Consider the following 57,671-nt stretch of genomic DNA (forward strand, 5'->3'; position numbering starts at 1 on the left):
TCTTGACGACCATAGAGCATTGGAACCACCTGATCCCATCCCGAACTCAGCAGTGAAACGATGCATCGCCGATGGTAGTGTGGGGTTTCCCCATGTGAGAGTAGGTCATCGTCAAGATTGAATTCCGAAACCCCTGTCTGCTAACGCAGACAGGGGTTTTGTCGTTTAGGGCGGCCCACCGCAGCAAATCTGCCTTACGGCTACCGCCTGTCGGTTTCCTACGTTAAAAGAAGATGCTTCTCACAAATTCCTAAGATTTGTCGAAGTTTGGCCGAAAGCCTGACGAGCCATGCGTGCACCGAAATAGAGCGACCGCAGAGTCCGCCTATCCCGATACATGGAATGTTCCACTCGGCACGCTCACCCCCCTTTGGCAAAAGAAGTCGATGAAATGAATCTCAAGTTCAGTCATAAAATTCTGTTGGCCGCGTCAGGCGTCGTGGTTTTAGCCTTCGCGTTATTTACCCTCTACAACGACTACCTGCAGCGCAGCACCATCAGGCAAAACCTTACGTCGTCCATCCAGCAATCCGGCGAGCTCACCGCCAGCAGTGTGCAGAACTGGCTCAGTGGTCGCATCCTGGTCCTCGAGAACCTGGCGCAGAACGTTGCCCACCAGGGCAGCGCCGCCGACCTCCCAGGTTTGGTCGATCAGCCAGCATTCACCACCAATTTCCAGTTCACCTATGTAGGTCAAACCAATGGGGTATTCACACAGCGCCCTGACGCGAAGATGCCTGACGACTACGACCCCCGTCAGCGCCCTTGGTACAAGCAAGCAGTAGTGGCGGACAAAACCATGCTTACTCCGCCTTATATGGCGGCTGTGGGCGGTCAGATCGTGACAATTGCCATGCCGGTGAAAAAGAATGGCGAGTTGTTGGGTGTTGTCGGTGGTGACCTGAGCCTGCAGACACTGGTGAAGATCATCAACTCGGTAGACTTCGGTGGTATCGGCCATGCGTTCCTGGTCAGCGGTGATGGCCAGGTCATCGTCAGTCCGGACCAGGACCAAGTGATGAAGAATCTCAAGGACATCTATCCCGGCACCAACGTGCGCATTGAGAAGCTCAATCAGGACGTTGTCCTCAACGGTCAGGATCGCATCCTTTCCTTCACGCCTATCAGCGGCTTGCCTGGCGCTGACTGGTACATCGGCCTTTCGATCGACAAAGAAAAAGCCTATGCCCCGCTGGGCAAATTCCGTACTTCGGCCTTGATTGCGATGTTGATTGCCGTTGTGGCTATTGCGGTGCTCCTGAGCCTGTTGATTCAAGTACTGTTGCGCCCGTTGACCACCATGGGCGTGGCCATGCAGGACATTGCCCAAGGCGAAGGTGATTTGACCCGACGTCTCGACGTGACCAGCAAAGACGAGTTCGGCGAGGTCGGCAGCGCATTCAACCAGTTCGTCGAGCGAATTCACGCGTCGATTTCCGAGGTGTCTTCGGCAACGCGCCAGGTGCACGATTTGTCCCAGCGTGTGATGGCTTCATCCAATGCGTCGATCATCGGTTCTGACGAACAGAGCGCGCGTACCAACAGCGTGGCCGCAGCCATCAACGAGCTAGGGGCCGCCACCCAGGAAATCGCGCGCAACGCTGCTGACGCGTCCCAGCATGCCAGTGGTGCCAGCGAACAAGCTGACGATGGTCGTAAAGTGGTGGAGCAAACCATTCAGGCGATGTCGGAGCTTTCGCAAAAGATCAGCCTGTCCTGCACTCAGATCGAAACCCTTAATGCCAGTACCGATAACATCGGACACATCCTGGATGTGATCAAAGGCATTTCCCAGCAAACCAACTTGCTCGCCCTAAACGCGGCGATCGAAGCGGCCCGTGCTGGCGAAGCAGGGCGTGGTTTTGCCGTCGTGGCGGATGAAGTGCGCAATTTGGCGCACCGTACCCAGGAGTCGGCAGAAGAAATCCACAAGATGATCACTTCGCTGCAAGTGGGTTCGCGCGAAGCCGTGACCACCATGAACGCCAGCCAGGCTTCCAGCGAAGAAAGCGTCGAAGTCGCCAACCAGGCAGGTGAGCGTCTGGTCAGCGTGACGCAACGTATCGTTGAGATCGATGGCATGAACCAATCCGTCGCGGCCGCCACTGAAGAGCAGACCGCCGTGGTTGAAACCCTCAACGTCGATATCAACCAGATCAACTTGCTGAACCAGCAGGGTGTGGCCAACCTCAACGAGACGCTCAAGGACTGCGATGCGCTGTCCCAGCAGGCCAGCCGACTGAAGCAATTGGTCGATAGCTTCAAGATCTGATCCTGACCGCATCGGAGCGAGGCCTCTCGCTCCGATCGCTTGGTCTCACGTCCAGGGTGCTATTCAGAGGAAACTGATAGCGCTCAGATAGTCGCAGCCTTTGCGTAACAGCGCCTGGCTCTTGGGTGGATAGCACATGCCCATTTTTTCCACGCCCCACCGGGCATTGTCGTAACGGATCATCGATGTGTCACCGATGTCCTCGCCCAGTCCGTCCAGGTAAAAGCCCAGCACTCCGAACAACGCGTTATTGCGGCTCACTTTGCGCAGCGCCCGTTGCCAGTGTTCAATGCTTACTCGGTCAAAAGCGTGCCCAGCCTCGCTGAAGGCGTCGAGATACTGGTCCCAACTCAAGGGCAGTGGGTTGTGCAGGTTGAACACGTTTCGCCCAGGGTCAAAGCGCACGCTGTGGTAGGCGATGAAACGCGCCAGGAAGTCCACCGGCATCAGATCGAAATTGACGTCCAGTCGCGGGACCATCCCTAATTGCAGAGACCCCTTGAGCATCAACATCAAGCGGTTTTTCTGTGGCTGGCAAACGCCGTTCTGGCTGTTGAAGCTGATATTTCCCGGCCGATGAATATTGACCCAGGCCCCTTGCTCGACTGCCCGTCCTAATAGCCGCTCGGCTACCCACTTGGAGAGGTTGTAGCCATTTTTCACATAGAGCGGCAGTGCGCGTCGGGCAGGCGCTTCAAGCACGGACCCGTCGACGTCCACGCTGCTGCAGGCTGACAGCGTCGAGATGAAATTGAGGACCTTCTTGCAATGGGTCTCGCAAAGGCGCAGGCATTCCAGCACCGGCTCGACGTTGTCCTTGGCCAGTGAGGCGTAATCCATCACATGATTGACCTGCGCGGCGTTATGCACCACCACGCCGTAATGACGGGCGAGGTGCTCGTACACGTCGTCGGCCAAGCCCAGGCGAGGTTTACGAATATCGGCGGCGTATACCTGTACTCGGCTCAGGTCCAGATGTTCCAAGCGGTATTCACGCAATGCCTGGGCGAACCTTGTCGCTGCCGAATGGCCGGGCAACTCGCGCACCAGGCACGCCACGTCCTGCGCCCCGCCAGTCAGCAGTGCCTGGACAATATGAACCCCGACAAAGCTGTTCGCGCCGGTGACGATGGCTTTGCGCGAGTCTCCCGCAAGGGTCTCGGGCAGCATCTCGACCTCCAGTGCTCGCGTCGCATCTTGTTCCATCTGGTTGGATGGTGTATCCGGCAGTGCACTGCCATCCATGAGTGCGGCCAATGTGCGGATGGTCGGCGTCTCAAAAAAGGGGCTCAGGCAGAAGCTGCGGCCAAACTGCTCGCGCAGGCGTAGCAACAGGGTCGACAACAGGATGGAGTGGCCACCGAGGTTGAAAAAACTCTCATCAATCGAGAGTTCGCCTGCGGGTAATCCCAGCAGCTCACCCCACACGTCAGCCAGTTGTGCCTGCAAAGGGTCTTGTATGCGACAGCGATCCATCCCGATGGGTATGGGTATTGGCATGGCCAGCAAGGCCTTGCGATCGATCTTGCCGTTATTCGAACGGGGCATGCATGCCAGTTCGCTCCAAGCGCTGGGCTGCATATGCACCGGCAACCACTGTCGAGCATGTTCCTTCAGGCTTGCCAGCGTAGCGCCAGATTCCGGCTGGGCGGCAAAGCCGATGACTCTGTGTGCCGTATCGATCACCACTGCCACTTGGCGAAACAAGCGACTATCGCGCAAGCACTGTTCAATATCCTGAGGCTGAACTCGAAACCCGCGGATCTTGACTTGCTCATCCCTGCGGCCGCCCAGTTCGATGCCCTCTTGCGTCCATTTTGCCAAGTCGCCGCTGCGATAAGCCTGTAGCACTTGGCCATTTGGCAGTGTCAGCGCCACGAACGGATTGTCGGCCCGCGAGAGTGTATTCGAATAACCCAGGCTTACTCCGGGACCGACAATGTACAAGTCGCCCATTACCTGTTCATCCACGGGCTGCAGGTTCTCGTCGAGAATCAGCACCTGGCTGTTAGCGATGGGGAGGCCGATATTGCGATGGCTGTCACCTCGTTGGAATACCCGATGGGTCGCCAACACAGTGGCCTCGGTCGGCCCAAAGAGGTTATGCAACTGGCATTGACCGGCCAGTTGTTCGATCACGCAGGGCTCGCAGAAATCACCTCCGGTCAGTAAATGAGTCATGCCCAACGGCTGATCCAGCGGCAGGATGCTGAGCAGTGCCGGTGGCACAAACCCATGAGTGACGCGTTGCTTGCGAATCAGTTCTACCAGTTGCTGAGGGTCGTGACGCTGGTCTGGGCTGGGCACAATCAACTCGGCGCCGGCGATCAATGCAGGGAAAATATCGATCAGTGAAGAATCGAAGCCCAGTGGCGAAAATTGCAGGACGCGACTGTGTTGATCCAACGCCACGCAACTGACGAGCCAGGCCGTGAAATGCGCCAGGTTGTATTGGCTCAGCAGTACCCCCTTGGGCTGGCCCGTCGTACCCGAGGTGAACAGTGCCACGCACGGCTCGTCGGCACGGGGGTGACGGTGCATCAGCGGTTGCGTCATGTCGGCGCTGTGCGCGGCCACCTGGCTCACATCAAGTGAAACGAAACGCTCTCGCAATGGGTGCTGGCCATTCTCCAGCAGCACACAGGCCTTGAGGCTGGTCAGCATGCAGTGCTGGCGTTGCTCCGGGTGGTCAGGCACCAGCGGCAAATACACGGCGCCACAGCCAAGCACCGCGAGAATACTGGCGTACAACTCGGCAGATTTCTCCAGGCATACGCCGACCACTTGTGGAGCCTCGGCATCCTCCAGCAAGGGAAGCAGGCGTTGTTGAATAGCCATGGCTTGTTGCTGGAGCTGCCGATAAGTCAGCGCATGACCGGCGATGTTCAGCACTGTTCGATGCGCGAAGGTATTGAGGCTGGCCTGCAGCCGTTCGATCATGGGCGTTCGGGCCGCGTGCAGTAAGGCAGGGGCCGCCGTGTGGTTGAACCGGTGCATGAAAGCCAAGGCATCCAGCTCTTGCAGGCCCTGTTCAGGCCAGGCGTTAGCAGCGGCCGTTGCCGAGAAATAAGCGGGGTCTCTTGAAAAACCGCAGACCAACAAAGCAGCCCACTCCACCACTGCATTCGTTGCCTGCTGACGCAACCGCTGCCCATTACCGCTGGGCTCCCGGGCAACGTCGTGCACCGTCAGCAGGCGCCGCTCCCGGTCGTAGCAGCGTAACTGTAATGAGGGCAGCCCGTGTTCGCAGAGCGGGCCGATACCCACGCGCAAGCTTAACCATGGCGCACTGGCGGGCGAGGGCGGCAGCGGCTGACTCCCGTCTTCAATAACCAGATCCACAGACCCCGTTCCTGCCACATGCCCATATTGCTCCAGCTCCTGCCTGAGCGCCGCCAGAGCGTTACCGGTACCACGCCACTCGATCTGCAAGCGCCTCATGCCAACCTCCTCGATACGGGCAGGTAGTCGCGCAGGGCTCGTGCCACGCTGGGGGTTTGCAGTACGCCGCTGTGGTGCAGGAGGCCCATGATATTGGCCAGCAGCGGATGTTGGGGGGTGATGGGAAAGTCCAGCGCCTGGATTTCGTCGCGCAGTGCTCGGCGCGTATCGGCACTGATAGCCAAGTGTTCGATCAGTTGCAGATCGAAGTCTTTCTGTAGGTCGTTGGTCAGGTAGTGCGTCAGGAACACGGGCAGGGCTTGAGCAATGTGGTCGCGATCTTCAGAGCTTGCCGATTGCCAGTAGAGGCGCACCAACTGTGTCCAGAACCGCGCATGCCGCCCTTCATCAAACAGATGATCGGCCATCAGGCCGCGGACAGAGGATTTGACGCTGCCATCTTTGGAAAACGCTGCGACGTCATGGGTGACGGTGTTCTCAGCGATGGCGACGCCGATCAACTCTACGGCATCGTGCAAGTATGCCGGTACCTGTGCCTGGGCTGCCGGCAGCGCGCGGCCCAATTCAATTTGCCCGGGTAGATCGAGCGGTTGGATTCCGGTCATCTGCACGGCTTGCTGCAGGAAATCCAGCGCGACCAGCGCGTGGTAATCCTCGTCGACAACGACCGTCATCGCATCGTAGCGGCAGGCGAGCGGGAAGGGCAGGGAGAAGCGATTTTTAGCGATGCTGCGCGCGGTTTTGTCGACGATCTCGGTTTCGAAAATCACCACGTCATTGATGAATTTATAGAAGCTTTGCACCAGCACGAAGTCGCGCCATTGCGGGCAGTGCTTGAGAAAGGTTGCACTCAGCACCAGAGGCTGACGGCACAGGGGGAAGATGAGTTTGTCGTCGTCTTCCAACATCCGCCGGGGGCGTGTGCGGATGGTTGCGCGACGCTCCCAGTCGTCGGCAAAGGATTGGTAATGAGCGGCGTTCACGGACGTACCTCTTGCATCGAGGCCAGTACGTCGTCCCAGAAGGTAATACGACTCTGCACGGCGCCCAGGGCGGCGTTATCGGCCTGTTGCTGGCGACTGGGGTCTGCGTCGACCAGGCGCTGTAGCAACTGTTGCGCCGCGGGCTCGTGATCATCGCTGTCTATTTCGATATGGCGGCTGAGGTAGTGACATAGCGTAGGGGCCTGCCGACCTATGAAAGCATGGCTATGCAAAAGCCTTTCGAACATTGACGGAATCACACACTCTCGGCCATGCAGGAACGCCGCCGCCACACAGTGGGTCGGAGCGCTCAGGGCAATTTGTAAGGTGCTGTCGACGAAGCGGACTACGCCCTGGGGCGCATCGATCATCTGCAAGGCTGCGCTTACCTCCACTCCCTGGCTTTGCAGGTCGATAAAGCGAGTGATTGCGACCGTGCTGGCGCCCACTTCCGTCATTGCGTCCAAGTACAGCTCGAAGTGGCTGCAATAGCCCCGCGTCGGGTGCTCGTCCGACTCTTCCGCCAGCACGATTTCGTTAATCAGGCGGGCAGCGTGCGGGTCAGTGGAGGGGAGCCAGGGCAACTGCATGCAAGTGAGGTCCTGTTGCAGGCGTTTGGTCAGGCTCATGAAATCCCAGACAGCAAATACATGGTGTTTCATGAAGTGTTGTAACTTGCCGAGGCTGGTTATTTCTATAAATAACGGATGATCAAAAAGTTGTCGTTTTTTTTGCGCGAGTGAATGTGGGTACATGGTTGACGCCTATGAGTTGTTGCGAGTGCTCTAAAAGCAGTGTTGAAATATTATAGTTGTGAGTGCGAGAGTAACTTGAGCGCGCCCACGCGCACGGCGAGGCCCTTGCACTAGGCAGACGCAGTGGATGGAAAGGTGTGTCTTGCTGGGAAAAGATAATAAGCTGGTTGAATGTTTGAACCGGTATACAAATGTATTAGATGTTTTTCCCGATATTTATGTGTGTGGTGATTCCCCAGCTATACGTGGGATTTTGCTGCGCGCTGAGTCGGCTCTAATTATGATTTGGTTCTTTGTTTTTTCTGATGGAGCAACAATCCCTGATAAGAAAGTTGCTACATCACCTAAGGATCAAGGGCAAAAGCGAAAAAACCTACTGAGTGGGGTTTTTTTCGGCGCTCTCAAGGCCGCTGAGGTAGGTCGCGATCACCTCCATGCCTCGCATCAAGTGGTTACGCAGCGTCAGGATGCTCTCCTCGACCTTCCTCTGCGCTACCAGGCTCAGCAGTTCGCGGTGATCCTCCTGGGAAGTCTCCCCCAGCCCCATCGCCTCAAGGTTGAAGCGCAGGAAGCGCTCCTCCTCATTCAATCCGTGCTCGACCAAAGTGAGCAGCCGCTGGTTGGGCGCCTTGCCGTACAACACCATGTGAAACAGGCGATTGAGCCGACCAATCTCGGTGTAGTCTTTCTCGCTTTCCAGTGCGTTGATACAGGCCTCAGCTTGAGCAAGGTCCGCGTCGGTGAGCAACGGAATCGACAGGCGCAGGGCCTCGGACTCCAGCAACATGCGCAGGGCATAGGTCTCGGCCGAATTGTCCTCGATCAAGGGAGCAACGACGGCACCCTTGTGAGTCACCACATGCAACAAGGATTGCGCCTCCAGCTGGCGCAACGCTTCGCGTACCGGCATGCGACTGACGCCGAACAGGCTGGCCAGTTCTTGCTGGCGCATGGCGGTGCCACAGGGCAATCGCCCATCAAGGATGGCATTACGCAACGTTTCTTCGATAACGGAGCGCGCAAGATGGGCGGGAATAGGCCCGCTGATTTTGATGCTGCTTAATGGGTTCGGCTTCTGCGTCACGGTTGCGCTATCCTCCTTTCTTGAATAATAGTCTGGCTAATTGGATCCAAAGAACACTAAAGATGGGCCAGGTGCTTGTCAAATAGCCAAAGTTTCCGTTTGTAAGTGCTTACACAGCATACTTTGTGTCTCTCACAAGGGCGGTTATAAAAACGCCGCCTCCTGCGATGATTGCACTGTGCCATTGTTTTTTGTAGGGCCAGGCTTCACCATCCCTGGAAATTCCGTCTCTTTCACGGACTGAACATTTTGGCGGTAAGTTTTAATCCCTATCGACTGCTTTGCTGGCTTTTATCAGCAACTTTACTGGCCGGCCTGATGCTCGGCGGGCTGCGTGCCGATTGGGATTTCTCGCAAATCAGCCGCAAGGCTACCGCCGTCTACGGGCCTTTGGGTCAAGGCCAGCAGCGTATCGACGCCTGGCAGCGGTTATTGGTGAGCGAAAAACAGGTCAGCGAGCAGGAGCAGCTCAAGGTCGTCAATTTGTTCTTCAACAAGCAAATGACCTACGTGGAAGACATCGATCTCTGGCACGTTGTGGATTACTGGGAGACGCCCGTCGAGGCACTCTGGAAAGGTGCTGGTGACTGTGAAGACTACGCCATCGCAAAATATTTCAGTTTGCGTCACCTGGGCGTGTCCAGCGACAAGTTGCGCATTACCTACGTCAAGGCCCTGCGGCAGAATCGGGCGCACATGGTCCTGACTTATTATTCGAGCCCCGACGCCGTCCCACTGGTGCTCGACAGCCTGATGGATGAGATCCTGCCGGCTACCCGTCGCACCGACCTGGTCCCGGTGTACTCATTCAACGCCGAGGGGTTGTACTTGCCTGGTGCCAAAGGCAACAAAAAAGTCGGTGATACCAAACGCTTGTCGCGCTGGCAGGATGTGTTGAGAAAAATGCGTGCGGAAGGCTTCCCAGCCGAGCCTGCCAACTAGGAGTAACTGATCGGATGTCTCTGTTCAAACAGCTATTGATCGCAATCTGTCTGTTCCTGGTGGTCGCCTTCAGCGGCAGCTTCATGGTCAGCCTGGAAAGCTCGCGCACCCAATACGTCAACCAATTGCGCTCCCACGCCCAGGATGCCGCGACGGCATTGGCGCTGTCGCTCACCCCGAATATCGATGACCCAGCCATGGTGGAGCTGTTGGTCAGCTCGATCTTCGACAGCGGTTACTATGCCAGCATCCGCGTCGTGGACCTGGCCACCGACAAAACCATCGTCGAGCGCAGCGGTATTCCCGACAACAACGGCGTGCCCAACTGGTTCGTCAAGCTGATCGGACTGGAGCCGGCGGGCGGTGATGCCCTGGTCAGCCGTGGCTGGGAACAGGCCGCACGGGTAGAAGTGGTCAGCCATCCGATGTTCGCCCTGGCCAAGCTCTGGCAAAGCGCCCTGGGTAGCCTGGGCTGGTTGCTCTTGTGCGGTGCGGTCAGCGTGGTGCTCGGTGGGCTGCTGCTGCGCCGGCAATTGAAGCCGTTGGACTATATGGTCAAACAGTCCCACGCCATTGCCCGCCGCGAGTTCCTCAGCCTGCCTGACTTGCCCCGCACGCCTGAACTGCGGCGGGTGGTGCAGGCCATGAACCAGATGGTGGAAAAGCTCAAGGCGCTGTTCCAGGAACAGGCCGAGCGTAGCGAAAAACTGCGCACCGAATCCTATCAGGACAACCTCACCGGCCTCGCCAACCGCCGTTATTTCGAGATGCAGCTCAACGCCCGCGTCAGTAACCCGGAAGAGACCAACTCCGGCTACCTTCTGCTGCTGCGGGTCAAGGACCTGGCCGGCCTCAACCAGCGCCTGGGTGGCCAGCGCACCGACCAGTTACTGCAAGCGGTTGGCGAACAACTACTGCGCCAGTGCGCGCCGTACCCGGAAACCCATAACCTCGTCACCCGTATTCGTGGCGGTGAGTTCGCCGTGCTGGCGCCGGGGTTGATGCGTGGAGAAGCGATGCAGCTGGCGCAAAACCTGGAAAGCACTTTGCTCAGCCTGCAAGCGACCGGCGCCAGTGACGTTACGCCGGTCGCCTATATCGGCCTGGCGCCGTTCAGCCATGGCGACGCGCCCCAAGCCCTGCTGACCCTGGCCGATCAGGCCCTGGCCCAGGCCCAAGCGCAGGGCGACACCAGTTGGGTGTGCCTGGACCGCAGCGCCGCCGCCAGCGTGGGAGACGATCACCATGCCTGGCACACCTTGTTGGACCAGGCCCTGACCCAGCAGCGCTTCCAGCTGTACTTCCAGCCGGTTGTCGCCAGCCAGGACCCGCAATTGGTCTTGCATTACAAAGTACTGTCGCGCTTGCAGGACGAAGACGGCCACACCATACCGGCCGGGCGCTTCCTGCCGTGGCTTGAGCGCTTTGGTTGGTCAGCCCGCCTGGACCGCCTGATGCTGGAGCAGGTGCTCAAGCAGATGGCCAGCCACACCGAGAACCTGGCGCTGAATCTTTCGGCCGCGACCTTGCAAGATACCCAGGCCCTGAACCGCGTTTATGACCTGCTACGCCAGCACAGCAACCTGGGCCCGCGCCTCACCCTGGAGATTGGTGAGGAGCAACTGCCTGAGCAGCCCGTGCTGGAACAGATGACCCAGCGCCTGCGCGAACTGGGCTTCTCCCTCAGCCTGCAACGTTTCGGTGGGCGGTTCAGCATGATCGGCAACCTGGCGCGCCTGGGCCTGGCGTACCTGAAGATCGACGGCAGCTACATTCGCGCCATCGACCAGGAAAGCGACAAGCGCCTGTTTATCGAGGCCATCCAGCGAGCGGCCCATAGCATCGACCTGCCGTTGATTGCCGAACGTGTAGAGACCGAGGGCGAACTGAAGGTGATTCGTGAGATGGGGATTTTCGGCGTGCAGGGCCAACTGTTTGGCGAGCCCGCGCCCTGGAAATAATTCACCTGTAGGAGCGAGCTTGCTCGCGAAGATCGCCAACAATAACGCGCAAAACCTGATGCCCCGTGGCGATTTCAGTTTTTCGCGAGCAAGCTCGCTCCTACAGGGGTAGGAGCGGTTGGATTAAATCAATCCTTTCTCGTCATCATCGATCAACTGGCTCAACCCACCCAACGCTTCCCTCGCCTGGTTACGGTCCATCAACTTGGCCTGGGCTGCCGGCGGCAGGTCGGTCACGCTGATCACCCCCTTGCGGGTCAGCACCTGGATCAAGTCATCCAGCACCCGGATCATCTCAAAGTCGCTCTGCTTGAGCTGGGCCAGGCTGGTTTCCACCACTTCGTTGGCGTACCAGGCCTGTATCTCATGGTGATCGGCCGGCAGGGTTTCAGTGGATTCGGTAAAGGCAGCGGCCTCTACGCGAACCAGCGCGCCCTGTGCATCACGTTGCACGTAAAACATAACAACCCCTCGAAAATGCGCCACAGGCGTTCAACAGCATAGGTCAACGCTGCGTGTATGGGCGTGAGTATGCGATGCGCCGTCCGCCAGGGCCAGCGACCCGTAGGCCAAAAAATCGGCCGCCTGGAAGGGCGGCCGATCAATCGCGTCTTAGGTGTGATCGATCTTGATGGTCGGGTCGGCACCACTGATCAGCGAGTTGATGCTGGTGTGGGACCAATCGTTGCCTTCCAGTTTGATCGTCACATCAGCATTGGCCAGGCCACCGGCGGCGTTGAGCTTGCCTTCACTGCTCACTTGCAGGGTCGACACACCTTCTACCGTGGTGATCTTGAGGTAATTGTCGATGGTGCTGTCGGTTTCACCTTTCAACAAATCGCGCAGGTCAATGCGGTCGCCTTCGGACGCCTTGAAGTCCTTGATCACATCGTTGCCGATGTCGCCCGCCTTCCACACGAAGGTGTCGGCCCCCGAGCCACCGATCAGGATGTCGTTGCCCTGGCCGCCAATCAACGTGTCGTTACCCGTGCCACCCAGCAGGATGTCATTGCCTTTGCCGCCGTCCAGAAGGTCGTTGCCGCCCTGGCCGAACAGGATGTCATCGCCAGCCCCGCCCAACAGTGTATCGCCGGCATCTTTGGCGCCGGAGACGTCGAAGTCCACATAGTGCTCGGTGACGTACTGGTGAACGTTAGAGGCAGTCACTGCCGAGACAGCCACGCCGGTCTTCTGTGCGACAAAGGCCTGCAGCGCGTTGTAACCCTCGCCATTGATCCCGCTGAAGCTCACCAGGTCGCCGAAGAGGATGTCGTTGCCGTCGCCACCGCTGACGGTGTCCGCGCCCGGCAACGTCGCCTCTGTGTGGCCGAGGATAGCGTTGGCCAGGTCCTTCGGATCGATGTTGGCCTGTGGCTTGCCATCGCTGTCGTACGGTGCCAACTGATTCAGGCTGACCCCACTGTTGAGGCCGATGGCTTCTACGCCACCTGTGGACAGACCTTTAAGCAGTGCGAACGCGCTGTTGGAGTTGAGGGTGGTGGAGTAGTCGGTATCGTAGCCGAGGCCGCCTTGCACCGATATTTCATAGGTGCCATCCCCTTGGGCGTGGATGATTCCCTTGTTGTACCCCCAGCCGTAAGACCAGAGGGTTACCTTGCCGGCAGAGTTGATATCAAGGTAGTTATTCGAATCGATGTTGATCCGGGTGGCGGTACCTATGGTGTAGTTGTTCATGGTGACGACATCATCGAGCCTGACGTTGCCGTACAAGTATGGGTTGGTCTGCTCGGACGCTTGGTAAAACGTCGGCTGACCATCGGTGATGAAGTACGTTGTATTGATAGCGCCAGTGTTGCCAGTCGCCTGGGCACTCTTGAAGAAGTTGGCCGCGGCCTTGAACACGTCTTCGTAGTTGGTCCCGCCGGTAGACACCATGGAATCCAGGACTTTCTGCAGCGAGTCCAATGCACCTGGGTCTTTCAGGTTGACTGTCACCGTGCGATTGACCTGGTCGCTGAAATCCGCCAGGAAGATATTCACAGTGCCAGAAGTGCTGGCGCCGATACTGTTTTTCAGCGAGTTGAACGTGGTGGTCAGCGAGGTTTTTGCCGCTGCTATCGAGTCCGCACCCATACTGCCCGATGTATCGATCATGAACGCGATGTTGTAGTTCTTGCCCTGCACCACGTTCAAGCCGGCGACGTCGGCCACGACAATGTCGTTGCCATCGCTGCCATTGATGGTGTCGCTGCCCGAGGTGCCGGTGACCGAATTGTAGGTCGCTGGGTGCACCGTGACGGGCAATTGCGCGGTGGTGGTCGCTGAACCGCCGATGCTCTCGGTGGACGTCGAAGTGACCGTCAGGTTGAACTGACCGCTGTAGTAGGTCGGCGGCTTGATGGTCAGGGTGTTCAGGTCCCAGCCCGTGACATTCACTTCGCCCACGGTTTTACCCGCAGTAAAGGTGTGCCCCGACGCGTCAGTGAGCACCGAGCCTGCCGGAATGCCGCTGATCTTCACGCTCAGGGTTTCGGAGCCGTCGGTGTCGGTCAGCGCGGTGGTGACCTTGGACAATTTGACCGTGCCGTTTTCCTGGCCTTCGTTGAGCTTGTAGCCCACGTAGTAACCGTCACCGTTGCTGCCATGCAGGTCGGATACGGTGACGCCGGCGTTGGTCAGGTCGGTAAGGCCGGTGTACAGCGGCACGGTGCTGGTGCTCAGGTTCTGCACCGCCCCGCCGTTGACCGACAGGTTGACGTCAAAGCTGCCAGGCCCCGCTTGGTTGGCCTGGTAGATCTCAAGGCTGTAGTAACCAGTGGTCGTTGGCGTGAACGAGCCGCTGAACTTGCCGCTGTTGGTACCCCACAAACCGCTCGCAACGTCTTTACCGCCAACGTTGACCACCACGCTGTCATCCGCGATACCGCTGAAGGTGTAGCTCTTGCCCGCTTCCATGTAGATCAGACCGGAGATCTTGGAACCAGAGCCAGCGGCCACGTTGTCGACGGACTCGACGTTGGTCACCACAGAGGTGCTGTTGGGTGTGCCCGCGTTATCGATGGCTTTTTTCAGCACGTCCGGTGCAGCACCGTTGCCGTTGTTGCCGAGGCCGGCGATGCTGTTCCAGCCCTGTTTGACCAGGCCGGTCGAGGCAACGTTGTTGTCGGCCACGCTCAGGGTCGGTGCGTCGGCCACTGGGGTGATATCGACTTTCACCGTAGCGCTGGTGCCCAGGTCCTTGCCATCGGTTGGCTGGAACTTGAACTGCGCGTAATCCGCCTGCTTGTTACCCACGCCAGTGCCGCCGTAACCGTCGGCGCCGGACTCGTTGGCGTTCGGCATAAAGCGCAGTTGGCCGCCATCGATCTGGGCCTTGGTAAAGGTCTGGCCGCTGGTCACGTTGGTCCAGGTGCTGCCGTCCGCCGCAAGGTATTGCAGCTTGCCGGCTACTGGCAGGTCGGTGATTTTCACCCCGAGGCTGGCTTGTGGCGAGTCCACATCGCTCACGCCGAAGTTGGCCCAGGTCAGGGCCAGCGCCGTGTCTTCCGTACCGGTCACAGCACCGCCAGTGGCCACTGGTGCATCGTTGACCGCTACCACGTTGACGGTGGTGGTGGCCACGTTGGAGTAGTTGCCGCCATCGGTCACCGTCACGGTGATGGTGCGCGGTGTGGTGCTCGGGTCGTGGCTGTTGTTGGTGAACGTGATGTTCTGGATACGTTGCATGTAGTCAGCCAGCGTTGCGCTGCCGGACAACGTCAGGGTAATAGTGCCCGTCTGGTTGTTAGTGCTGACGCTGATGCCATTCACGCTATTGCCCAGGTTCAGGGCATCACCGGCCTGTGCGTTGGTCAGCGTGACCGTCGCGCCCGTCAGCAGTGTGCTGTCTGGGTCAGTGATCTTGATATCCGTATCGGCGATCGACACGCCCGGCCCGGCGGTACCCTCGGTAAATGTCGTCTTGTAATCGGCACCCGTGGCGCCGCTGGAGTTGTTGGCATCCAGGTCGATCACCGGCGGCGCATCGTTGTCGAGGATGTTGGTGGTGACGGTGCCTTTGTCGATCACCAGGTTCTCGAAGTTGCCTCCGGTGACCTTGTCGATGGTGATAACGATCTGTTCCGTAGGCTCGGTGATCTTGTCGTCGAGCGTGCGGATATCAAACGGCACGCTGCTGGAGCCTGCCGGGATCTTCACGGTGTACACGCCGGTGAAGTCCGAACCGTCAGTGGCGGTGCCGCTGTATTTGAGCGTCACGGTTACGTCGGTTTGCGGCGGGTTGGTCAAGGTCAGGGTGTAGTGGGCTGTGCCACCTTCAGTGACCGAGCCATCGCCCGTTATGCTGATTTTGGTATCCGTCACTACATCCGTGACCTTGGTGACCGCGGGGCTGGCGTCAACAATCAGATGCTCGTACTTGTCGCCACCGCTGACCACGCCGGTGATCTTGGCGCTGACATCATTGGCGCCGACATAGGCATCGTTCGGTGCGGTAGCTGTCGTGAAGCTGGTGGACTTGCCACTGCCGATGGTGATGGTCGAGCCGTTATCCAGCCTTACCACCAAGTCGGAGCCCACGTTGTTCACGGCCGCGCCGTTCTTGTCGACCAGGGACGCGGTGTAGACGATCTGCCCGCCTTCGCTGACCGAACCGGTGGCCTTGAGTACCACGGTCACGTCGTCGATGGTGTCGTTGATGGTGGTCGTGGCGCCCGCAGGTGTGATGGTCACCCCCTCGAAATTGCCGCCGGTGGTGCCGGTGATCTTGACGGTCTGGGTGCTCTTGTCGATGAACACGTCATCGGTAGGCGCCGGGACGGTCACCGTGCCCATGGTCTCACCTTGCTTGATGGTGATGCTCGAACCGTTGTCGAGCTGGACCAGCATGTCGCTGCCGGCCTTGTTGCTCAAGGTGGCGGTGTAGGTGATCTGGCCGCCTTCGTTGACCGCGGTCGGGGCAGTCAAGGTGACGGTGGTCAGGTCGGTGGAGCCTGGTGTGTCGGTGACGGTGGTGTTCACCGCCGTCGTGCCCGGCACGAGGTTCTCGAAATGCTCGCCACCGGTCACGCCTTTGATGGCGGTGGTGACGGTTTGGTCGCCTTTGTAGACGTCGTTTGGCGCTACGGTGGTGATGGAACCGCTCGACTGATTCACACCGATGGTGATGGTTTTGCCATTGTCCAAGGTGACGGTCAGCGGATTGGTGATGTTGGTCACCGCTGCGCCGTTTTTATCCACAAGGCTGGCGGTGTAGACGATGTTGCCGCCTTCGCCAACGGTGGTGGTGGCGGTCAGAACTACATCCACCTTGTCGATGGTGTCGTTGATCGTGGTGGTTGCGCCGTTGCCTGCCACTTCCAGTTTTTCGAAGTTGCCGCCGGAAGCGTCGGTGATCTTGACGGTCTGAGTGCTCTTGTCGATGAACACGTCATCGGTAGGCGCAGGCACAGTTACGGTGCCCACGGTCTCGCCAGCCTTGATTGTGATCGACGAGCCGTTGTCCAACTTCAGCGTGACGTCGGTCCCCGCCTTGTTGGACAGCGTGGCGGTGTACGTAATCTGGCCACCTTCGTTAACAGCGTTAGGCGCTGTCAGCGTCACAGTAGTGGTGTTGTCGGTACCCGGTGTGTCCGTGACGGTGGTATTCACCGCCGTCGTGCCAGGCACTAAATTTTCAAAGTGCTCGCCACCGGTTACGCCTTTGATGGCGGTAGTGACAGTTTGGTCGCCTTTGTACACGTCATCAGGAGCAACAACCGAAACGCTACCGCTCGATTGGTTTACGCCGATGGTGATGGTTTTGCCGTTATCCAGGGTCACGGTCAGCGGATTGGTGATGTTGGTCACCGATGCGCCATTTTTATCCACAAGGCTGGCCGTGTAGACGATGTTGCCGCCTTCACCCACGGTAGTGGTGGCGGTCAGAACTACATCCACCTTGTCGATGGTGTCGTTGATCGTGGTAGTTGCGCCGTTGCCTGCGACTTCGAGTTTTTCGAAGTTGCCGCCGGAAGCGTCAGTAATCTTGACGGTCTGAGTGCTCTTATCGATGAACACGTCATCGGTCGGCGCGGGCACGGTTACGGTGCCAACAGTGTCGCCAGCCTTGATCGTGATCGACGAACCGTTATCGAGCTTGAGGGTGACGTCGGTACCGGCCTTGTTGCTCAAGGTCGCGGTATAGGTGATCTGACCACCTTCGTTTGCTTCGGATGGAGCGGTCAGCGTCACCGTGGTGGTGTTATCGGTACCCGGTGTGTCCGTAACGGTGGTGTTCACCGCTGTAGTACCCGGCACCAGGTTTTCAAAGTGCTCGCCACCAGTGACGCCTTTGATAGCAGTGGTGACGGTTTGATCGCCCTTATACACGTCATCAGGAGCAATAACCGAAACGCTACCGCTCGATTGGTTTACGCCGATGGTGATGGTTTTGCCGTTATCGAGGGTGACGGTCAACGGGTTGGTGATGTTGGTCACCGGCGCGCCGTTCTTATCCACAAGACTGGCGGTGTAGACGATATTGCCGCCTTCGCCGACGGTAGTTGTAGCAGTTAGAACTACATCCACCTTGTCGATGGTGTCGTTGATCGTGGTGGTTGCGCCGTTACCTGCGACTTCGAGTTTTTCGAAGTTGCCGCCGGAAGCGTCAGTAATCTTGACGGTCTGGCTGCTCTTGTCGATGAACACGTCATCGCTAGGAGCGGGCACGGTCACAGTGCCAACAGTGTCGCCAGCCTTGATGGTGATCGAAGAACCGTTGTCGAGTTTCAGCGTTACGTCAGTGCCCGCCTTGTTGGACAGCGTGGCGGTGTACGTAATCTGTCCACCTTCGTTAACAGCGTTAGGCGCTGTCAGCGTCACAGTAGTGGTGTTGTCGGTACCCGGTGTGTCCGTAACGGTGGTGTTCACCGCTGTAGTACCCGGCACCAGGTTTTCAAAGTGCTCGCCACCAGTGACGCCTTTGATAGCAGTGGTGACGGTTTGATCGCCCTTATACACGTCATCAGGAGCAATAACCGAAACGCTACCGCTCGATTGGTTTACGCCGATGGTGATGGTTTTGCCGTTATCCAAAGTGACGGTCAGCGGGTTAGTGATGTTAGTCACCGGTGCGCCGTTTTTATCCACAAGGCTGGCGGTGTAGACGATATTGCCGCCTTCGCCGACGGTAGTTGTAGCAGTTAGAACTACATCCACCTTGTCGATGGTGTCGTTGATCGTGGTGGTTGCGCCGTTACCTGCGACTTCGAGTTTTTCGAAGTTGCCGCCGGAAGCGTCGGTGATCTTGACGGTCTGAGTGCTCTTGTCGATGAACACGTCATCGGTAGGCGCAGGGACGGTCACAGTACCAACGGTTTCGCCAGCCTTGATGGTGATCGACGAGCCGTTGTCGAGTTTCAGCGTGACGTCGGTCCCCGCCTTGTTGGACAGCGTGGCGGTGTACGTAATCTGTCCACCTTCGTTAACAGCGTTAGGCGCTGTCAGCGTCACAGTAGTGGTGTTGTCGGTACCCGGAGTGTCCGTAACGGTGGTGTTCACCGCGGTAGTGCCAGGGACCAGATTCTCGAAATGCTCGCCGCCGGTCACGCCTTTGATAGCAGTGGTGACGGTCTGGTCGCCCTTGTACACGTCATCAGGAGCAACAACCGAAACGCTACCGCTTGATTGGTTTACGCCGATGGTGATGGTCTTGCCGTTGTCCAAGGTAACGGTCAACGGGTTGGTGATGTTGGTCACCGCTGCGCCGTTTTTATCCACAAGGCTGGCGGTGTAGACGATATTGCCGCCTTCGCCGACGGTGGTAGTAGCGGTCAGGACCACATCTACCTTGTCGATGGTGTCATTGATGGTGGTGGTTGCGCCGTCGCCTGCCACTTCGAGTTTTTCGAAATTGCCGCCGGTGGTCTCGGCGATCTTAACGGTCTGGGTGCTTTTATCGATAAACACGTCATCGGTAGGCGCAGGGACAGTGACGGTGCCAACAGTGTCGCCAGCCTTAATGGTGATGCTTGAACCATTGTCGAGTTTCAGCGTGACGTCGGTGCCGGCCTTATTGCTCAAGGTCGCGGTGTAGGTGATCTGACCACCTTCGTTAACGGCACTTGGCGCTGTCAGCGTCACAGTAGTGGTGTTGTCGGTACCCGGTGTGTCCGTAACGGTGGTGTTCACCGCGGTAGTGCCCGGCACCAGGTTCTCGAAATGCTCGCCGCCGGTTACGCCTTTGATAGCGGTGGTGACGGTTTGATCGCCTTTATAGACATCATCAGGAGCAAGAACCGAAACGCTACCGCTAGTCTGGTTTACGCCGATGGTGATGGTCTGGCCATTATCCAAGGTGACGGTCAACGGATTGGTGATGTTAATCACCAGCGCGCCGTTTTTATCCACAAGGCTGGCGGTGTAGACGATATTGCCGCCCTCTCCAACGGTGGTAGTGGCGGTCAGAACCACATCGACTTTGTCGATGGTGTCGTTGATGGTGGTGGTTGCGCCGCTGCCTGCAACTTCGAGTTTTTCGAAGTTGCCGCCAGTGGTTTCGGTGATCTGTACGGTCTGGGTGCTCTTGTCGATGAACACGTCATCGCTAGGCGCAGGCACGGTCACAGTGCCAACGGTGTCGCCAGCCTTGATAGTGATCGAAGAGCCGTTATCCAACTTCAGCGTGACGTCAGTACCGGCCTTATTGCTCAAGGTCGCCGTATAGGTGATCTGGCCACCCTCATTCGCTTCGGTCGGTGCTGTCAGCGTTACGGTAGTGGTGTTATCGGTGCCCGGTGTATCAGTAACGGTGGTGTTCACCGCGGTAGTGCCAGGGACCAGATTCTCGAAATGCTCGCCGCCGGTCACACCCTTGATAGCGGTGGTGACGGTTTGATCGCCTTTATAGACATCATCAGGAGCAAGAACCGAAACGCTACCGCTCGATTGGTTTACGCCGATGGTGATGGTCTTGCCGTTGTCCAGAGTCACGGTGAGCGGATTGGTGATGTTGGTCACCGGTGCGCCGTTTTTATCCACAAGGCTGGCGGTGTAGACGATGTTGCCGCCTTCACCAACGGAGGTGGTGGCCGTCAGGACCACATCGACTTTGTCGATGGTGTCGTTGATCGTGGTGGTTGCGCCGTTGCCTGCAACTTCCAGTTTTTCGAAGTTGCCGCCGGAAGCGTCGGTGATCTTGACGGTCTGCGTGCTCTTATCGATGAACACGTCATCGCTAGGAGCGGGCACGGTCACGGTGCCAACCGTGTCGCCAGCCTTGATAGTGATCGACGAGCCGTTATCCAGCTTCAAGGTGACATCAGTACCGGCCTTGTTGCTCAAGGTCGCGGTGTAGGTGATCTGGCCGCCTTCGTTAACGGCACTTGGCGCAGTCAGCGTAACCGTGGTGGTGTTATCGGTACCCGGTGTGTCCGTAACGGTGGTGTTCACCGCGGTAGTGCCAGGGACCAGATTTTCGAAATGCTCGCCGCCGGTCACACCCTTGATAGCGGTGGTGACAGTTTGGTCGCCCTTGTACACATCATCAGGAGCAAGAACCGAAACGCTACCGCTCGATTGGTTTACGCCGATGGTGATGGTCTTGCCGTTGTCCAGAGTCACGGTGAGCGGATTGGTGATGTTGGTCACCGGTGCGCCGTTTTTATCCACAAGGCTGGCGGTGTAGACGATATTGCCGCCTTCGCCAACGGTGGTGGTCGCGGTCAGGACTACATCAACCTTGTCGATGGTGTCGTTGATTGTGGTGGTTGCGCCATTCCCTGCGACTTCCAGTTTTTCGAAGTTGCCACCAGTGGTCTCGGTGATCTGAACGGTCTGCGTGCTCTTGTCGATGAACACGTCATCGGTAGGCGCAGGCACGGTTACGGTGCCAACGGTGTCGCCAGCCTTGATGGTGATGCTTGAACCGTTGTCGAGCTTCAGTGTTACGTCAGTGCCCGCTTTGTTGGACAGCGTGGCGGTGTACGTAATCTGCCCACCTTCGTTTGCCTCAGCCGGAGCCGTCAACGTAACGGTGGTGGTGTTATCGGTGCCAGGGTTATCGGTGACAGTAGTGTTCACTGCCGTCGTGCCAGGGACCAGGTTTTCGAAGTGCTCGCCGCCGGTCACGCTTTTGATGGCGGTAGTGACAGTTTGATCGCCTTTGTACACATCATCCGGCGCGATGGTGGTGATAGAGCCACTCGACTGATTCACACCAATGGTGATGGTCTTGCCGTTATCGAGGGTGACGGTCAGCGGATTGATGATGTTAGTCACCGGTGCGCCGTTTTTATCCACAAGGCTGGCGGTGTAGACGATGTTGCCGCCTTCACCAACGGTGGTGGTGGCCGTCAGGACCACATCGACCTTGTCGATGGTGTCGTTGATCGTGGTCGTTGCGCCGCTGCCTGCAACTTCCAGTTTTTCGAAGTTGCCGCCGGAAGCGTCGGTGATCTTGACGGTCTGAGTGCTCTTATCGATGAACACGTCATCGCTAGGAGCGGGCACGGTCACAGTGCCAACCGTGTCGCCAGCCTTGATGGTGATCGAAGAGCCGTTATCCAACTTCAGCGTGACGTCGGTACCGGCCTTATTGCTCAAGGTCGCGGTATAGGTGATCTGGCCACCCTCATTCGCTTCGGTCGGAGCTGTCAGCGTTACGGTAGTGGTGTTATCGGTGCCCGGTGTATCAGTAACGGTGGTGTTAACCGGGGTAGTACCTGGAACCAGATTTTCGAAGTGCTCGCCGCCGGTAACACCCTTGATAGCGGTGGTGACGGTTTGATCGCCTTTATAGACATCATCAGGAGCAAGAACCGAAACGCTACCGCTAGTCTGGTTTACGCCGATGGTGATGGTCTGGCCATTATCCAAGGTGACGGTCAACGGGTTGGTGATGTTAGTCACCGGCGCACCGTTTTTATCCACAAGGCTGGCGGTGTAGACGATGTTGCCGCCTTCGCCAACGGTGGTGGTGGCCGTCAGGACCACATCAACTTTGTCGATGGTGTCGTTGATCGTGGTCGTTGCGCCGTTGCCTGCCACTTCGAGTTTTTCGAAGTTGCCGCCGGTGGTTTCGGTGATCTTGACCGTCTGCGTGCTCTTGTCGATGAACATGTCATCGGTAGGCGCAGGGACAGTGACGGTGCCAACAGTGTCGCCAGCCTTGATCGTGATCGACGAGCCGTTATCCAGCTTCAGGGTGACGTCAGTGCCAGCCTTATTGCTCAAGGTCGCGGTGTAGGTAATCTGACCACCTTCGTTAACCGCACTTGGCGCAGTCAGGGTGACAGTCGTTGTGTTGTCGGTACCGGGGGTATCGGTGACAGTGGTGTTCACTGCCGTAGTGCCAGGGACCAGGTTTTCGAAGTGCTCGCCGCCAGTCACGCTTTTGATAGCCGTGGTGACGGTTTGGTCGCCCTTATACACATCATCAGGAGCAATAACCGAAACGCTACCGCTCGATTGGTTTACGCCGATGGTGATGGTCTGGCCATTATCCAAGGTGACGGTCAACGGATTGGTGATGTTAGTCACCGGCGCACCGTTTTTATCCACAAGGCTAGCGGTGTAGACGATGTTGCCGCCTTCACCAACGGTGGTGGTGGCCGTCAGGACCACATCAACTTTGTCGATGGTGTCGTTGATCGTGGTGGTCGCGCCGTTACCTGCAACTTCCAGTTTTTCGAAGTTGCCGCCGGAAGCGTCGGTGATCTTGACGGTCTGAGTGCTCTTATCGATGAACACGTCATCGGTCGGCGCGGGCACGGTTACGGTGCCAACCGTGTCGCCAGCCTTGATGGTGATCGAAGAGCCGTTATCCAGCTTCAAGATGACGTCAGTACCGGCCTTGTTGCTCAAGGTCGCGGTGTACGTAATCTGACCACCTTCGTTTGCCTCAGCCGGAGCCGTCAACGTAACGGTGGTGGTGTTATCGGTGCCAGGGTTATCGGTGACAGTAGTGTTCACTGCCGTCGTGCCAGGGACCAGGTTTTCGAAGTGCTCGCCGCCGGTCACGCTTTTGATGGCGGTAGTGACAGTTTGGTCGCCTTTGTACACATCATCCGGCGCGATGGTGGTGATAGAGCCACTCGACTGATTCACACCAATGGTAATGGTCTTGCCGTTATCGAGGGTGACGGTCAGCGGATTGGTGATGTTAGTCACCGGTGCGCCGTTTTTATCCACAAGGCTGGCGGTGTAGACGATGTTGCCGCCTTCACCAACGGTGGCGGTAGCGGTCAGAACCACATCAACTTTGTCGATCGTGTCGTTGATCGTGGTCGTTGCGCCGCTGCCTGCAACTTCCAGTTTTTCGAAGTTGCCGCCGGTGGTTTCGGTGATCTTGACCGTCTGCGTGCTCTTGTCGATGAACACGTCATCGGTAGGCGCAGGGACAGTCACGGTGCCAACCGTGTCGCCAGCCTTGATGGTGATCGAAGAGCCGTTATCCAACTTCAGCGTGACGTCGGTACCGGCCTTATTGCTCAAGGTCGCGGTATAGGTGATCTGGCCACCCTCATTCGCTTCGGTCGGAGCTGTCAGCGTTACGGTAGTGGTGTTATCGGTGCCCGGTGTATCAGTAACGGTGGTGTTAACCGGGGTAGTACCTGGAACCAGATTTTCAAAGTGCTCGCCGCCGGTCACGCCTTTGATGGCGGTAGTGACGGTCTGGTCGCCTTTGTACACGTCATCCGGCGCGATGGTGGTGATAGAACCGCTCGACTGGTTTACGCCAATAGTGATGGTCTTGCCGTTATCCAGGGTCACGGTCAGCGGATTGGTGATGTTGGTCACCGGTGCGCCGTTTTTATCCACAAGGCTGGCGGTGTAGACGATATTGCCGCCTTCGCCGACGGTGGTAGTAGCGGTCAGGACCACATCTACCTTGTCGATGGTGTCATTGATGGTGGTGGTTGCGCCGTCGCCTGCCACTTCGAGTTTTTCGAAATTGCCGCCGGTGGTTTCGGTGATCTTGACCGTCTGCGTGCTCTTGTCGATGAACACGTCATCGGTAGGCGCAGGGACAGTCACGGTGCCAACAGTGTCGCCAGCCTTGATCATGATCGACGAGCCGTTATCCAGCTTCAGGGTGACGTCAGTGCCAGCCTTGTTGCTCAAGGTCGCGGTATAGGTAATCTGACCACCTTCGCTCGCCTCGGTCGGAGCCGTCAGCGTCACGGTAGTGGTGTTGTCGGTACCCGGTGTATCAGTCACAGTTGTAGTGACGTTATCTGTACCTGGGACCAGGTTTTCAAAATGCTCGCCGCCAGTCACGCCTTTGATAGCCGTGGTGACGGTTTGGTCGCCCTTATACACATCATCAGGAGCAATAACCGAAACGCTACCGCTCGATTGGTTTACGCCAATGGTGATGGTCTTGCCGTTATCGAGGGTGACGGTCAGCGGATTGGTGATGTTGGTCACCGGTGCGCCGTTTTTATCCACGAGGCTAGCGGTGTAGACGATATTGCCGCCTTCACCAACAGTGGTAGTGGCGGTCAGAACTACATCAACCTTGTCGATGGTGTCGTTGATCGTAGTGGTCGCGCCGCTGCCTGCCACTTCGAGCTTTTCGAAGTTGCCACCACTGGTTTCGGTGATCTTGACGGTCTGGGTGCTCTTATCGATGAACACGTCATCGGTAGGGGCGGGCACGGTGACGGTCCCAACAGTGTCGCCGGCCTTGATGGTGATGCTTGAACCGTTGTCGAGTTTCAGTGTTACGTCAGTGCCCGCTTTGTTGGAAAGCGTGGCGGTGTACGTAATCTGTCCACCTTCGTTAACAGCGTTAGGCGCTGTCAGCGTCACAGTAGTGATGTTGTCTGTACCTGGTGTATCAGTAACGGTGGTGTTAACCGGGGTAGTACCTGGAGCCAGATTTTCAAAGTGCTCGCCGCCAGTGACGCCTTTGATAGCAGTGGTAACGGTCTGGTCGCCTTTGTACACATCATCAGGAGCTAGAACCGAAACGCTACCGCTCGATTGGTTTACGCCAATAGTGATGGTCTGGCCGTTATCCAAAGTCACAGTCAGCGGATTGTTGATGTTGGTCACCGGCGCGCCGTTTTTATCCACAAGGCTGGCGGTGTAGACGATGTTGCCGCCTTCGCCGACAGTGGTAGTGGCCGTCAGAACTACATCGACCTTGTCGATGGTGTCGTTGATCGTGGTGGTTGCGCCGTTGCCTGCGACTTCTAACTTCTCGAAGTTGCCGCCAGTGGTCTCGGTTATCTTGACGGTCTGCGTGCTCTTGTCGATGAACACGTCATCGGTAGGGGCGGGCACGGTGACGGTCCCAACAGTTTCGCCAGCCTTGATGGTGATCGACGAGCCGTTGTCCAACTTCAGCGTGACGTCAGTGCCCGCTTTGTTGGAAAGCGTGGCGGTATAAGTGATCTGGCCACCCTCATTCGCCTCGGTCGGAGCTGTCAGCGTTACGGTAGTGGTGTTATCGGTGCCCGGTGTATCAGTAACGGTGGTGTTAACCGGGGTAGTACCTGGAACCAGATTTTCGAAGTGCTCGCCGCCGGTCACGCCTTTGATGGCGGTGGTGACGGTTTGGTCGCCCTTGTACACATCATCAGGAGCAACAACCGAAACGCTACCGCTCGATTGGTTTACGCCGATGGTGATGGTTTTACCGTTGTCCAAGGTAACGGTCAGCGGGTTGGTGATGTTGGTCACCGGCGCGCCGTTTTTATCCACAAGGCTGGCGGTGTAGACGATATTGCCGCCTTCACCGACGGTGGTGGTGGCGGTCAGGACTACGTCGACTTTGTCGATGGTGTCGTTGATCGTGGTGGTCGCGCCGTTGCCTGCGACTTCTAACTTCTCGAAGTTGCCGCCAGTGGTCTCGGTGATCTTGACGGTCTGTGTGCTCTTGTCGATGAACACGTCATCGGTAGGCGCAGGGACAGTGACGGTGCCTACGGTTTCGCCAGCCTTGATGGTGATGCTTGAGCCGTTGTCGAGTTTCAGCGTGACGTCGGTGCCGGCCTTGTTGCTCAAGGTTGCGGTGTAGGTGATCTGGCCACCTTCGTTAACTGCATTTGGCGCAGTCAGGATGACAGTCGTTGTGTTGTCGGTATCGGGGGTGTCGGTGACAGTGGTGTTCACTGCCGTCGTGCCAGGGACCAAGTTTTCAAAGTGCTCGCCACCAGTGACGCCTTTGATAGCGGTAGTGACGGTCTGGTCGCCTTTATAAACGTCATCCGGCGCGATAGTGGTGACAGAGCCACTCGACTGGTTCACACCGATGGTGATTGTCTTGCCGTTATCCAAGGTCACGGTCAGCGGGTTAGTGATGTTAGTCACCGGTGCGCCGTTTTTATCCACAAGGCTGGCGGTGTAGACGATGTTGCCGCCTTCGCCGACAGTGGTAGTGGCCGTCAGAACTACATCGACCTTGTCGATGGTGTCGTTGATCGTGGTGGTCGCGCCGTTGCCTGCCACTTCGAGTTTTTCGAAGTTGCCGCCAGTGGCCTCGGTGATCTGAACGGTCTGCGTGCTCTTGTCGATGAACACGTCATCGGTAGGCGCAGGGACGGTCACGGTGCCAACGGTTTCGCCAGCTTTGATGGTGATGCTTGAGCCGTTATCCAACTTCAGCGTGACGTCAGTGCCCGCTTTGTTGGAAAGCGTGGCGGTGTAAGTGATCTCGCCACCCTCATTCGCCTCGGTCGGAGCCGTCAGTGTCACGGTAGTGGTGTTATCGGTGCCCGGTGTATCGGTAACGGTCGTGTTAACTGGGGTAGTACCTGGAACCAGATTTTCAAAATGCTCGCCGCCGGTCACACCCTTGATAGCAGCGGTGACGGTCTGATCGCCTTTATAAATATCGTCTGGCGCCACGGTGGTAACGGTGCCGCTGGATTGGTTAACACCGATAGTAATGGTCTGACCGTTATCCAAAGTGACGGTCAACGGGTTAGTGATGTTAGTCACCGGCGCGCCGTTCTTATCCACAAGGCTAGCGGTGTAGACGATATTGCCGCCTTCGCCAACGGTGGTGGTAGCGGTCAGGACCACATCGACTTTGTCGGTGGTGTCGTTGATCGTGGTGGTTGCGCCGCTGCCTGCAACTTCCAGTTTTTCGAAGTTGCCGCCGGTGGTTTCGGTGATCTTGACCGTTTGGGTGCTCTTGTCGATGAACACGTCATCGGTAGGGGCGGGCACGGTCACGGTGCCAACGGTTTCGCCAGCTTTGATGGTGATGCTTGAGCCGTTGTCCAACTTCAACGTGACATCAGTGCCCGCTTTATTGGAAAGCGTGGCGGTATACGTCACCTGACCACCTTCGTTCGCCTCGGTTGGGGCTGTCAGCGTCACAGTGGTGGTGTCGATCGAATCGGTAATGGTGGTAACCGCTGGCGTGGTGCTCGGCACCAGGCTCTCGAAATTGCCGCCAGTCGCGCCCGTAATCGTCGTACTGACGGTGCTGCCGTTGACGTAGACGTCATTAGCTGGCGTATCAACGACAACGCTGCCTGTCGACTCACCGGCCTTGATGGTGATCACCGAGCCATTGCTCAAGGTGACATTCACAGGCGTCTGCGCCGGGTTGGTCAAGGTGGCGGTGTAGGTGATCTGACCGCCTTCGGTCACGGTCGAACCAGCGGTCAGGGTGACCGTGGTGGTGTCGATCGAATCGGTAATGGTGGTGACCGCTGGCGTGGTATTCGGTACCAGGTTCTCGAAGTTACCGCCCGTTGCGCCCGTGATGGTGGTGCTGACGGTAGAGCCATTGTTGTAAACGTCGTTGGCCGGCGTATCGACCACAACGGTACCCGTCGATTCGCCCGCCTTGATGGTGATCACCGAGCCATTGCTCAAGGTGACGTTCACCGGGGTCTGCGCTGGGTTGGTCAGGGTGGCGGTGTAGGTGATCTGGCCGCCTTCGGTCACGGTCGAACCCGCGGTCAGGGTGACCGTGGTGGTGTCGATCGAATCGGTAATGGTGGTGACCGCTGGCGTGGTATTCGGTACCAGGTTCTCGAAGTTACCGCCCGTTGCGCCCGTGATCGTGGTGCTGACCGTCGAGCCGTTGTTGTAGACGTCGTTAGCTGGCGCATCTACGACAACGCTGCCTGTCGACTCACCGGCCTTGATCGTGATCACCGAGCCATTGCTCAAGGTGACATTCACCGGCGTCTGCGCCGGGTTGGTCAAGGTGGCGGTGTAGGTGATCTGGCCGCCTTCGGTCACGGTCGAACCAGCCGTTAGAGTGACCGTGGTGGTGTCGATGGTGTCGGTGATCTGCGTCACGGCCGGGTTAGGGTCGATGGTCAATACCAGGTTGCCGCCACCGGTGGTGCCCGTAACGCCCACGCTGATCTGGCTAGGGTCGTTGTACGGGGTGTCGTTGGGCGCCAGGGGTACGTTGACTGTACCGGTCAGTTGGCCTGACGGGATAGTAATCACCGCGCCATTGGACAAGGTGACGGTAAGGTCGCTGCTGGATGGCCGCGTCACGGTCGCGGTGTAGGTCAGCACACCACCGGCTTCGGTGATGGTGGGGGTTGCGCTCAGGGACAGGGTCGAAGGCTGCAGCACCAGGTTGCCCGCGTCAGCGGAGCCTGGGGCACCGGTCAGCGCGTTGAGAGCCGAAGTACCCTGTCCAAGCGTACCGGTGGGGAAGCCGATGGTCGGATCGACACGGCCGGCGGTCGCGTCCAGCACCACGAAGCTGTGGCCACCCCCGGCTGCGCCGTTACCGGCAGCGTTTGCGCCGGCGGCAGTGGCTTCCAGGTCGGTGGTCGGGTCGGCGCCAGCGGCGATGGCTTGTTGCAGCTCGGCAACCGATGGCGCGGCTTGCTCGCTGGCAGCGGCGAGGTCGAGGCTGGAGTCCGGCAGGTCGGCGCTCCACTGGGTGTCACGGCCCAGGTCCAGAATGCGACCGTCGGCCAGCTCCAGGCTCACGGCGCCCGACATACCGGTGTCGATCTGGTCGCCCGCGAACAAGCGATCACCTTCAACGAGGACGCGCCGAGCACCTTCCGGAGAAATAACGAAAACTTGACCAACAATGCTTTTGACGATGGCAACAACACTGCTCATTAAAATTTTCTCCGGCGATCCGTTTCGACAAATTCCATTTCGCAGCGCGCTATTAGGGCTGCCAATTGGGAGGGCGTAGTCTATATATGCATTGACGTCAAATAATTGGCTAGATTTTTTAGCTATCTAGTTAGTGCCAAACTATTGACCTTAGGGCCGCCATCCTAAACAATCGGCCCCGTAATGTCACATTGATATTTATGCGGCGAACCGTCCTACATGTGTGTGAAGCAGTTCCGCTTTTTGAACTTTCCGACGTACGGTCATTACGGTAGCCATTATCCGACGCAGCGGTGCCAATCGCTGTGATTTGAGACAAGAAGTCCTAGGGAATTTTAAATGCGTCTGCACCTGTTCAAGGCAATACCGTTCGTTCTCGCCGCCAGTTTCGTACAAGCCCAGACACTGCCCCAAGCCATGCAACAGGCATTGGATGTACACCCGGAAATCCAGGCAGGTGTTAACAGCCGCATCGCTGCCGATTACCAATTGCGCGCCGCACAAGGCGGCTACCTGCCGCGTGTCGACCTGAACGCCGGTTACGGCCGCCAAGGAACCGACAACGCCACCACCCGCGCCAACAATCCTGGCGGCAATCACTGGGACACGCTCAACCGCGGTGAATCCAGCCTGCGCCTGCAGCAAATGATTTTTGACGGTTTCGCCACCTCCAGCGAAGTCGGGCGTCAACAAGCCAACGTTAATTCCCGCGCTTACTCTTTGCTCGGGACTTCCGAGCGCACCGCGCTGACCGTTGCCCAGGTTTACCTGGAAGTATTGACCCGTCGTGAGTTCGTACGCCTGGCCGAAGATAACCTGCGCAACCACGAACGCATCTACGACCAGATCAAGTTGCGCACCGAGCGCGGCGTCGGCAACGGTGCCGACCAGGACCAGGCCGAAGCGCGCCTGGCCCAGGCCCGTAACAACTTGATCACCGAGCAGACCAACCTGGCCGATGCGCAGGTCAACTACCTCAGCGCCGTCGGCCAGATGCCCGACGAACTCGAGCGTCCGGCCCCATTCATGGCCATGCTGCCGGCAGACCTGAATGAAGCGCGTCGCCAGATGCTCGACAACAGCCCGATCCTGCGTTCGGCCGAGTCGGATATCTCTGCCGCCGAGAAGCAGTACGACGCCGCCAAGTCCAACTTCTATCCGCGTTTTGACGCTGAATTGGGTACCAACGCCGACAACAACGTCTCCGGTGATCCCAACCACAGCAATGGTTGGGAAGCCATGGTGCGCATGCGCTTCAACCTGTTCGCCGGTGGTAGCAACAAGGCCGACCTGCAATCGAAGTCCTACCAGGCCAACCAGGCGCTGGACATCCGTAACAATGCCTTGCGCCAACTCAATGAAGAACTAGGCTTGGCCTGGAACGCCCTGAACAACGCCAATGCGCAATTGCCGGTCGCCCAGCAGTACGTGGATCACAGCACCCGCGTACGCACGTCCTACCAGCAACAGTTCAGCCTTGGTCAACGTACGCTGTTGGATTTGCTCGACAGCGAAAATGAATTGTTCACCGCTTCCCGCCGCCTGGAAGAAATCAAGAACATTCAGTTATTTACTCAGTACCGAATCAAGGCGACCATGGGCGAATTGCTCAAGAGCCAGGGAGTGGTTGCACCAATGGCCTCCGTCGTGCAGAACGACGTGAAACCTAAAGTCCAACTGCCTGGGATGAATTGAGCCACCCCAATAGCCCCATCTGTTAGTCGAGAGTGCCCCGCGTGGAACCTGAAGTCAGTCGAGTTCATCTCAGTCATGATCCACGCGCACTGCACGACGACCCGTTACTCGACGGGTTGTTGGCGCTCTGCGCCCTGCATCAAAAACCGGCCAGTGCGGCCATGCTCACCACCGGCCTGCCGCTGCCTTCGCAACGCTTGAGTGCCGAACTGCTGCCGCGTGCCGCTGCGCGGGCCGGGTTGCAAGGCCGGCTGCTGCAACGCAAGTTGGAACAGATCCCGACCATTGCACTGCCGGCGCTGCTGTTGCTCAAGGACGGTCGCAGTACCGTGCTGGTGGGCTGGGAGGGCGAAGATGAAGCGCGGATCCTGCTCAGCGAAAGCGACGGCGGTGAAGTGCTGATCAAGCGCGAAGCACTGGCCGACGACTACATCGGCAAAGTCTTCTTTGCACAGCCGCAGCACAAGTTCGACGTCAACCACGGCAGCCTGATTCCGCGGGCACGCTCGTGGTTCCGTGACACCCTCATGCGTTCACGCTGGCTCTACACCGACGCCATCGCCGCCAGCTTCCTGATCAACATCATCGCCATGGCCGCGCCGCTGTTCGTGATGAACGTGTACGACCGCGTTGTGCCGAACCAGGCCACCGCCACCCTGTGGGTGCTGGCCGTGGGCATCTGCGGTGCCTACCTGTTCGACCTGATCCTCAAAAGCCTGCGCAGCCTGTGCCTGGACCTGGCCGGTAAAAAGACCGACCTGATCATCTCGGCCACGCTGTTCGAGCGCATCGTCGGCATGTCCATGAAATACCGTCCGGCGCGGGTCGGCAGCTTCGCGCAGAACATCCATGAGTTTCAAAGCTTGCGCGACTTCCTCGCGTCGCTGACCCTCACCAGCCTGATCGACCTGCCGTTTACGCTGCTGATCTTCCTGGTCATCGCCATTCTCGGCGGGCACCTGGTGTGGATTCCGGTGCTGGCGTTCCCACTGGCCCTGGGCATCGGCTACGCCTTGCAAAAGCCCCTGGTCGCGACCATGGAACGCACCATGGCGCTGGCCGCCGAGCGCCAGTCGAGCCTGATCGAAACCCTCGCCGGGCTTGATGCGGTCAAGGTCAACAATGCCGAGAGCGAGCGTCAGTACGGCTGGGAACAGACCATCGGTACCCTGAGCCGGCTTGAGCTGCGGGTGAAGTTGCTGTCGGGCCTGTCGATGAACATGACCCTGCTGATCCAGCAACTGGCCGGCGTGATCATGATCGTGTTCGGCGTGTACCAGATCATCGACGGCAACCTCAGCATGGGCGGCCTGATTGCCTGCTACATGCTCAGTGGTCGTGCCTTGAGCCCGTTGGCCTCGCTGTCGGGCCTGCTGACGCGCTATCAGCAAGCCAAGGTCACCATGACCTCGGTGGACCAGATGATGGAGCTGCCCCAGGAGCGCAACTTCGAAGAGCGCCCCATGAGCCGGCGCACCCTGCAAGGCGCCATCGAGTGCCGCGGCCTGAACTTCACTTACCCGAACCAGCAGAACCTGGCGCTGAAAAACATCAACCTGGTGATCAAGCCAGGGGAAAAAATCGGCATCATCGGCCGCAGCGGCTCGGGCAAAAGCTCCCTGGCCAAGTTGATCGTCGGCCTTTACCAACCCGACTCCGGCTCCTTGCTGGTGGACGGCGTGGACGTGCGCCAGATCGACGTGAGCGAGCTGCGCCACAACATCGGCTATGTCGCCCAAGACATTCAATTGCTGGCCGGCACCCTGCGCGACAACCTGGTCAGCGGTGCGCGCTACGTCGAGGATGAAATGGTTTTGCAAGCTGCCGAACTGGCTGGCGTGCACGAATTTGCCCGCCTGCATCCCCAAGGCTACGAGCTGCAAGTCGGCGAGCGTGGGCAGAACCTGTCCGGCGGCCAGCGTCAGAACGTCGCCCTGGCCCGTGCGCTGCTGCTCAACCCGCCCATGCTGCTGCTGGACGAACCCACCAGCGCCATGGACAACACCGGTGAAGAACGCTTGAAGCAACGCCTACAAGCCGTGGTGCAAAACAAAACCGTGGTGCTGGTCACGCACCGAGCCTCACTGCTCTCCCTGGTTGATCGTCTGCTGGTGGTCGACCGTGGGCAGATTCTCGCGGACGGCCCGAAAGCCGTGGTCATGGAAGCGTTGAAGAAGGGGCAGATCAGTGTTGCTTAATTCCATCAAGAGTGCGGTCGGCCGCTACTTCAAAGGCTCCGATTCGCTGCAGGGCCAGCCGCTGCCCGAGGTCAACAAGGCGCTGATCGAAGATGCGCCACGGGTCATCCGCCTGACCATCTGGGCAATCATCGCGTTCTTTGTATTTCTGGTGGTGTGGGCCGGTTTCTCCCAGATCGACGAAGTGACCCGTGGCGACGGCAAGGCGATTCCGTCGTCCAAGCTGCAGAAAATCCAGAACCTTGAAGGCGGCATCGTCGCCGAGCTGTACGTCAAGGAAGGCCAGATCGTAGAGGCCGGCGCGCCGTTGATTCGTCTCGACGACACGCGGTTTGTCTCCAACGCCGGGGAAACCGAAGCCCTGCGCCTGGCCATGCAACTGCGTGTCGAGCGTTTGAGCGCCCAGGTGGATGACCGCCCGCTGAACATCCCTGACGAGGTGCTCAAGGCCGCGCCGAGCCAGGCCGCCAACGAGCGCTCCTTGTATGAAAGCCGCCGCCAGCAGTTGAAAGACGAAGTCGGCGGCTTGCAGGAGCAACTCGTGCAACGCCAACAGGAACTGCGCGAGTTCACCTCCAAGCAGGGCCAATACCGCAGCCAGTTGTCCCTGCAACGCCAGGAAATCAACATGTCCGAGCCGCTGGTGGCCCAGGGCGCGGTGTCGCCGGTAGAAGTGCTGCGCCTCAAGCGCGCCGAAATGGAAACCCGCGGGCAGTTGGACGCCACCACCCTGGCGATCCCGCGTGCTGAATCGGCGATCAAGGAAGTGCAACGCAAGATCGATGAAACCCGCGGCAAATTCCGCAGCGAAGCCCTGACCCAACTCAACGAAGCCCGTACTGAACTGAACAAGGCCGAGTCCACCGGCCGCGCGCTGGAAGACCGGGTCAGCCGCACCCTGGTCACCTCGCCCGTGCGCGGGATCGTCAAGCAGTTGCTGGTCAACACCGTTGGCGGTGTGATCCAGCCGGGCAGTGACATGGTCGAAATCGTGCCGCTGGACGACACCCTGCTGGTAGAAGCCAAGATCCGCCCGCAAGACATCGCCTTCCTGCACCCAGGGCAGGAAGCGGTGGTCAAGTTCACCGCTTACGACTACACGGTGTACGGTGGCCTGAAGGCCAAGCTCGAACGCATCGGTGCCGACACCATCACTGATGAAGACAAGAAGACCACCTACTACATGATCACTTTGCGCACTGACCGCAGCCACTTGGGTACGGATGAGAAGCCGCTGCTGATCATCCCCGGCATGGTTGCTTCGGTGGATATCATCACCGGCAAGAAAAGCATCCTCAGCTACCTGCTCAAGCCGATCATCAAGGCGCGGGCCGAGGCGTTGCACGAGCGTTGAACTTCAGCGCCTGTCCGACCTTATCGCAGGCAAGCCAGCTCCCACATTGGAATATATTCACCAATCAGAATGTGGGAGGGGGCTCGCCCCGGTGAGGCCGTCAGCATCACGCTACAGCTCAAACCAAACGCCATATCCATATGCGCTAACGGTATTTAAGCTTCCATCCTTATGCCTATAAATTCACTCCCCTGTCCGCCGGGAATGAATCAAATGTCTGCCACCACCGCCCTCCAAACCTTCGACATCCACCCCTTCCCCGGCAGTGTCGGCGCCGAGATCATCGGCCTGGACTTATCCCGCCCAGTCAACGACCAGGACTTCGCCCGCATCCATCGCGCACACTTGGACTACCACGTCATCGTGTTCCGCGACCAACGCATCACCCCCGAACAACAGATCGCCTTCAGCCGCCGTTTCGGCGTGTTGCAGATCCATGTGCTCAAGCAGTTCCTGTTGGCCAACCACCCCGAGATCCTGATCGTTTCCAACATCATCGAGAACGGCCAATCCATCGGCCTGGGGGATGCAGGCAAGTTCTGGCATTCGGACCTGTCATACAAAGAACTGCCCAGCCTGGGTTCGATGCTGCATGCCCAGGAACTGCCATCTGAAGGCGGCGACACTCTGTTCGCCGATATGCACAAAGCCTGGGAGCACTTGCCAGGTCACCTGCGCAACGCGGTCGAAGGCCGCAGCGCCGCGCATTCCTACACGGCGCGCTACAGCGAGACCAAATTCGAAGGCAACTGGCGCCCAACCCTTACCCCCGAACAGCTCGCCCAGGTTGCCGAAGTGGTGCACCCCGTTGTGCGCACCCACCCGGAAAACGGCCGTAAGGCGCTGTTCGTCAGCGAGGGCTTCACCACCCGTATCGTCGGCTTGCCCGATGACGAAAGCCGTGACCTGCTGGCCCAGCTCTATGCCTACAGCGTGCTGCCGGAAAATATCTACCGTCATCAGTGGCAGCCCCACGACCTGGTGTTCTGGGACAACCGCTCGCTGATCCACTTGGCCGCTGGTTGCCCAAGCCACCTGCGCCGCAAGTTGTACCGCACCACGATTCAGGGTGATGCGCCTTTCTAACCCGATAAAGCCTGCTAGGATTGCGCCCAGTTCACTCCCAACGGATCACGAGTGCTTGGCATGCAATTACCGGACATGAACCTGCTGGTCGCCCTCGACGCGTTGCTCGACGAGGGCAGTGTGGTGGGCGCCGCGCGGCGGATGAACCTCAGCCCGGCCGCCATGAGCCGCACCCTCACGCGTATCCGTGAAGCGGTCGGTGACCCGATCCTGGTGCGTGCCGGCCGTGGCCTGGTGCCGACGCCCAAGGCGCTCGAGCTGCAAGGCCAGGTGCGCAATGTGGTGGAGCAGGCTGCGTTGCTGTTCCGTTCGGCGGACCAAGTCGATTTGAGCACCTTGCGCCGCCGCTTCAGCGTGCGCGCCAATGACTTTTTCATCGGCGTGTATGGCGGGCGACTGTTCGACACCATGGAGCGTGTGGCGCCGTTGTGTGAGCTGCGCTTTGTGCCCGAAGGCGACACTGACGATGAAGCCCTGCGGGAAGGGCGGTTGGACTTGCGGGTGAGCAACACCATGCCTGCCAGCCCGGAAGTGAAGGTGCAGAACCTGTTCTCCACCACCTTTGTCGGCCTGGCACGACAAGATCACCCGCTGTTCGACGAAGAAATCACGGCGGCACGCTTTGCCAGCTACTCCCACATCAGCATCTCCCGGCGCGGCATCGCCCGTGGGCCCATCGATACCGCGTTGAATGCCCAAGGCCTGGAGCGCCGTGTGGCCATGATCGCCCCAGGCTTTCACGGTGCGATGTTCATGCTGCCCGATTCCGACCTGCTGTTGCCGGTACCCAAGGAAGCCCTCCTGAGCGCCAAGCGTCTGAACCTGCCACTGCGCGCATTTGCCTTGCCGATTCCACTGCAAACCCTGGTCCTGGCGCAATCCTGGCACCCACGCTTCGACAAAGACCCGGCCCATAAGTGGCTGCGCGAAACCATGCGCGAGAGCTGTCATGCCACCTGGCTAGAAGCCCAGCCGGTATAAAGCGAACGCGGATGAATGTGGGAGCTGGCTTGCCTGCGAAGGCGGGGTGTCAGTCACTGAATCTGTTACTGAACTGGCGCTATCGCAGGCAAGCCAGCTCCCACAGGGTTCAGTGTTGATGTTCAAAGTTGCGTCTGACGCACTTATAACCTGCCAACAAGTAACTTTTTGTCATGAGAGTGCCCGATTAAACTGCTCAGGTATTTCTCATTCCGAGTCACCTGTTCATGACGTCCCTCGCTGCCCCCGTCCTCCAGGCCGCAGCCAAACCTACGGCTCTGAGCCCACCCGTATTCGGCCCGCGCATCATCATCGGCTTGCTCGGCGTATTGCTGGCGGTACTGGTTTCCGGTCTCAACGAGATGGTCACCAAGGTTGCTCTCGCCGATATCCGTGGCGCGCTGTACATCGGCTTTGATGAAGGCACGTGGCTGGTCGCCGCCTACACCGCCACCTCCGTGGCAGCCATGGCCTTCGCGCCGTGGTGTTCGGTGACGTTTTCCCTGCGTCGCTTCACCCTGTGCGCTATCGGTTTGTTCACCGTGCTGGGCATCCTTTGCCCGTTTGCGCCGAACTACGAAAGCCTGCTGCTGCTGCGTACCGTGCAAGGCCTGGCCGGTGGCGCGCTGCCGCCGATGCTGATGACCGTGGCGCTGCGTTTTTTGCCGGCCAACGTCAAGTTGTACGGGTTGGCCGGTTACGCACTGACCGCCACCTTCGGGCCCAGCCTGGGCACGCCGCTGGCGGCGTTGTGGACCGAATACGTCGGCTGGCAGTGGGCGTTCTGGCAGATCGTCGCGCCGTGCCTGCTGGCCATGGCGGCCGTGGCCTACGGTTTGCCACAAGACCCGCTGCGCCTGGAGCGCTTCAAGCAGTTCAACTGGCGTGGCTTGCTGTTGGGCTTCCCGGCGATTTGCATGCTGGTGATCGGCTTGTTGCAGGGCAATCGCCTGGACTGGTTCGAATCGGGCCTGATTACCTTCCTGCTGTGTGGCGGCACATTGTTGCTGGTGCTGTTCATGCTCAACGAATGGTCACAGCCGCTGCCCTTCTTCAACCTGCAGATGCTCGGCCTGCGCAACCTGGCCTTCGCCCTGATCGTGCTGGCCGGCGTGCTGATGGTGCTGACCTCGGTGATCATCATCCCGTCGAGTTTCCTCGCCCAGGTCCAGGGTTACCGGCCGCTGCAAACTGCGCCGGTGATGCTGCTGATGGCGCTGCCGCAGTTGATTGCGCTGCCGCTGGTGGCGGCGCTGTGCAACCTGCGCTGGGTCGATTGCCGCTGGGTGCTGGGCATTGGCCTGAGCATGTTGGTGCTGTGCTGCATCGGCAGTTCTCACCTGACTTCGGCGTGGATTCGTGACGACTTTTACGGCTGGTACCTGCTGCAGATTTTCGGTCAGCCGATGGCCGTGTTGCCGCTGCTGATGCTGTCCACCGGCAGTATCCAGCCCATCGAAGGGCCGTTTGCCTCGGCCTGGTTCAATACCGTCAAGGGCCTGGCCGCTGTGATCGCCACTGCGGTGCTGGATACATTGACCACCCAGCGCGGGCATTTCCATTCAACCATGTTGGTGGACCGCCTGGGCAATTCGCCCCTGGCCGACGCTGACGCGCCGGGCCTCGCCCACCGCTTGCACGAGCAGACCGTGGTGCTGACCTCTTCGGATCTTTACGTCGTCATGGCCGGTGTCGCGGTGGCGTTGATCCTGCTGATTTTCTGGATGCCCACGCGGATCTATCCGCCTCGCGCTCCGGCCTGACCTCAAGGACTTTCCATGAAACGCAAAGACAAAATTGCCGTCTCCGTTATTGCTGTATTTGCCGTCGGCGTGTTGGTTTACCTGGTTGCGCCGGGCGTACTGGGCAGCAAGCACCAGACCACCAACGACGCCTTTGTCGCCGCCGACTTCACTCTGGTGGCGCCGCGGGTGGCAGGCTTCATCAAGGAAGTGCTGGTAGAAGACAACCAGCGCGTCAAGGCTGGCCAACTGTTGGCGTTGATCGACGACCGCGATTTTCGCGCCGCCGCCCAGGCCGCCGATGCCGACACCCTGGTCGCTCAGGCCCAGCTGAAAAACGCCAGCGCGACCCTGGAGCGCCAAAGCTCGGTGATCGCCCAGGCCCAGGCCACCGTGGCAGCAGATCGCGCAGAAGTGGCGTTTGCCGAGCATGAACTGAATCGCTACAACCACCTCGCTGGCGTTGGTGCGGGCACCGTGCAGAACGCCCAGCAAGCCAAGACCCGCATCGACCAGGCTACCGCGCGCCTGGCCAAATCCACCGCCGTGCTGGCCGCCGAACGCAAGCAGGTGGAAATCCTCACCGCCCAGCGCGACGCCGCCGAAGGTGGGCTCAAACGCGCCCAGGCCGCGCTGGAAATGGCCAGTTATCAGCTGTCTTACACGCGCATTGTCGCACCGGTGGATGGCATGGTCGGTGAGCGTGCGGTGCGGGTCGGCGCCTATGTGACACCGGGCAGCAAGATCCTCGCGGTGGTGCCACTGGCCGAAGCCTACGTGGTGGCCAATTTCCAAGAGACCCAACTGTCGCATATGCACGCGGGGCAAGCGGTGCAAGTCAGCGTCGACAGCCTTGACGGCGAACTGCTCAAAGGCCATCTGGAAAGCCTGGCGCCTGCCACCGGGGTGACCTTCGCCTCGGTCAAGCCCGACAACGCCACCGGCAACTTCACCAAGGTGGTGCAGCGTATTCCGGTGAAGATCGTCCTGGAACCGAACCAGCCACTGACCGAGCGTTTGCGCGTCGGCATGTCGGTGGAAGCCAGCGTCGACACCCGGCCGGTCGCGCAACAGCGTGAGGTGGCCCAGCAATGAAACACCTCGCCTGGCTCACCTTGAGCCTGATCAGCCTGAGTGCCTGCACGGTCGGTCCCGACTTCCAGCGGCCCGAGAGCCCGCAGATCAATCAATGGAGCGAACCTCAGGGCCGACAAGCTGCCAGCCGTGCCGTCAGCGATCCCTTGCAGGAGCGCTGGTGGGACGTGTTCCACGACGCGCAGCTCTCAGCCCTGACACGCCGCGCCCTCAGCGATAACCTCGACCTGAAGTTGGCCAGCAGCCGCCTGCAACAGAGCCGCGCGGTACGTCAGGTAACCACCGCCGAGCGCTACCCGAATGTCGATGCGGGCGGCGGTTACCAGCGCAAGCGCAACAGCGGCAAAGGTTTGAACGACCCTTCCGGCGAGAATGGCCGCGCAGCCTTCAACCAATGGGACATGGGCTTCTCCGCTTCTTGGGAACTGGACTTCTGGGGCCGGGTCAAGCGCGAAACCGAAGCCGCCGACGCCACCCTGGAAGTCGCCGAAAACGACCGTCGCGCCGTGTTGTTGTCGGTACTGGCCGAGACCGCCCAGGACTACATCCAACTGCGCGGCGTCCAAAACACCCGCGCTGTCACCGAGCAAAACCTCGACGTTGCGCGCCACAGCCTCAAGCTCTCGCAATTGCGGTTGGCCGACGGCGTGGCGACCGACTTGGACGTGGCCGAAGCCGCCGCCCAGGTCGCGGCTATCGAAGCGCGCCTGCCGGATCTGCAGCAGCGTCAGGACCAGTTGATCAACGCCCTGAGCCTGCTGATGGGCGAGCCACCCCAGGCGCTGTACGCGCAGCTGTCCAAAGACGCCCCTGTGCCGCAAACACAGCGCCAGGTCGCGATCGGCCTGCCATCGGAACTCGCCGAGCGCCGCCCAGACATCCGTCAGGCAGAGGCTCGCTTGCACGCCGCCACTGCCAGCATCGGCGTGGCCAAGGGCGACTTTTACCCACGTATCACCCTGTCTGGCAGCCTGGGCTCCCAAGCCATGCAACTCTCGGATTTCGGCTCCTGGGGTTCCCGTGCCTTTGCCTTCGGCCCGCAATTGAGCCTACCGCTGTTCAACGGCGGGCGCCTGCAAGGCATGGTCGATTTGCGTGAAGCCCAGCAACAGGAAGCGGCGCTGGCCTACCAGCAAACCGTGCTACGCGCCTGGCATGAAATCGATGATCAACTGTCCCGCTACAACGCCAGCCAACTGCGTCGCGACAGCCTGGCCGAAGCGGTGCGCCAGAACCAGATCGCACTGACCACTGCGCAACATCAGTACGTCGAAGGCGTGGCGGATTTCGTCAACGTACTCACCGTGCAAAGCGCATTGCTGGCGACGCAGGAGCAGTGGGTGGAAAGCTCCACCGGCGTGTCGTTGGCCATGGTCGGGCTGTACAAAGCGCTGGGAGGAGGGTGGGAGTCGGTGTACCCGTTGCAGACCGCTGTGCGCTGAGCGAGAAAGAGTTTTTGTCAGTCGCCAAATAAGATGTAATGATAATTGCTCTCAATAACACTTCTGAGCTTTTCATGGGCATCGCGACTGACGGCCAGCAACAGCTTCACATCCTGTACCGCGACCATCATGGCTGGCTGCAAGGCTGGTTGCGCAAGCGTCTGGGCGACCGGGAACAGGCCGCCGATGTGGCTCAGGACACCTTCCTGCGCCTGCTGGTGGCCGGGCGCTTCCCGGGTGACAAAGAAAGCCGCAGCTACTTGGCGCAGATCGCCCGCAACCTGGTGATCGACCAATGGCGCCGCCTGCGCATCGAGCGTGCGTACCTGGAAAGCATCGCGCACCTGCCCGAGCCCGAGTCGCCGTCCCTGGAAACCCGCGCGCTGATCCTCGAAACCCTGATGCAGATCGACGCCATGCTCGATCGCATGCCCGACAATGTGCGCCGTGCGTTTTTGCTGTCGCAGTTCGAAGGCTTGAGCTATGCGCAAATCGCCGAGCGCCTGGGCGTCACCGTCAGCTCGGTGCAGAAGTACATGACCCGGGCCATCGTCGCCTGCTACCAGGTGGTGTACGAAGAATGAAGCGCGACGCGCCCATCGCCCCTGCGATTGTCGAGCAAGCCAGCGAGTGGTTGATGCTGCAATGGGGCGGCGAGCTCAAGGGCGAGCAGCGCCAGGCGTTCGCCCGCTGGCAGGCCGCTGACCCGGAACACCGCCGCGCCTGGCAGCGCTTGCAGCAGCTGCAACACACCCTTGGCGGCGTACCCGCCGACAGCGCTCGCGCCGTATTGCGCGACACCCCGGATACCCAGCGCCGCGCCGCGCTCAAATTGCTCGGCCTGTTGTTGGTGGCCGGTGGCAGCGGCTATCTGGTGCAACGCAGCGAGCCCTGGCAGGCGGCCTTTGCAGAGCTGCGTACCGCCACGGGCGAAATTCGCCATATGACCTTGAGCGACGGCACGCAACTGGACCTTAACAGTGACAGCGCCGTAGACCTGCGTTTCAGCGCTACCGAACGACGTATTCGGCTGATCCGTGGCGAGGTCTTGCTGACCAGCGGCCACGATGCCTCGCGCCCGCTGATCGTCGAAACGCCTGCCGGTGATGTACAGGCGTTGGGCACGCGCTTTGCGGTACGTGAATTGCCCGACGGCAGCCGTGTGGATTTGTACGAAGGTCGCCTGCGGGTCACGCCGTTGCAGGGCACGCCGGTGCATATGCAGGCAGGGGACAGCCTGTGGTTCAACGCACGCCAAAGCACCGCGTTGCCGGCAGTGAGCGCCAATGCCAGCAGTTGGACCGAGCATCGTCTGGTTGCCGAACGTCAGCCGTTGGGTGAGTTCGTGGCGCAACTGAGTCGCTACCGCCCGGGCCTGTTGCGCTGTGATCAGGCGGTGTCGAACCTGCTGTTGACCGGCGTGTTCCCGCTGAACGACACCGACGCGATCCTGGCGGCCTTGGAGCGTTCATTGCCCGTGCACGTGCAGGCGGTGACCCGTTACTGGGTAACGATCAAGGCGCGGGTCTGAAAATACTTTGTACAGGGCTTGTCGGTTTCTGCGGCCCGTTCGGGATACCTCTTGAAAGCCAATCAAGAAGCGTTCTCACGGGGAGTCCTGCCATGTCGCACCACCCAATCCAACCTTTGGCCCGCGCGCTGCGTCGTGGCCTGTTTGCCGGCCTGCTGGCAACGGCGCCTGTACTGCCGAGCATGGTTCAAGCCGAAGAAAGCACCGAAGCGCTGCGCAGCTATGACATTCCCGCGGGCAGCCTCGACCAGGCGTTGAACCGTTTCGCCAGTGCCTCAGGCATCTTGCTGTCGGTTGACGCATCGCTCACCGACGGCAAGCGCAGCGCCGGCTTGAAAGGGCGTTACGGCGTAGGTTCGGGGTTGCAGCGCTTGCTGGCGGGCAGCGGTTTGGCGGCGGTGCAATCCCAGGGCGGTTGGTCGTTGCAGGCCCTTTCCGGCGACGGAGCCTTGCAGTTGGGCGCGACCCAGATAAGTGGCCGGCAGGAGCAGGAAAGCGCCTGGGGCCCGGTGGACGGTATTGTCGCCAAGCGCAGCGCCTCGGGCAGCAAGACCGACTCGGCGCTGGTGGAAATTCCCCAGACGATCAACGTGATCACCGCCGCCGAGATCAAGGCACGTGGCGCCCAGAGTGTCACCCAGGCGTTGCTCTATACCCCCGGCATGACGGCCGGCGGCTTTGCCGACCGAGTCAAACTGTTCGACGAGCCGACGTCACGCGGCTTCTCGCCCACGCCGCTGTACCTGGACGGTCTGCACCTGCCTTATGGCGGTGGCAGCACCGGGGGCGCGTTGCAGATCGAACCGTATTCCTTGGAACGCATCGAAGTGCTCAAAGGCCCGGCGTCCGTGCTTTACGGCCAGAACCAGCCGGGCGGTATCGTCAATATGGTCAGCAAGCGCCCCAGCGAAACGCCGATACATCAAGTGGTACTGGAAGCCGGCACCTACGAACACAAAAGCGCGGCCATCGACCTGAGCGGCCCGTTGGACGAGGAGGGGCAGTTTCTCTACCGCCTGACCGGCCTGGCGAATGACGCGCAAGACGAAATCAACTACGTCGAAAACAAGCGCCAGTTCATCGCCCCCAGCCTCACCTGGCGCCCCAACGACGACACCAGCCTGACCCTGTTCGCCCAGTACCAGAAAGACAAAGGCGTGCCCGAAGCCCAAGGCCTGCCGGCGTCCGGCACGCTGTGGGACAACCCCAACGGCAAGATCAAGCGCGATGTGTTTATCGGCGAGCCGGGCGTCAACCAGTACAACCGCGAGCAATACGTGCTGGGTTACGAAGTTTCCCATCGCCTCAACGACATCTGGACCCTTAAGCAAAACGCCCGTTACGCCGAGGTCGACGACCGCTACACCGCGCCCTTGCACGGCTACCGCTTTGTCGCCAACCCCAACACCGGCGTGCAGGACCAACGCTACCTGCAACGCTTCGGCGTGGACTGGTCGCAGACCAACAAAGTGTTCGGCGTGGACAGCATCGCCCAGGCTGAATTCGACACGGGCGCACTGTCCCACACCTTCATCGTTGGCCTGGACTACTACCATTCCAACTCGCAGTTCCATGGCCTGTACGACCGCAACCCGCCGATCATCGACCTGTTCAAACCGGTGTACGGCCAGCCCTTGAACTTCGGCCAACCGTACCGCTGGGACCGCACCATTACCCAGACCGGCCTGTATCTGCAGGACCAGATCAAGCTGGATAAATGGGTGCTGGTACTCGGTGGCCGCTATGACTGGGCGAATGTGGTGAACAAGGAGCCGATACAGGACACCCGCTTTGCCAGCAAAGACCAGGCATTCACCGGCCGTGCGGGCCTGGTGTACCTGTTCGATAACGGCGTGTCGCCCTTCGTCAGCTATTCGGAATCCTTCCTGCCGCTGGCCGGCACTGATGCGAACCGAAAACCCTTCGAACCCTCCACCGGCAAACAGTACGAAGTCGGCGTGAAGTTCCAGCCGCCGGGCCAGAAGAGCTTCATCCAGGCCTCTGTTTATCAACTGGATCAGGAAAACGTGCTGACCACCAACCCGGTGGACACCACCTTCAGCACCCAAAGCGGCGCCCTGCGCTCGCGAGGTGTTGAACTGGAAGCCAAGGCCGTCTTGAGTGATGCCTGGGACGTGGTCGCCTCGGCTGCGCGCAATGACGTCAAATACACCAAGGACAACGATGGCCGCCAAGGTCGCCACCCGGCCGGCATCTCCCCACTCACCGCCTCGATGTGGGTCAACTACACCGTGCTCGGCGACACGCCCTTGGCGGGGCTGGGTGCAGGGCTTGGCGTGCGTTACGCCCGTCAAAGCCTGGGCGACTACTACGAAGGCGCCTTCAACGTGCCGTCCTACAGTGTCTACGATGCAAGCCTAAGCTACGACCTGGGCGCCTCGCCGCTCAAGCTCAAGGGCGTGAAGCTGGCGATGAACGTGCAGAACCTCAGCAACAAGACCTACGTCTCGCAGTGCACCAGTGATCTGGATTGCTACTACGGGGAAGGACGCACGGTGGTGTCGAGCCTGACCTACGATTGGTAACTTAGCGTTTAGGTGATATTTGCTGCGGCGCGCACCCTTCAAGGGTGCGCTCTGTTGCCGCCCTACACCAGGTCCGCTGCAAATCGTGTACACACATTGGAAAGCATGCGTACCTCGGCACCGCTACAGCCTGCCGCTTCGAAAAAGCCGGAGGCTTCTCGCACGACGGCATACATATCCGTGACGATGGACCTTGCTTCATCCGCCGCCAACCCAAAGCGTTCAGGCGTACTCAGCAAATTACTGACAGACGATACCCGGCCTTCATTGCCGATGATGAGCGCCTGCAAGCCTAGTTGGGTAGGGTGGGGCAACACGTCAAATACTGGCGCAAGGGAATAGCCCGAGGCGCTGGTCAGCAGCAGCCCGGTTTGTTTCAGGTGGTCGTCGCTATTGCCGATGAGCACATTGAAGGCCATGCGCTTGTAAAGCTCACGCATATCAAACGTTGCATCGTCGCTGACCTTCTTCAAAACGTCTGCGATCCTGTAATAGGAAACGGCACTTTCAACCGCGTCGACGCGGGTCAATCGCAAATGCGTCGGGCCGCGCGAGCCAACTGTTGGCGTAGCGAAAAACGAATCCATTCCCATGCATGGCCACTTCGCCAACAGGGACCGGGTCACCGACTAAGTGAGCTGAAAAAACAAAGGCATTACCAATCGGCTTCCAGGACATCGTGTTCTCCTTCAGTGCGAATGCGCTTAGGCTCACGGGCGAGGCTCATGGTAATCCCAACCTGGTCAAGTTCTGGTGACGCAATGCTCGCCATACCTTCTTCCAAGTCCATCGCGCTAAGCACATTCATCAGCACGCCGAGGGATACGCCGGCCTCGCCCTGCCTCAGCCGCTGATACGTCTGCCGCGTAATGCCCGCGCGGCTGCATATGGTGGAAATTTTCAACCGGCGACGAATGCGGGCTATTTCGATACCGTTCCCGATACCTCTCATCAGCTCAGCGCTTCTCTCAGAGATGTACCCTTTGTGCGGGTAGGGCTTCGCTGTTTCTTGCATGATATATCATCCTTTAAATCAATAAAGGTAACTTATATCATCCAAGCCTCTAAGGCCACCTGCAAAAAACCGGCTCGAGGCCGGCTTTTTGCAGGGTTGGAAGAATCAAAGGTTTTGCAAAAACACCACATACCCCCGAAACCACTCATCGGCCCCCAGATACCCCGGCTCTTGCCACTCCCCGCCCTGAATCAAGCCAATCTTGAACGGCACGCCCAGCCGATTCATCCGCGGCAAATACGCGGCATAGTCAGGGATGCTGTGACGCCCTTGATACGTCTGCACCACCACTTCATCCACCACGCCCTTGAGTTGGGCGATAGCGGCCGGGTCGGCGTTGCTGCTCCAGTCCATCAGGCCGGTGATGCTCAACCGCAGGTCGGCAGGCAGGCGCTGGCGCAGGTCGCGCAGAAAATCGGCGTATTCGTGCAGATATTGGGTGCGGGCGTCGAAGTCGATCTGGATGCCGATCACCGGGTTGCCGGCGTCACGCCAGCGTTGCACCTGGCCCAGCACCTGGGTGTAGACCCGTTCCGGCCAGCGCAAGGTGTGGGCGCGGTACACCACCCAGACGTGGCCTTGAGTAATACGCGGCACGCTCATGCCCTGGGCGATCAATTGCACGCCGCGCTGGGGCGCGCGACGAGTGGAGTTGATCTGGCCTTGCAGGATGTACAGGGTTTTTGCCTGCTTGATGACCGGCTGGGGCGTGACGCCACTCCACAGCCAGAAGGCGTCGTAGTCGCCTGCGTCAACGGCGCCAAAAACCGGGCTTGCCAGCAACAGCAAGCCTAGCCACAGCGATTTCACCAGTAGTACTGCAGCGATTTGCCCCACTGGGTATCGGCAAAACCGCTCTTGAGTTGGCGGAACCATGCTTTGCGCACTGCCGGCGCAACGTCTTCGCCGCCGCAGCTGTTGTAGCCGGCCGGCGCGTAGCAGTTGATGGCGCGGAACAACGCATAGGCCTTGTCGGTTTTCGGCGCCTTGGCGTTGGCGATCACCTGTTTGTAGCCGTCCAGGCGCGAGAAGGTTTCACCCTTGAAGTCCGAGGCGGTACTGCCCAGGCTGCCGGCGGCGCGGGGTTGTTCCAACGGCATGCCGTCCAGGCCGTTGCGCAGGATGAATTCACCGAAGCAGTTCAACGCGTGCGGGTTTTTGGCCTCGTTCTGCAGGGTCGCCGCGGTTTGCGCGATGCTTGGGCACGCGTACCCAGATTCGGCCTTGTCGCCGTTCCATTGGAACAGCTTCAAGGTCTGGCCGCTGGTATAGGTGTAGCCCAGGCTGGTGCCGAGTTTGTCGTCAGAGAGCGAGGCCTGCTTGAGGTCATCGGCGAAGTTGGCGTACTGGCCGCGCAGCAGGTCTTTGTAGAGGAGCACGAATTGCGCGCTCTGACGCTCGATCGGGTCGCTGGCGTTGGCGATCTGCTGGCGTAGCAGGTCGGGGCCGGCGACGTTGCGCAGCAGGATGTAGCGCACTTGCTTGGCGCTGATCGGTGAGTCGGCGGCGAACACCTTGGCCAGTTGGCCGCTGCGCTCGTAGTTCATGGCCAATGCCAGCTCCAGCTGGTCACGTTGCAGCGGTTGCTTGGCCAGCGGCAGCAGTTGCAGCCACAGGGCTTCGGCGCCTTTCCAGTCCTGCTTGGCCTCCAGGGCGAGGGCGCGCAGGGTCTGTTGGCTGAAGGCGAAGTAATCCAGGCTCGATGGCACATCCGCAGGCAGGTGCTTCAAGGCCGTGTCGGGTTGGTGTTCGACGTACAGGGCATAGCTGGCTTGCAGGAAGTCAAACAGCGCGGGCTCAGTGGCGAAGGTGCTCTTTTGCTTATCCAGGTCTTCGCGGCTCAACAGCGGCGGGGTGTGGGCCCGCATCGCCATCAGGTCGCTGACCACTTGCAGCATCGGGCTGTTCGCGGCTTTGTTGCCGACCATCAGTAACTTGAGGTCGGCCTCTTCCACCAGTTCGTCCACGCTCACATTGCGCTGGGCGTCGGTGGCCTCGGTGAATTGCCAGGTGAAGTCTTCGGCAAGCTTGGCGTCGTCGTTCGCCAGCCAGTGCACACGGCGCAAGAGCCCACGGGCGGAGGCGACGTAATCGCCCTGTGGGTAAGTTTTCAGGTAACCGAGAAAGCCTTGCTCGGCATCGCTCAGGGCCGACTTATCCACATGCTCGCGTTGCGGCATGCCGTATTCGTCGAAGGCTTCGGCCTGGGCCTGATTCAGCGACGTACGCGCAGTCATGTACAGCGCCGTTTCCTTCAGCCACGGCACATCGCTGGTGGCGGCGGCGGCGAACCCGCGCTCGGCGTAATCGAAGCGCCCGCTGTAGAAATCGCCGGCGGCCTGCAAGTAGGTACGAAACAACTGAGCATTGGCCGACGGGGTCAGCTGCGCGTCCACCACCTGGCGGCTCCAGTCACAGGTGCTCAGTAATTGCAGGCGTGCTTTGACCAACACATCGCGCTCGGCGGGCGGCATCTGGGCCTTGATCACCTGGCTGATAAACGCCGTGGCGCTGTCATCGTCATTGCTGCGGCAACGGCTGCCTTCGCCATTGAGGAAGGCCTGGCCTGCGGTCTTGTACTCCTCGCGCTTGATACCCAGGGGCTGGAGCAAAGTATCGAGTTCGGCTGTGCGTGAATCGTCAGCCTTGTTGTCAGGCTCCTCATTCGTGGCCGGAGCCGGCACCAGGCGGTACACCGGAAACGGCACCGGGCCGAACCCTTGCGCCAAATCGTCTTCGCCCAAGGCATTGGGGGCCAGGGGTGCTGCTTTTTTGTCGGCCAGCAACAGGCGCAGGTTCACTCGGCTGTCGTTGCCAGGGCTGAGAAACGGCTGGTTGCTGCACGGCTCGTAGCTGTCACGCGATACCCGCCAGTCGGGGTAGCACGAGTCGTCAGAACTGGCCTGGGCCGGTAGGGAAAAACCGGCCAGCAGGGCCAGGGCCAGAGGTGACAGCAAACCGATACGCATAACGTTTCCTTGATCCTGAGTCCTTGGAGAAGGGGCGATAATAGCCTGATCCGGCGAGTGCTTCGGTGAAGGCCTACACAAATTGCTGATTTGTCCGATTCCAGCAGCGAGGCCAGGGCTTTTGGCCTAGAGTGGCGGTGTTTGCGCATGCGCAGTGTTTGTCCTGTAAGAGGGGCAGTAGTAGCGGAGTCGATATGCGTCGGTCTGTGGTAGAGCAACACGAAAAAGTCGAGGCATTGCCTGCCTTTCATCGCTTGAGCTGGGAGGGCGCCGGCTGGCTCAGCCGTTTATGGTGGGTACCGATCCTGGCGCTGGCCATGGCCCTGCGGTTTTACCACCTCACCTCGGCGGCGATCTGGGGCGACGAAGGCTCCAGCCTGTTGCTCAGCGAATACGCCCTGGCCGACCTGTGGTTTCACGCGGCCCATGATGTGCACCCGCCGCTGTACTTCTTGCTGCTGCGCGGTTGGATCGAGGTGTTCGGCGACAGCATCGGCTCAATTCGCAGCCTGAGTGCGATCCCCGGCGTGGCCGTCGTGGGCCTGGGCATCTGGCTGACACGGCAACTGTCCACCCGACGCGCAGCCGTGCTGGCGGGGATCCTGCTGGTTCTACTGCCCACTGCGGTGCGCTACAGCCAGGAAGTGCGTATGTATTCGCTGCTGGGCGTGTGGCTACTGGGCGCCACGCTGGCGCTGGTGTACTGGGTGAGGCAGCCCGAACGCGCGCGCTATTTGGCTGTGTATGTGCTGCTGATGAGCGCCGGCTTCTATACCCACTACTTCACTGCGCTGTGCGTGCTGGTGCATTGGGCGTACCTGGGGTTGCAGGCGCCGGGTCAGCGCTTGATCACGCGACCTGCCTGGTGGGTCGCCAACGTGGCGATAGTGTTGCTGTATCTACCCTGGCTGCCCAACCTGCTGGACCTGGTGCAGCACGTCGAACAGCTCAAAGTCGGCGGCGACATTGGTTGGGAAGAGCCGGTCAATCTGCTGTCGCTACCGTCGATGGTCTGGCAGTTCCTGTTGCAGGATGACGGTCTCGGCCTGTGGCCGCCGCTGTTCTGGCTGTTACCCCTGCTGCTGGCCGTGGTGGTTGTATCGACGGCCTGGCGCAATAACGCGGCGCGCCTACCGGCACTGTTTTGCCTGCTACCGGTGCTGCTGGTCTATGGCGTGTCCTTTATCTCGCCCGTGTTTATCGAGCGCTACCTCACGGTGTATGCGTTAGGCCTGCCGATAGTCCTGGCGCTTGCCATCGACCGTTTGCCGTCCCGTTTGTCCTGGCTGGGCGTGGCGTTGTTCGCACTGTTTGTTGGCGTAGAACTGCTGGGGTTAAAAAACAACTTCGAGGTGGATGAACACGACCAGTTCAACGTGCCGGTGGAGTTCGTCAATCGCAACTACCGGGAAGGCGACCGCATCGTCCTCAGCGACATGATGTGGTACCTCAGCTACGTGTATTACGACCAGACCGACGCGCAACTTCAGCTCTACACACCCCCCAAACCCGACGGTACCTCGACGCGACCGAACGCCTATGGTTTCGGCACGCTGGTGGACCAGGACGGTGGCCGCATCTATCTGGACCGCCTCTCAGCACTGCCTGCTCAAACGCGACGGGTATGGTTGATCAGCAGCAACGAAGCCCCGGATGAATTCGCGCCGCTGCCCACCAGTTGGCACGAACTCAGTCGCCAGGACGGCGGTGGCGCCAGGGCGCGGTTGTTCGTGCTATGCAACGCACCGGCGCCGCAACCTGAAGGCTGCCGCTAGACTCACTTCAACCTACTTATGAGGAACCCTCCATGGAATCGCCAGTGCACAGCCTACCGGCTTTGTTCAAACAGCTTGGCTTGCCGCACGACCCGGTCAGTATCGAGCAATTTGTCGCCTCTCATTCGCCGCTCAAGCCGGAGTTGAAACTGGCGGACGCGTTTTTTTGGAGCGACGCCCAGAAGGCATTTTTGCGTGAAGAGATTCTGGATGATGCGGATTGGGCGGTGGTGGTGGATGAGTTGAATCTGATGTTGCGGGGTGGACGAGGGGTGTAAAAAAATATCCAAATAAGGACGAGTATGTAAAAAAAAATGGTGAGCGGTAAAAAAAACTGGGCTTTAATCGCCTAAGTGAATTTTTTCTGGAAAGCTCGCCATGCCAACAGTCGGATACGCTCATCTGTGTGAGGCGCTGGATCTAAAGGTTATCGCACCCTTGAGGACTGCGATGATCAAGCCGGTGACCAGGATTACCTTGATCGGCGACTGCCTGGCAGTTCCCCATTCGGTGGCGCCCGCCCAACATGCGCTGTTTGAGCATGTGTTATTTGCGCTTAAGCATGAAGGCGTGAACCTGGCGATACTTGCCCAGGTGTTTGAACAGCTCGGCCCAGAACCGTTTTTGGACGCGCTGGCCGACTCGCCTAACGGTGCGTTTATCCGAAAAGCCTGTTTTCTGTGGGAAGGCTTTACCGGGAAAATGCTGGATCACACCCTTCCTGTTCGTGGTCGCGTTGTTCCCTTGTTCGATCCCCAGCGCTATGTAACCGGCCCGAGCATTCGCAACAGTCGTTGGCGAGTGGATTTCAACGGTTTGGGCTCTTTGCATTATTGCGCCACCGTAGAGCGAACGCCTGAGCTGGAAGCGTTGTTGGCGCTTGATGTATTGGCTCGTGCCAAATCCTTTATGGCCACCCTCCCTCCCGAAATGATGGACCGCGCCATCCAGTGGGCATACCTGCACGAAACCCGCGATTCATTTGCCATCGAAAAAGAACAACCCAGCGAAGAAAAATCCCGCCGCTTCGTCCAACTCCTGCGCCAGGCCCACGAAGGCCGGTTGCTCACCGAGGACTACTTGGTCGAGCTGCAAAACAGCACCATCTCCAATCCGTTTGAAAAAGCCGTCGCGTTTCGCCACGAACAGAACCATCTGCACAACGGGCTACGCGGCGCAGCCGGTGTGAGCTACGTGCCGCCAGCTCCCGCGCTTTGCCAGGAATTGATGGAAGAGCTGATGGCCTTCGCCAACCAGCCCGTGCGAGACGTCGATCCTTTAGTGGCGGCCGCGGTCACCGCTTTTGGTTTCGTCTTCCTGCACCCGTTCATGGACGGGAATGGGCGCCTGTCTCGCTTCCTGATTCACCAGACGCTCTGCCACTACGGCGCACTGGAAAATGGCTTGCTGCTACCGGTCTCTGTCGCCATGAAGCACGAGGAACAAGCCTATCTGGAGGCACTCAAGACCTTCTCCCAGCCGACTCGGGAATTCTGGAACGTCACCTGGCTGGACGCCGACCACATGGCGTTCGACTTCATCGGCCACCCCTCGATCTATCGCTACTGGGATGCGACCCGCTGCGTCGAATTCACCCTGCAAATGGCCCGCCGCGCACTGGAAGTGGAACTGCGCGAAGAAACCGAATTCCTCGACCGTTATGACCAAGTGATCAAAGCGGTGAACCAACGCTACGACGTGCGCGGCAGCGATCTGTCGAAGCTGGTGATGATGTGCCTGGATAACGGTGGGAAGCTTTCCAAGCATCGGCGTAAGCAGTTTCAGTACAGTGTGGCGGAAGAGGTGTTTGGGTTTATTGAGGAGGAGAGCTTGAGGTTGATGGGCGAGTAAGAGGTCATCCAGTCACGCCAGATGAGGCGTCTGAAAAAAAGGAATTCCGTATCTGAGTGATGTGATAAGCGCCTCAGATGTTTTGCGAGAGCACAGTGATGTGCAAATTGTCATGTTTATGGGGGCGTTGGTTGGTTTTACAGGCCTCAATTTTCGCATCCTGTGCCATGTTTTTTCTTCAGAAAAAATCAGTCAGGTGGCTTGTCTTTTTTCAAACCCCCTTACGACTTGTGCACATTATTCCGTCCGTTTCGCTCCTGTTGATTGGCGCTCGAGTTTTCCCGCATTACAACGTACTGGCAATGGCTGGATTGATCGGTGCGTCGGAGATTTTAAAAGTCTGGAGCGTGTGGCGATGGAGCAAAAAATGCTGACGCTGACCTAATGTGGGAGCGGGCTTGCCCGCGAAGGCGGCGTGTCAGTCACTGAATATTCAACTGAACCACCGCTTTCGCAGGCAAGCCAGCTCCCACATTTTGTTTGTCGTATGGTGAATATCAGCGATTTGCTGATGCCTACCCTAAAACCCGCTTTACTCAAGCCACATCCCACCACTCATCTGCGAAATTGTTTCAAAACTTGACGATGCTTCATGCATCGACCATATTGATAGTTAGCAAACTAACTGTATGCGAACTATCCAGTGCCTCAATCCCTCGAACAACTCCAGATGAGCCTCAGCAGCAGCATGGTGGTGGGCGCCCGTAATTGGCGCAAAATCTGCCAGACCACGCTGGTCAGCTATGGCATCTCCGAAGCCTGCGCCGTGCCGTTGTTGATGATCGGTCGCTTGGGCGACGGTGTGCACCAGGTCAAAGTAGCCCAGGCTTCCGGTATGGAAAGCCCATCACTGGTGCGCCTGCTCGACCGACTGTGCGGTGACGGCTACGTCTGCCGCACCGAAGATATCCACGACCGCCGCGCCAAGGCCTTGAGCCTTACCGAGCGTGGCCGTGAGCTGGTGCAGGCGGTGGAGGCGCAACTGGTGCGCCTGCGCAAGGACGTGTTGGCCGATATCGCCCCCGACGATCTGCGAGCGGCACTGCGTGTATTGCGCGCCTTCGAAGCGGCCGAGGCTGTGACGCCTTGAACGGATTTTTTACTGGCTTCCCGCCCGCCCGCGACTGGTTCTACGGGGTGCGTACCTTCGCTGCGTCGATGATCGCGCTGTACATCGCCATGCTCATGCAAATGCCGCGTCCGTACTGGGCGATGGCCACGGTGTATATCGTCTCCAGCCCGTTTGTCGGCCCTACCAGTTCCAAAGCCCTGTACCGCGCCATCGGCACCTTGATGGGCGCGGCGGCGGCGGTGCTGTTTGTGCCGATGTTCGTTCAGTCACCCTACATTCTGGTGGTGGTGATTGCGTTGTGGACCGGCACTTTGCTGTTTCTGTCCATGCACCTGCGCACCGCCAATAACTACGCCCTGATGCTGGCCGGCTACACCTTGCCGCTGATTGCCTTGCCGGTGGTGGATAACCCCTTGGCGGTCTGGGATGTGGCGGAGGCGCGTACCGAAGAAATCTTCCTCGGCATCGCAGTCGCAGCGGTGGTGGGCGCGATGTTCTGGCCTCGGCGGCTGATGCCGGTGTTCGATGGCTCGGTGGCCAAGTGGTTCAGCGACGCGCAGGTCTATAGCCAGCGCTTTCTCAGCCGCAAGGTCGACCCGCAAGAAGTCAGCAACCTGCGCGGCGGCATGGTCGCCACCTTCAACACCCTTGAATTGATGATCGGCCAGCTGCCCCACGAAGGCGCACGCCCGCAGACGGTACGCAACACCAAGGAACTGCGCGGGCGCATGATTCACCTGCTGCCAGTGATCGACGCTTTGGACGATGCGGTGTACGCCATTGAGCACCGTGCGCCAGAGTTTCTCGATCAGCTCACGCCGCTGCTGGAAGATGCCAGCGCCTGGCTGCAAAGCACCACCGAAGCCGCGCCACTGGAAAGCTGGCGCCTGCTGCGCGACAAGATCGACGCCGCTCAACCCCAGGGCGAAGCGCTGGATGACCGTCATACGTTGCTGTTCTCCAACGCCCTGTACCGCCTGGGCGAATGGGTCGACCTGTGGCAAGACTGTCGTAGCCTGCAAGCCGCCATCCAGTGTGAAAGCCAGGACACCTGGCGCGCCGTCTACCGCCACTGGCGCCTGGGGCGGCTCACGCCGTTCCTCGACCGTGGGCTGATGTTCTACTCGGCGTTCTCCACCGTGACCGCGATCATTGTCGCCTCGGTGCTGTGGATTTTGCTGGGCTGGACCGACGGCGGCAGCGCCGTGATCCTTGCCGCCGTCGCCTGCAGCTTTTTCGCCTCGATGGACGATCCGGCACCGCAGATCTACCGGTTCTTTTTCTGGACCGCCATGTCGGTGCTGTTCGCCAGCTTGTATCTGTTTCTGGTGCTGCCCAACCTGCATGACTTCCCCATGCTGGTGCTGGCCTTCGCCGTGCCGTTTATCTGCATCGGCACCCTTACGGTTCAGCCACGCTTCTACCTGGGCATGTTGCTGACGCTGGTGAACACATCGTCGTTCATCAGCATCCAGGGCGCCTATGACGCGGACTTTCTCAACTTCGCCAACGTCAACCTGGCCGGGCCCGTTGGCCTGCTGTTCGCGTTCGTGTGGACGTTGATCGCCCGACCCTTCGGCGCTGAATTGGCGGCCAAGCGCCTCACCCGTTTCAGCTGGCGCGACATCGTCAGCCTCACCGAGCCCGCCACCCTGGCCGAGCACCGGCACATGGCCGTACAAATGCTCGACCGCCTGATGCAACACCTGCCGCGCCTGGCCCTCACCGGCCAGGACACTGGCATCGCTCTGCGCGACCTGCGCGTGGCGCTGAACCTGCTCGACCTGCTGGCCTACTCGCCACGCATCCTCGGTGTGCCACGGGTGTTGCTCAACCAGGTGGTGGAAGGCGTGGGCGGTTACTTCAAGGCCTGCCTCAAGGCGGGTGAACGCTTGCCCGCGCCCAGCGGTCTGCTGATGACCCTGGACCGCACGCGTCGCGCCCTCAATGGCCAGGGCCTGCAAGACGAAGACGACACGCGCCTGCATCTGCTGCACGCCTTGGCCGGCCTGCGTCTGGCGCTGTTGCCCGGTGTGGAGTTCATTGGCGGTACAGAGATGCAAGCGCCGTTACCTGATGGAGCGCCTTTATGATCGGTGACCTGGATATCAGCGGGGTGTTCCTGCCCACGCTGCTGGTGCTGATGGGCATTACTTATGTGTTGTTTCTGGTGGTGCACGGGCTGTTGACGCGCATGCACTTCTATCGCCTGGTCTGGCACCGGGCATTGTTCAATGTGGGGCTCTACGCGCTGTTGCTGGGCGCGGTGGACTCACTCAGTCGATATTTGATGACATGAAAAAACCTTTTTTGACTATCGGCCGTGTCGTCCTGACGTTGTTGATCGTGAGTTTCGCGGTCGTCGTTGTGTGGCGCATGGTCATGTACTACATGTTTGCGCCCTGGACCCGTGACGGCCACATCCGTGCCGACATCGTGCAGATCGCCCCGGACGTTTCCGGGCTGATCCAGCGCGTTGACGTGCGCGACAACCAGTTGGTGACCAAGGGCCAGGTGCTCTTCGCCGTCGACCAGGACCGCTTCAAGCTGGCCCTGCGCCAAGCCCAGGCCGCCGTGGCCGACCGCCAGGAAACCCTGGCCCAGGCCCAGCGCGAGTACAAGCGTAACCGTGGCCTGGGCAACCTGGTGCCCAGCGAGCAACTGGAAGAGAGCCAGTCCCGCGTCGCCCGCGCCCAATCGGCACTGGCCGAAGCGCAAGTGACGGTGGACTCCGCCCAACTCAACCTCGACCGCTCGGTGATCCGCAGCCCTGTGGACGGCTACGTCAACGACCGCGCACCGCGTACCCAGGAGTTCGTCACCGCCGGCCGCCCGGTGCTGTCGGTGGTAGACAGCAACTCCTTCCACATCGACGGCTATTTCGAAGAGACCAAGCTCGACGGCATCCACGTCGGCATGGGCGTGGACATCCGTGTGATCGGCGACAACGCGCGCCTGCATGGCCACGTGCAGAGCATCGTCGCCGGTATCGAAGACCGCGACCGCAGCAGCGGCTCCAACCTGTTGCCCAACGTCAACCCGGCGTTCAGCTGGGTGCGCCTGGCCCAGCGGATCCCGGTGCGTATCGCCTTCGATGACGTGCCGGCGGACTTTCGCATGATCGCCGGGCGCACCGCGACGGTGTCGATCATCGACGACAAGGTCAAAGACGGGGACAAACCATGAAGCGGCTTCTGGCAACCGCTTCCCTGGGGTTGTTGCTGTCGGCCTGCCAAGTGGTGGGGCCCGATTACAAACTGCCGGAACAGGCCGCCGTCAACCGTGGCGACCTGCAAGGGCCGATCATGGGCGAGGGCAGCAACGTCGTCTCGGCACCGGTGCCGGCCGATTGGTGGAAGCTGTACAAAGACCCGCGCCTGGACGAACTGGTGCGCCAGGCCATGGCCTCCAACACCGACCTGCGCGTGGCCGCCGCCAACTTGCAGCGCTCGCGTTATCAGGTGCAGCAGGCCGAATCCGCTGGCGGCTGGAGTGCCGGCGTCAAGGCCGAGGCCCAGCGTTTGCAGGAATCTGGCGAGGCCTTCTTGCTGCCGGACAAAGTCCCGGTAGGCAATATCGGTAGCGTCGGGATTACCACGTCCTATCAATTCGACCTCTTCGGCACCTTGCAGCGCGGCATCGAAAGCGCCCAGGCCAGCGCCGATGCCACCCAGGCCGCGGCGGATATCGCCCGCATCACCCTGGTGGCCGATGTGGTGCGCTCCTATACCCAGGTGTGCGCGGCCAACGAAGAACTGGCGATTGCCAACGAGTCCCTCGACCTGCAAGCCCAGAGCACCAAACTGACCCAGCGCTTGCGAGATGCCGGGCGTGGCGATGAGACCCAGGTGACACGTTCGCAAACCCAATACAAATCCCTGCGTGCCGACATACCGCGTTATGAAGCCTCGCGTCAGGCG

The 57,671-nt window shown here is 59.6% G+C and carries 33 protein-coding genes and 1 rRNA gene (1 of these 34 running past the window's edge); 24 read left to right on the forward strand and 10 right to left on the reverse strand.

Annotated features, from left to right (window positions below; all coding sequences use genetic code 11):
* Position 1: 1 nt before the first annotated feature.
* Both rrf and ACP7CZ_RS07610 read left to right on the forward strand, forming a co-directional pair.
* Positions 2-117, forward strand: a 5S ribosomal RNA gene (rrf, locus tag ACP7CZ_RS07605).
* Positions 118-391: 274 nt separating this feature from the next.
* A complete protein-coding gene (locus ACP7CZ_RS07610) occupies positions 392-2,272 on the forward strand; it encodes a methyl-accepting chemotaxis protein (RefSeq protein ID WP_034125396.1) in 1,881 nt (626 codons plus the stop codon).
* A 63-nt stretch (positions 2,273-2,335) separates the two neighbouring features.
* Here ACP7CZ_RS07610 and ACP7CZ_RS07615 read toward each other — a convergent pair whose 3' ends face one another.
* The 4 genes from ACP7CZ_RS07615 to ACP7CZ_RS07630 all read right to left on the reverse strand — a co-directional run bounded on the left by ACP7CZ_RS07615 (position 2,336) and on the right by ACP7CZ_RS07630 (position 8,496).
* Positions 2,336-5,713: an amino acid adenylation domain-containing protein gene (locus ACP7CZ_RS07615; protein ID WP_294173386.1), complete on the reverse strand. Its 3,378-nt coding sequence runs from the start codon at positions 5,711-5,713 to the stop codon at positions 2,336-2,338.
* Complete coding sequence (locus ACP7CZ_RS07620) at positions 5,710-6,657, reverse strand: diiron oxygenase (RefSeq protein WP_034125398.1); 948 nt, start codon at positions 6,655-6,657, stop codon at positions 5,710-5,712. Before ACP7CZ_RS07620 ends, ACP7CZ_RS07615 begins: the two co-directional genes overlap by 4 nt.
* Entirely contained in the window at positions 6,654-7,412 is a 759-nt protein-coding gene (locus ACP7CZ_RS07625; RefSeq protein WP_054899075.1) for a DUF3050 domain-containing protein, read from the reverse strand. Before ACP7CZ_RS07625 ends, ACP7CZ_RS07620 begins: the two co-directional genes overlap by 4 nt.
* 373 nt (positions 7,413-7,785) lie before the next feature.
* The gene (locus tag ACP7CZ_RS07630) at positions 7,786-8,496 is read right to left on the reverse strand and encodes a GntR family transcriptional regulator (protein ID WP_096143747.1); all 711 of its coding nucleotides are present in this window, start codon (positions 8,494-8,496) and stop codon (positions 7,786-7,788) included.
* Positions 8,497-8,814: 318 nt separating this feature from the next.
* On the opposite strand from ACP7CZ_RS07630, the gene lapG reads away from it, so the two are divergent.
* Positions 8,815-9,438, forward strand: coding sequence for a cysteine protease LapG (gene lapG / locus ACP7CZ_RS07635; RefSeq protein WP_371264164.1), 624 nt, complete (start codon positions 8,815-8,817; stop codon positions 9,436-9,438).
* Positions 9,439-9,452: 14 nt separating this feature from the next.
* Complete coding sequence (gene lapD, locus ACP7CZ_RS07640) at positions 9,453-11,399, forward strand: cyclic di-GMP receptor LapD (RefSeq protein ID WP_294173378.1); 1,947 nt, start codon at positions 9,453-9,455, stop codon at positions 11,397-11,399.
* A gap of 123 nt (positions 11,400-11,522) precedes the next feature.
* On the opposite strand, the gene ACP7CZ_RS07645 is transcribed toward lapD, so the two are convergent.
* Positions 11,523-11,861: a hypothetical protein gene (locus ACP7CZ_RS07645; protein WP_054896857.1), complete on the reverse strand. Its 339-nt coding sequence runs from the start codon at positions 11,859-11,861 to the stop codon at positions 11,523-11,525.
* A gap of 150 nt (positions 11,862-12,011) precedes the next feature.
* On the reverse strand, positions 12,012-29,399 hold the full coding sequence (locus ACP7CZ_RS07650; protein WP_426174011.1) for a retention module-containing protein: 17,388 nt from the start codon (positions 29,397-29,399) through the stop codon (positions 12,012-12,014).
* Between the two features lie 339 nt (positions 29,400-29,738).
* Here ACP7CZ_RS07650 and ACP7CZ_RS07655 point away from each other — a divergent pair, with 339 nt between their 5' ends.
* The 11 genes from ACP7CZ_RS07655 to ACP7CZ_RS07705 all read left to right on the forward strand — a co-directional run bounded on the left by ACP7CZ_RS07655 (position 29,739) and on the right by ACP7CZ_RS07705 (position 45,069).
* Complete coding sequence (locus tag ACP7CZ_RS07655) at positions 29,739-31,094, forward strand: TolC family outer membrane protein (protein ID WP_034125411.1); 1,356 nt, start codon at positions 29,739-29,741, stop codon at positions 31,092-31,094.
* Positions 31,095-31,135: 41 nt separating this feature from the next.
* On the forward strand, positions 31,136-33,292 hold the full coding sequence (locus ACP7CZ_RS07660; RefSeq protein ID WP_034125412.1) for a type I secretion system permease/ATPase: 2,157 nt from the start codon (positions 31,136-31,138) through the stop codon (positions 33,290-33,292).
* The gene (locus ACP7CZ_RS07665; protein WP_014716369.1) at positions 33,282-34,646 is read left to right on the forward strand and encodes an HlyD family type I secretion periplasmic adaptor subunit; all 1,365 of its coding nucleotides are present in this window, start codon (positions 33,282-33,284) and stop codon (positions 34,644-34,646) included. Before ACP7CZ_RS07660 ends, ACP7CZ_RS07665 begins: the two co-directional genes overlap by 11 nt.
* Positions 34,647-34,859: 213 nt before the next feature.
* On the forward strand, positions 34,860-35,732 hold the full coding sequence (locus tag ACP7CZ_RS07670) for a TauD/TfdA dioxygenase family protein (RefSeq protein WP_103299353.1): 873 nt from the start codon (positions 34,860-34,862) through the stop codon (positions 35,730-35,732).
* Between the two features lie 60 nt (positions 35,733-35,792).
* Complete coding sequence (locus tag ACP7CZ_RS07675; RefSeq protein ID WP_003187445.1) at positions 35,793-36,713, forward strand: LysR family transcriptional regulator; 921 nt, start codon at positions 35,793-35,795, stop codon at positions 36,711-36,713.
* A gap of 227 nt (positions 36,714-36,940) precedes the next feature.
* Complete coding sequence (locus ACP7CZ_RS07680; protein WP_294173368.1) at positions 36,941-38,476, forward strand: MFS transporter; 1,536 nt, start codon at positions 36,941-36,943, stop codon at positions 38,474-38,476.
* A gap of 15 nt (positions 38,477-38,491) precedes the next feature.
* A complete protein-coding gene (locus ACP7CZ_RS07685; RefSeq protein WP_032878511.1) occupies positions 38,492-39,550 on the forward strand; it encodes an HlyD family secretion protein in 1,059 nt (352 codons plus the stop codon).
* A complete protein-coding gene (locus ACP7CZ_RS07690; protein WP_198790407.1) occupies positions 39,547-40,992 on the forward strand; it encodes an efflux transporter outer membrane subunit in 1,446 nt (481 codons plus the stop codon). The genes ACP7CZ_RS07685 and ACP7CZ_RS07690 overlap by 4 nt, the downstream gene beginning before the upstream one ends.
* A gap of 74 nt (positions 40,993-41,066) precedes the next feature.
* Positions 41,067-41,576: a sigma-70 family RNA polymerase sigma factor gene (locus ACP7CZ_RS07695; RefSeq protein ID WP_019819531.1), complete on the forward strand. Its 510-nt coding sequence runs from the start codon at positions 41,067-41,069 to the stop codon at positions 41,574-41,576.
* Entirely contained in the window at positions 41,573-42,523 is a 951-nt protein-coding gene (locus ACP7CZ_RS07700; protein WP_198790408.1) for a FecR domain-containing protein, read from the forward strand. The genes ACP7CZ_RS07695 and ACP7CZ_RS07700 overlap by 4 nt, the downstream gene beginning before the upstream one ends.
* A gap of 92 nt (positions 42,524-42,615) precedes the next feature.
* The gene (locus tag ACP7CZ_RS07705; RefSeq protein WP_259039118.1) at positions 42,616-45,069 is read left to right on the forward strand and encodes a TonB-dependent siderophore receptor; all 2,454 of its coding nucleotides are present in this window, start codon (positions 42,616-42,618) and stop codon (positions 45,067-45,069) included.
* Positions 45,070-45,131: 62 nt separating this feature from the next.
* Here ACP7CZ_RS07705 and ACP7CZ_RS07710 read toward each other — a convergent pair whose 3' ends face one another.
* The 4 genes from ACP7CZ_RS07710 to ACP7CZ_RS07725 form a co-directional block, all read right to left on the reverse strand.
* Positions 45,132-45,662, reverse strand: a complete 531-nt coding sequence (locus ACP7CZ_RS07710) for a HipA domain-containing protein (protein WP_294173354.1) — start codon at positions 45,660-45,662, stop codon at positions 45,132-45,134.
* A 62-nt stretch (positions 45,663-45,724) separates the two neighbouring features.
* Positions 45,725-46,084 carry a helix-turn-helix domain-containing protein gene (locus ACP7CZ_RS07715; RefSeq protein WP_070415449.1) on the reverse strand — a complete coding sequence of 120 codons (360 nt, stop codon included), beginning with the start codon at positions 46,082-46,084 and terminating at the stop codon, positions 45,725-45,727.
* 105 nt (positions 46,085-46,189) lie between these two features.
* A complete protein-coding gene (locus ACP7CZ_RS07720) occupies positions 46,190-46,894 on the reverse strand; it encodes a DUF3142 domain-containing protein (RefSeq protein WP_070415448.1) in 705 nt (234 codons plus the stop codon).
* Positions 46,891-49,053 (reverse strand): outer membrane assembly lipoprotein YfiO, encoded by a 2,163-nt coding sequence (locus ACP7CZ_RS07725; RefSeq protein WP_262020069.1) that lies wholly within the window; start codon positions 49,051-49,053, stop codon positions 46,891-46,893. Before ACP7CZ_RS07725 ends, ACP7CZ_RS07720 begins: the two co-directional genes overlap by 4 nt.
* Positions 49,054-49,247: 194 nt before the next feature.
* On the opposite strand from ACP7CZ_RS07725, the gene ACP7CZ_RS07730 reads away from it, so the two are divergent.
* The 9 genes from ACP7CZ_RS07730 to ACP7CZ_RS07770 all read left to right on the forward strand — a co-directional run.
* Complete coding sequence (locus ACP7CZ_RS07730; RefSeq protein WP_294173347.1) at positions 49,248-50,828, forward strand: glycosyltransferase family 39 protein; 1,581 nt, start codon at positions 49,248-49,250, stop codon at positions 50,826-50,828.
* A 32-nt stretch (positions 50,829-50,860) separates the two neighbouring features.
* A complete protein-coding gene (locus ACP7CZ_RS07735; protein ID WP_057977813.1) occupies positions 50,861-51,106 on the forward strand; it encodes a DUF2789 domain-containing protein in 246 nt (81 codons plus the stop codon).
* Between the two features lie 100 nt (positions 51,107-51,206).
* Positions 51,207-52,679 carry a Fic family protein gene (locus ACP7CZ_RS07740; RefSeq protein WP_294173342.1) on the forward strand — a complete coding sequence of 491 codons (1,473 nt, stop codon included), beginning with the start codon at positions 51,207-51,209 and terminating at the stop codon, positions 52,677-52,679.
* A gap of 100 nt (positions 52,680-52,779) precedes the next feature.
* Entirely contained in the window at positions 52,780-53,064 is a 285-nt protein-coding gene (locus ACP7CZ_RS07745; protein WP_125919887.1) for a hypothetical protein, read from the forward strand.
* Positions 53,065-53,349: 285 nt separating this feature from the next.
* A complete protein-coding gene (locus ACP7CZ_RS07750) occupies positions 53,350-53,769 on the forward strand; it encodes a MarR family winged helix-turn-helix transcriptional regulator (protein WP_236282468.1) in 420 nt (139 codons plus the stop codon).
* Positions 53,766-55,844: an FUSC family protein gene (locus tag ACP7CZ_RS07755; protein ID WP_089042755.1), complete on the forward strand. Its 2,079-nt coding sequence runs from the start codon at positions 53,766-53,768 to the stop codon at positions 55,842-55,844. The genes ACP7CZ_RS07750 and ACP7CZ_RS07755 overlap by 4 nt, the downstream gene beginning before the upstream one ends.
* The gene (locus ACP7CZ_RS07760) at positions 55,841-56,050 is read left to right on the forward strand and encodes a DUF1656 domain-containing protein (protein ID WP_003187469.1); all 210 of its coding nucleotides are present in this window, start codon (positions 55,841-55,843) and stop codon (positions 56,048-56,050) included. Before ACP7CZ_RS07755 ends, ACP7CZ_RS07760 begins: the two co-directional genes overlap by 4 nt.
* Positions 56,047-56,937 carry an efflux RND transporter periplasmic adaptor subunit gene (locus ACP7CZ_RS07765; protein WP_032878498.1) on the forward strand — a complete coding sequence of 297 codons (891 nt, stop codon included), beginning with the start codon at positions 56,047-56,049 and terminating at the stop codon, positions 56,935-56,937. The genes ACP7CZ_RS07760 and ACP7CZ_RS07765 overlap by 4 nt, the downstream gene beginning before the upstream one ends.
* On the forward strand, positions 56,934-57,671 hold the 5' portion of the coding sequence (locus ACP7CZ_RS07770) for an efflux transporter outer membrane subunit (protein ID WP_032894227.1). It continues 705 nt past the right edge of the window; only the first 738 of its 1,443 coding nucleotides appear in the window; its start codon is at positions 56,934-56,936; its stop codon lies off the right edge, out of view. The genes ACP7CZ_RS07765 and ACP7CZ_RS07770 overlap by 4 nt, the downstream gene beginning before the upstream one ends.

The sequence above is a fragment of the Pseudomonas sp. DWP2-2 genome (assembly GCF_049897065.1).
GTDB lineage: Bacteria > Pseudomonadota > Gammaproteobacteria > Pseudomonadales > Pseudomonadaceae > Aquipseudomonas > Aquipseudomonas paracarnis.

Bases quoted from the DNA above. Each gene is read 5' to 3' on its own strand.
- ACP7CZ_RS07610 (WP_034125396.1), top strand. From the start codon at position 392: ATGAATCTCAAGTTCAGTCATAAAATTCTGTTGGCCGCGTCAGGCGTC.
- ACP7CZ_RS07615 (WP_294173386.1), bottom strand. From the start codon at position 5,713: ATGAGGCGCTTGCAGATCGAGTGGCGTGGTACCGGTAACGCTCTGGCG.
- ACP7CZ_RS07625 (WP_054899075.1), bottom strand. From the start codon at position 7,412: ATGTACCCACATTCACTCGCGCAAAAAAAACGACAACTTTTTGATCAT.
- lapG (WP_371264164.1), top strand. From the start codon at position 8,815: ATGCTCGGCGGGCTGCGTGCCGATTGGGATTTCTCGCAAATCAGCCGC.
- lapD (WP_294173378.1), top strand. From the start codon at position 9,453: ATGTCTCTGTTCAAACAGCTATTGATCGCAATCTGTCTGTTCCTGGTG.
- ACP7CZ_RS07645 (WP_054896857.1), bottom strand. From the start codon at position 11,861: ATGTTTTACGTGCAACGTGATGCACAGGGCGCGCTGGTTCGCGTAGAG.
- ACP7CZ_RS07650 (WP_426174011.1), bottom strand. From the start codon at position 29,399: ATGAGCAGTGTTGTTGCCATCGTCAAAAGCATTGTTGGTCAAGTTTTC.
- ACP7CZ_RS07655 (WP_034125411.1), top strand. From the start codon at position 29,739: ATGCGTCTGCACCTGTTCAAGGCAATACCGTTCGTTCTCGCCGCCAGT.
- ACP7CZ_RS07670 (WP_103299353.1), top strand. From the start codon at position 34,860: ATGTCTGCCACCACCGCCCTCCAAACCTTCGACATCCACCCCTTCCCC.
- ACP7CZ_RS07675 (WP_003187445.1), top strand. From the start codon at position 35,793: ATGCAATTACCGGACATGAACCTGCTGGTCGCCCTCGACGCGTTGCTC.
- ACP7CZ_RS07680 (WP_294173368.1), top strand. From the start codon at position 36,941: ATGACGTCCCTCGCTGCCCCCGTCCTCCAGGCCGCAGCCAAACCTACG.
- ACP7CZ_RS07685 (WP_032878511.1), top strand. From the start codon at position 38,492: ATGAAACGCAAAGACAAAATTGCCGTCTCCGTTATTGCTGTATTTGCC.
- ACP7CZ_RS07690 (WP_198790407.1), top strand. From the start codon at position 39,547: ATGAAACACCTCGCCTGGCTCACCTTGAGCCTGATCAGCCTGAGTGCC.
- ACP7CZ_RS07695 (WP_019819531.1), top strand. From the start codon at position 41,067: ATGGGCATCGCGACTGACGGCCAGCAACAGCTTCACATCCTGTACCGC.
- ACP7CZ_RS07700 (WP_198790408.1), top strand. From the start codon at position 41,573: ATGAAGCGCGACGCGCCCATCGCCCCTGCGATTGTCGAGCAAGCCAGC.
- ACP7CZ_RS07705 (WP_259039118.1), top strand. From the start codon at position 42,616: ATGTCGCACCACCCAATCCAACCTTTGGCCCGCGCGCTGCGTCGTGGC.
- ACP7CZ_RS07710 (WP_294173354.1), bottom strand. From the start codon at position 45,662: ATGGGAATGGATTCGTTTTTCGCTACGCCAACAGTTGGCTCGCGCGGC.
- ACP7CZ_RS07715 (WP_070415449.1), bottom strand. From the start codon at position 46,084: ATGCAAGAAACAGCGAAGCCCTACCCGCACAAAGGGTACATCTCTGAG.
- ACP7CZ_RS07725 (WP_262020069.1), bottom strand. From the start codon at position 49,053: ATGCGTATCGGTTTGCTGTCACCTCTGGCCCTGGCCCTGCTGGCCGGT.
- ACP7CZ_RS07730 (WP_294173347.1), top strand. From the start codon at position 49,248: ATGCGTCGGTCTGTGGTAGAGCAACACGAAAAAGTCGAGGCATTGCCT.
- ACP7CZ_RS07735 (WP_057977813.1), top strand. From the start codon at position 50,861: ATGGAATCGCCAGTGCACAGCCTACCGGCTTTGTTCAAACAGCTTGGC.
- ACP7CZ_RS07740 (WP_294173342.1), top strand. From the start codon at position 51,207: ATGCCAACAGTCGGATACGCTCATCTGTGTGAGGCGCTGGATCTAAAG.
- ACP7CZ_RS07750 (WP_236282468.1), top strand. From the start codon at position 53,350: ATGAGCCTCAGCAGCAGCATGGTGGTGGGCGCCCGTAATTGGCGCAAA.
- ACP7CZ_RS07760 (WP_003187469.1), top strand. From the start codon at position 55,841: ATGATCGGTGACCTGGATATCAGCGGGGTGTTCCTGCCCACGCTGCTG.
- ACP7CZ_RS07765 (WP_032878498.1), top strand. From the start codon at position 56,047: ATGAAAAAACCTTTTTTGACTATCGGCCGTGTCGTCCTGACGTTGTTG.